Below are 51,173 nucleotides of genomic sequence, written 5' to 3' on the forward strand. Positions count from 1 at the left end.
TGGAAAGAGAAAACATTTTGGTCTGATGGGTACTTTGTGTGTTCTGTAGGGAATGCAAGCGCAGAGACTATACGAAAATATATCCAAGAGCAGGGGTGATACCGATTCATCCCCGCGACATCACTTTGTTCTGATCACGGGGTTTTCTCGGTGAGTTTAGATAAATAATTATCGTGTGGCCTTTAATAGTCAGTGAGTTTTTCAGTAATATGCTTTACACATATCAACAAACCATGTTGATGCTAAGCCTACTACGGTTATGAATCGATTGCTCATAGCTTGCATCATACTCCAAAGACTTCGCATAATAATTACATGCCTTCTTAATGTCCTTTTGCTTTTCAGAGATTAGCGCTAGATTGTAATAGTATAGTGGGTAACTCAGCCCTGTACTTTTTGAGATATCTAAGTATTTTCCTGCAGCAATATAATCTCCCTTAGCATAATATATGGCGGCCAATTGCGCATAAACCTTAGGCTGGGCACCATACAATTTCAAAGCTTTATCTGACAAACTAACTGCACGGTTCAGGTTGTTTTTTAAAATATTTAACTCAATAGCCATCATAAGAGATATCAATTGAGGCTTATTTTGATTTACAAGCTTATTTAAGGTGTAGTTTGCCTGGTCGTTCTTTCCTGATTTCAATAATAAGTTTGCGTGAACTAAGTTTATATCGTCATTATCAGGGTGAGATAAAAGTAACTGGTTAATCTCCCTTATTGCTCCATCGCAGTCAGACTTCCCATCAATACAATTGAGCCCTGATCTATTTAAGCCATGCTTCTGTACAATTTTTTTCAACTGTAAATTGGGATTAACATATTCTACATAATCAACGTTAGCACAAGAGCACAATAAAATAGAACTTAAAATTATTAAGGCTTTCATAATACATTCTCCTCAAGGAAACTCTGAAAAAGATTATCTAGGCTTGGCGATATCCATTCAGACATATCATTAACTTGTTGTCTTACTATGCTGGGGGTAACTACAATTACCAACTCTCGATTATTTTCACTGTTACTGTTCGTCTCTGATAATTTACCGAATAGACTCTTTCCATCCTTTCCTGGTACAAAATCATGACTTGAATTATTATCATTATTTATTAATCCAGCTATGACTATAGGCTGTCCATCATTTAGCCTTGTTGAAGTCTGAAGACTACGTGTATTGAATGCGCTACTATTTAAGCTACTTCCTGTACTTTGAGCGATTTGCGATGTCAAAACTGTATCCGGTAGTGAAATAACAGGATTCAAATCTAGAGTGATTCTATCTTTATCATCAACTAGAGCTCTTACACTTAACTCAACACCGAAAGATTTGAATTCAGTTCCACTAAATACTGAGCTACTATTACCTTGCTGATTTGCTGTGATCCCAGAGGGACTAAAACTAGTTGGTACTGGCACCTCTCCACCGACTTTGAATATTGCACTTTCTCCAGATAACACGGTTATACTAGGCCTTGAAAGCGTTTTAGAAATACCTTGCTGTTCAAGTAACGAAAATAGCATGTCTATTGCAAACTGAGATGTAGAAAACTGAAGGTTATTGGTCAACTGCCCACCAACAAGTTGCAATGCATTTTCGATTGTAGCAGCGCCGTTTTCCCTTTCTGTTAAACCAGCTAATGTAAAAAGCCCATTATCACTATATCCTTTTGAAACAACACTTAGGTCTGGTCGCCATTGCTTTAGTTTTCTCTGGTTAACTTCATATAACTGAACAGAAACCCTAACTTGTGGTAAATCCTCCACCTCAATTGTTGAAAGTACTCGTCCACCGGCTAATGAGAGTAATGTTGCACGAGCAATATTAGACTTCACATTACTCATCTCAAATTGATTTTCTCCCCCTGACATTAATGAACCTGACTCATTCGCTAAGACTTTTATTTCCGCCTCTTCACTTTGATCAATGCTTTGCTGAGGCGATAATTGCGCTGAATTTAACTGTTGCCTAGGTAAATCCTGCTCGCCTTTAAACAAGGTATTTATTGAATTGAGTAAACGAACAAGTCGGATTTGATTTTTAACCTTACCAGAGAGTAAAAAAACATCTTTATCATCATCTAGAATTGAGTTAGCTGATAGGCGCTTTACATTTACATTTTCTTCATTCAAAGACTTTATTACTTCTGCTATTTTATCCTCTTTTGCTTTTGGGACCTCACTAACCTTAATCAAATTAATAATAGCTACTTTACTAGTTTGATTACTTATTCCATTAGATATAGCACCTAAACCTTGAAGTCGTTGCGATAGATTTTGGAGTACACTTTGATTAGGATCACCGCCTAAGACAGGTTGTGAAGTTTGAGAGCTTGAAGACGCATATAAGTAATTCTTCGCAGCAGTATAAGCTGCATGCCTATAACTCTCCGTAGGAACCGTGCCCCTAATCACAATTGCATGCCTGTCAGGTGCAATGGCCAATTGAAGAGCAGGGTGAATATCCTTTATAGCATTTTCAAGAACACTGTAGTCTTCTGTTACTCCAAGTAAAAAAGTTTCTGAATTATTGTTGTCATACCAGACTATCATTGATGTTCTACCTAGCCTCTTAGCTAGGATAAGTAACTCACGGCCACCAACAACATTTACATCTAGTGTATTTTCATTCCCGACAGCTACTCTTTGAATATCCCGATTAAAAACAAATCGGGTATGTGTCCATTTTACTAGGTTAGAGACTTCCTTAATTCTTTTTCCGTCAGCACTTTCAATATAATTTAAACTACTCTCAGAGGAGAAAAGCGAAGATGAAAAGAAAATAAATATAATAGCGACGTTTCGAGCAATCATTTTAACACCCTCATAACTTGTGATAAGTTATGTAGATGCAAGAAGCAAACCCAAAAAAAACCCAATAATTACATATGGTTATAATCACTCATGCGCTTCATTACTATTATGCTTCGCAAAATGAAAATCAAATTAAGAATTAAGAATTGATTTGACCCAACTAGCCACTTGTTGCATTCTCTCAAACCGTGAGCCCACAAAGTGAGATTGCATTAAAAATTTATCCAAAACCTCTATTAATTTCGAAAACTGAATAGGCTTTGCAATATAGTCATTCATTCCTACCTCAAAATAGCGCTCTTTATCTCCATCTAAAACATTTGCAGTTAAAGCTATTATGGGTAGTTCATTACTTGCAAATACGTTGCGAAGCCTTTTTGTAGCTTCAATACCATCCATATTCGGCATTTGGATATCCATAAGTACCAGTTTAAAATTGTTTTTGTTCATTTGATTCAAACACTGAACTCCATCGTGAGCGTAGTGAACATTGCAATTCAACTTTTCTAAGTATCTACCAATGACTAGCCTATTATTCGGATTGTCTTCTACAACCAATACGTCAGCTCCTGAATAATCTCTTACTGCATAAAAATCGCTTTCTGTTCTTTTATTATCTTTAAAAATTCCAAAATCTATAATTTCTTCAGCAAATAACACCTGCCCCTTTTCAAGCAGGTTGCGTTCAACTGGACCTGAGACGAATTTAACAAACCTCTCACTCTCATATAGATTTCTAATAGTTTCATTCGCATTAATTAGAAGAACAGGTACGCTGATTAAGTTTTGCTTGAAATAATCACTGAAACTAAACATTTGATTTGGCTCAGTAACAATAACTCTATCGCTTGATTTATTAAAATGAGTTACTTCATCTAAATTTTTAAAAACAAATACATTATGACCCATCCTAAGTAGTAAATGATAGAGAGCATCAGAAACTGACCCGTCAACACCTATGATATAAAAATTAAAGGGCTCATTCGCTTTTAATGCTTCTTCTGAAGCCGGTACAAAGGGGAGAGTAAGCCTGAATGTACTTCCTTGGCCTTGAATTGAATCAATTTCAATAGTTCCGCCCATAGCGTCACAAATCTGTTTGCATATTGCTAACCCAAGACCACTACCACCATACTTCCGAGTGATAGAACTATCTTGCTGGACAAATGGTTGAAATAACGTATCAATACGTTCTTTACAGATCCCAACACCTGTATCTATAACAGATACTATATATTCCTTGTTTTCATTGTGCTTAACAAGGACCTTAATATGTCCTTCAGAAGTAAATTTTATTGCATTTGAAATAATGTTTAATAACATTTGCCGAGTTCTAGGCTTATCACCGTAGCAAAGTACAGGGCAATCAATACAAATATCTGCTATTAATGTAATTTCTTTTTGTAGAACCGAAGTTTCAACTACTCTAAAAACTTCACTAATACACTCTTCGATGTTGAATACTTGATTTTCTAATTCAATTCTATGCTCATCATTTCTGGAAAATAGTAATACATCATCGAGGATACTCAAAAGTGCACTGCCACTAGTACTAATAAGAGAATTGAATGTTTTTTGTTCTTCATTCAACCCTGTCCCAGATAATAATTCTGAAGATCCTAAAATAGCATTTAGAGGTGTTCTTATCTCATGGCTAATATTTGCTATAAATCTTGATTTTGCTTGAGCTAAATCTTCAGCCTTTTGAGCTTGACGGCTAAGCTCTTTACTAGTTCGAATACGCTCATCAATATTAATTAAGCTCACTGCAATTTCTTTTCTATATGGAGGGATCTCACTTTGAAAAGCCTGAAAATGTGACTCATACCATTTATAACCATTATTTGTTTGAAGAAATAATTCAAACTGACCCGAGGTGTTGTCATTTGTGTTTATCGCTTCTATAAACGTACTTCTAAATTCATCAGAAATATAACTTAAAAAGCTGTTTGAAAGTTGATTGTCAAATTGAGATTTCCAACTTTCATTGGAATAAAGGATAGAGTAATCCTCAGATAATTTAAGGATTGGCTCTTGGATAAAGTTTGTCGCTAGTCTGTAATTCTGCTCAATTTCCTTAACTTTTAAGTCCGCTTCCACTTTAGCTGTAATGTCAGATTCAATCGCGACAATATTTTTTAGTTTTTCATCTTCAAAAACGAAGAATGCATCAATATTTACCCAATATGGTTCGCCAGACTTTTTATAGTTAAGAATATCCAAATTGAAGTTTTCATGATTTCTAAGGTGTTCCGCCATACGTTCTTTCGTTTTTTGCGAAGTCTTAGGGCCATGCAAAAATTCTTTTGGCTTTTTCCCTTTTATCTCATCCAAAAAAAACCCTGTAAACACCTCAAAGCTACTATTTACCCATTCAATTTTTCCTTGTGGATCGGCAATAATAACAAGGTTAGTTGTGTGTTTAGCAACAAGTGAAAGTCTTTCAGCTAACTCATTTTTTTGCGTCAATCTGAACTGCTCTTTTATCATATATTCTATGTTGAACAATGACCCAATAAATGAAGATTCACTTTTGACTAAAGTAAGTTGATACCAGCTTGACTGCCCATCATTCTTTGTAACAATAACATGTTCAGAAATTGATTGACCTGCCTTAAGCTCCAGTGAGTTTTTATATATCTGAGAGTCTGGTGAGTATATAAAATGTAAAAGGTGTTGATTTTCAACTTGTTGGTCAGAATAACCAAGCTCCTGCTTCCATGCATTATTAAAGTACTTAATTGAAAAGTTTTCATCGACTTCAAAAATGCACTCTTTAATAACTGATAGTAATTCCATTTGTTTCTGCTGAAACTGCGCAGTTTTTTCTATTAAAGCATATTGAATTTGAAGCTGTAGCTCTTCATTAGACTTTTTATCCGTTTTCATAACAAATTCACTAATTCTTTTGAACCAATTACACGAGAATACAAGGGGAAAACATGTTCACAATAAAATTGTTGCTCAAAGGGTGTTCGACTCGAAGTACAATCGTTCAAAATAGTGACATTAAAGCCTTTTTCGTGGGCTGAACGCCCTGTTGAATCAATGCAAATAGAGGTAACAGTACCAGCTAAAACAACATCAGAAATATCATTTTCTAATAAGAAACTCTCTAGCTCAGTGTCAGTAAATGCATTTAACCCTCTCTTTCCGGGGATTGTCGTGATTACATCCTTAAAGGGATCAAATTGACTTATTTCCTTTGCTCCATAAGTTCCTTGTTTAAAAGCACCGACTTCCTTTATGGCACTTAAGATACCGATAGGGTTACTTAACTCATCATAATTCTCAGTAAAACAAATTGGTGTACTAACAATAACATCAAATGAATCATGATGATTTTCAATTAACTTTATAGTATTGGATAAAGCGCCCGTTACTGCAGAGCTTTCACTAATATAAGAATGAAGGATCCCATCATCAGAAAAATAATCATTCTGAAAACCGATTAACACTAAAGCAAACTTTGGCATAAAACCTCCTAAATGTATTGATCACTTTCTTCAATTTGATTTATTAAATTCTGTAACTTCAGTTTTGTTACGGGCTTTTCTAAATGAATATCGATGCCCTTAGCAGCAAGATCAAGAACTCCATCTTTTTCAGTAATTCCAGAAAGAATAACCTTGATTGATCCGTTATTAATATCAAGCTTCTTAAGCTCTTGAAAAACGTCACTTCCAAATAAGTGAGGCATTTTTTCATCTAAAATGATCAAATCGAACTCTTGCTTTTTACAGATACTTAAGGCATCTGCCCCATCGGCAGCAACAGTCACATCTAATCGCAAATTTTCAAGCATCGCTTTTGTTGTAAACAAACTAGTTTCACTATCATCTGCTAAAAAAGCTTTTAATTTAGGTTTACACATTGACTCAACTACAGCTTGAACCTCACTACTTAAGAATGGATAGAACAGGTAGAACTCAGTAGAACTTAGCTTTGTAGGCATTTGATTTAAGTTAATGATTCCGACAGTATGAGAGTTACTAAAGCTTTCATTTATCCACTCTAAATTCCAATGTTCTTGTTGAGTCTGAAAGTTACAATAGAGCCTTATTTTTTCAATTAATGAATCACTTGTTTCAGCAGCACACTCTCTAAGGCGCGGTTCAACGCTGTAAGGGTAAATAAATTCGCATTCATCGGTAAAGTGATAAACAATTTCATCTCCAAACTTGAGCTGCAGACTGTTATTTATTTTTAGCAAAGTGAGATGTTTCGCTGTATCTTGGCAACTCAACATGCGTAAGTTGTTGACTAACTGGGGAAGTATTTTATGTAATTTAGAAAAGTGTAGAAGGCACTGGTGATACCCAGTTAAATTTTCAATGCAAAAAAAGTGAGGCTCAGTAATTTCCTCAACTGCAATTACATTTCTTATGACATCATAGATATTAAGCATGTGCGCCTCCAGGATAATTACAAAGCAATTATGAGACCAAAAAATATCACCTTATTTATCAGCAACCTAAAAAAAGCACATGCTTTCATTTTCATTTTGATTTTCAAATTGCTTCGCAATTTGAAAATCAAAACTCAGTTAATGATCATAGGTTTTACAAGGAGAGCATTTAGAGCTAGAAAGTAGATTTTAAAAGCTATAATTTTACCTGATAAAATTATAGGCTATTATCCTAATATAATTATTAAATTCATTGAGGGAAATAATGAAAAAAACAGCCTTAGTCATTACAGGCTATCAAAATGATATTTTCCACTATAACGGAAAGATAAACCCATTTATCAAAGATGTAGCTTATCAACAAGAAGCTTTAGAGTGTACTTTTTCACTCTTAATGACACATATTCTTAACTTTGATTATGTACTGAGCATTCCTTTTATATACAATGATGAAATTCGAAAGGTAGATAATCCGTTAGGTTTATTCAAATGGGTAGCAGATACTAAAGCTTTTGAAAAAGGCTCATATGGTGCTGAAGAATTAGACTTCCTAAGTACCTTTGGAGAGTTAATTCACAGTATTCCCTGTGGATTTGGTTTGAACATTTTCAGTAACCCTGAAGTTGAAAGAGTTCTAAAAAGAAACAAAATAGAGCAATTATTTTTTATTGGAGCCTGCTCTGCGTTAACTATTGATAGCAGCGGACAAGAAGCAAATCTGAAGGGCTATCAAGTTACCATATTCTCTGATTGTTTTTCTGCAACAAGCTTGATAGAAAAAAATCATTACTGCGAAAAACTCTTTCCAAAATTCAGCGATGTAACTGATTCATTGACATATTTCAATTCAAGAAGCTAAATATAATTATCTATCGACAAGTAGTAAGTCTTAAAACTTCTCAAGTAACATATGGCCTGTTTTTGAGGTGGAAAATTATATGTGTCAGAATATTTTTATTATGCAGGATGAAATTAAACCACCTAGCTGGCTCGAGGCATTTCCAGATTCCATAATTCATGAGTCTGTTCCAGAGCCTTTACCAGAAAAAGCGTTCGTGTGGTTATTAGCTGGAAGTCTAGACTGGTGCTTAACAATTGAGCGCTGCGTAAAAGTAAATATACCAGTGATCGTATTAACAAATAAATTAGACATAAAGCAACTTACTAAATCACTTCAATATGGAGCAAAAGGGTACGTTAATTTGAATGTTAACAGTCGTACTTTACAACAAATACGTGAAACTATTCTCCATGGCGGCATATGGGTACCAGAGCAATTACTTTTGAACCTGTCGTCTGTTTTATTAACAACGCCTTCTAATTATAAGTCCAAAAATAAATTGAAGTCTCTTACTGAAAGAGAAATTCAAGTGGTTCATGAAGTGATCAAAGGACTTACAAATAAGCAAATTGCAAGAATCCTTGATATTACAGAGAGAACAGTAAAGGAACACATGACTTCAATATTAAGGAAGTTAGACTTACGAGATCGAAGACAACTTATACTTACTTTGAAGTAAACAACTCTATAAATGATAGCAAAATGCACGATTGATAATTGCTAAATTTCATGAAAAGTTATCGAGTGCTCGCGCTGATTTTTAAACACAAGCTCTTTCGAACTCTCGTTGATGAGAACCGCAAACAGGCGAGACATATAGCCGATGCCTAATTGCATAGCTTTGTTGCTAAAATTTAAAGAGCAAGGCAAGCATCTAGTTAAGCTCAAGCAGTGATATGGTAGTTCTAAAACTTATAAAAGGGAAGAAATGCCTTTCTCGGTTCGCAAGTGTTGCGGAACTGTAGATATAGATCGTGACTTAAATGCCGCCCTTAATATCCGTTATATATACATCATAGAACTAAAAGCGGCTGGACGGACGTTTCTGCTTATGGAAGTGCGTAATTCTCGATACTATCGAGTAACGGCCAACAAAAAAATATCTGTCAATAGAGCGGTAAGTAGTCACATTATAGTTGAGAATGATTTGACTGAATGTGCTCAACAAACACCAGTACAGTTGTTTAATTGTACTCTCCTGGAACTTTGAAATTATCATTAAATTGCTCTAAGTTCCCACTGTTCTGGATTGTCAGTAACTTATTTAATTGCTTGGGTAACCGCATATGGTGTGGCAACTAACTTCAAATCTTCACCTATTTTGTATCGCATTTTATCAAGATCATCATTCAGCTTATCCAGTGATTCGATATATGGTTTAGCAACAGCCCCTTTTAGTGATACACCTACAGATGAATTTGACTTGATGTTATGAAGTACTTCCTGAAGTACCGTTATTATTTGCTGAGCTACAGCTTCCTGCGCTGTTAATGATAATGTCTTTGCGGCCAATCGAGAGCTTTTTAAAGCGCTAACTAACTCTGTAGCATTTAAATCTGCAATGGCTTGTAGTGCAATTTCATCTGCCGTCTGAGCTACATTCAGTCTTTTATCAATTTTGACAACGAGCTTTTCTGCTATATCATCAAAAATGTACTTCAAGCCTCTGCTTGAGATAGTTTGTTCAATAGGGTTTAAGCAATTTGGATCTGTGCTTTCACACTTCATTACTCTAATTGAGCCTGTATCAGACTCTTCGAAAATATCTCTTAATGACACAGTTGCAGGTTTAGTTATTACATCAATCCCAGTATCGGTCGAGCTTGTACTTCCAGACTTTCTAGAAATTGTTGTACCGGTTAACGACATGATCAGGTCTTTTAAGTTTGCACCACCCAAACCTGAGATTGAGGAATGGGTATAAGCACTAACATTTGCATTCACTAGAGTATGATGAGCTGTATTAACTTCTACTTCGACACCATTTTTTTCTGCTTTAACAGCTGTATTATCTGTATCGCCTTTCGTAGCGTTTGCCTCACCTCTATCTGTTAACCAACCTGAAGCATCATTTGCGAGCCCTTCTAAAGCACCAAACTGCACTGAGCTCTTGAAAGTATCGACTGCATTTGTGCCGTCATCTAATTTCAGATCTCCCAAATATCCAACAGCCTTTTCGCAGCCATTAGCTGTCATTTGATTAAATTCATCAAGTTTTGTTTGAAGGTCTGACATTAACTTACTACATGAGGGACAAACTGAAGTTAAAGCCAAGTTAAAGGCGTATGATGGTACACCTTGTGCTATCGCCCTTCCCATTTGCACTAATTGGTCGGAGTTTATTAAACTAAAGCTTCCCGCAAAAAAGTCTATGCCACCACAGCCTCCAGATATTTTCGGAGGTTGAAAATTAACGACGTTAGCTCTTACCCCTTTTACTCTGTAAGAAGCCCCACCAAAACTAATACCGTTTCTTGTTGGTGTACTGAATGAAGTAGCTGTTGTCGTTTGAAATGTTACAGCTTCAGTAAAGACATCTTCCATCACAGTTGAAGCATGAATTGATGGGGACAAAGCGCTAAGTGCAATTAGCGCTCTTAATTTATTAATTTTAAACATTACTGAGCCTTTGATGTCGTTGAAAGGTTAATCTCATTAAGCCGTTTTCTGAGTAGGTCAGATAGAATTGAAGGGTTGTCTTCTAACTTTTGCTTTTCAACTACTAAAGGCTCCTTTGACACAAGAATGTCTTTTACTTCTTGTGTTTTAACGAATTGCTCCTCACTAATGAGGTTCATCCGTTTTGCTGCATAGAGTGCTCTTTGAACAAGTTCACTACCTGATGCCATGCCATATTTAATTGTTTGAAAGTGCTGACCATCATTTGAGACAAGCATTGTTGTAGGAGTAATGTTCACTTGAAACTTTCGAGACAAAGTCATGTTAGGGTCGATGACATGCTTAACTCCCGGGAACTCTTTATCTAAAAGAATGCCATCCATTGAGATTGCTAACACATCAACCCCCATTATCTTAGCTAAGGACTCCATCGCAGGAAATTGTTGGTGACAATACGGGCAGTCAGAACGATAGAACATCCACAGCCCAGCTTTATCAAATAAAGAATTGAACACTTTGGCTTTATCTTTATTTGTTTTTACTTTATGAGCAAATAACGCATTGCTTGAATTTGGTCGGCGGTTACTCTCAGAAAGTTGCTCTTCAAACATAAAGAATTCTTTTGTTTGATCGCTAAATGCATTCGCTTTGTCGATAGCTAAACGTTGTGCGTAATAATAGTTTGAAATGTTCTCTGTACTAGGATCATCAATAGCTGTATTGAGTAATTTAGGAAGGTTTTCTTTCAACCACTCTGAATTAATTTCAACCATTTCTGGTTGTTTCTTATCATTTGGCTGTGCAGAAGGAGGTTGCGCCTTTGGAACTTCTTGCTTTTCCTCATCTACAAGCTCAGGATCTTCGTAAAAGTGCCATCCTCTACTAGGTTTTTCTGTTCCAGAAACCGGTGAGCTTTTAGCAGACACAAAGCCAGCATTCATAACTCCCAATGCTACAATTGTTAAACTTAAATAGAATCTCATTCCTTTCAACCTACGAAATATTAGCTACTTGCGTGTGTTGTACTCGAACTGATTGCTCTTGAACGAAATGATGGATATTTACTTTTTTAAGTTTGATTGTTTTCACTGATTTTGGATTAACACCACAACGGCACCAAGGACAAGAAGAAGTGAAGCTTTGGGTTGTTCTTAAATAAAAGCGACCACATGAGCATCTATTAGGGTATAAGTCCTGCTTAGAAATTCCACAAAACAATGAATTTACTTGATTAATGTCAATTGGGTCGACCAAATCTTGGAAGCGCTTATTAAAGCTTATACAAACATTAACAAGCATATCTGCAAAAACATTATCATTATCAAAATCAAAATTAGGGTACAGAGCTTTAGCTTCATTAAATAGCAGATTCGCTATCAAAAAGCCTTCGCGGTTTGAATCAACCCATCCATAACCAACTGAATTTGCAATTTTCTTGAACTCAAATGGCTTAGAAGAAATAGTGTCTACTTCCCTTTTTATTTCTTTATAGCGTCCAATTTTGATATAAGGAAAGAGCTCTGCAACAAGAGCTGGTCTTGCATTAAGAGACATCAGCGTAACAATCAGTGAAATGTCTCTTGTTATATTATATGAAACACTTCTACCATCCACTAAACCTATGAGTTCTGAACTAATTGCATTCATAATTAATTCCCCACCACAGCGATTGAGGTACTTGCAGCTAAGTTTTTAAGCTTGCCAAGTTTTGAATCGTTATTCTCAGCACTTTTAATAGCATCTAGCATTTGTTTAATTCCATTCAAACCAAGCGATGCCGCGTTAATAACTGTTTTTTCTCTAGCAAGTCGTTGCAATGTCATTGTACTAGCATCACGTATAGCAACCACATCAGCTTCAGATTGAATACAGAAAAGGTGCGCAGCCAATTGAATATCTACAACTGCAGCTTGTTTCACTAGAAGCAACGCACTAACTTGAATAGATATTGCTTCATCCAAAAATTGACTTCGATTTCCCATAACACAACCAATAAAAAATTATTAACAATGAAGCTACATTTTAAACAGAAGGTCACTAAATTGGCAACTACACAAATTGCATATTTCACAATTAAAATTTATAGAAAATTTAAACTGTTGATTTTATTTAGGTTTATTTTTTTATAAGCCTACACATTATGATGTTAAAAAAATAAACACAACCTCCATCACTAGCACTTTATAACTAGATAATTAAGCCGAGTACTGTTATCAAGAATCAAATTTGGCCATTCACAATCCAAATGTAATACTTAATTCAGGTATAACTTTTAGGTTTTTAAATGGAATCTCTGTTTCACATTGCAAATAAAATTAATGAAATGCTCACAGAATATGAGCTGGGTAACCTTCAAGAATTGAGGAAAAATATTCATTCTTTATCACGAGTTCCCTCAAAGTACGTATTTGACCAAAGGGGAGTAAAAAAAGATTGGGGAGCTCATTTCGGAGGTCGAGCCGAGCTTCAATTTAACATAGGCTTTGAAAATAATTCGTTTCGATACGGAGTAGCATTCTCCCTTCGCCCTAGTAGAGATCATCCAAACCTTAATGCTCTAATAGAGAAAATTAATTTATTCAATGAATTCGGAACTGAGTTTTACGATTTAAGCATGTGGCACTATGATGTTGAGCATGACGGCTCTAGAAGTGAAGACTTTCAGCCAACCATAGTCAAGTCAGAATAGTGCAAAACTAATGCTTTTATTTTCCTAGGTGAAAAACAAAATCGTGAAAGAATTGATTATCAGCGAGTTTGTGATGTGTTAGATCGCTTACTACCTTTGTATCTTCACATAGAGATAGCATCAATAAATGGCAAACCTTCTACCCCCTCTTTTATTTTCAAACCAGGTTGCAGAACAAAACAGTCATTTACCAAACTTACCTATAAGAGAGATGAACAAATTGATGTACGCCTCCTGCACAATGATCTTCAACAGGCTTTGAATGATGAATTAGTACGAGTCTATGGCAGAGATAATGTAGGCACTGAAAACCTAATCGGATGCGGAAGAGTTGACCTGACTCTTCAATTGGGTGATAAGTACAGATTATACGAAATCAAAACAGCATTTAGTGCTAAATCATGTATACGACAAGCAATTGGGCAACTTTTAGAGTATGCTTACTTTTATCAAACAGGTTTCGTTGAAAAGTTAATTGTTGCTGGTCCTGTGAAATGCACAAGTGTTGAACATTCCTATCTGAAAGAACTGCAAAGCAAATTTAATTTGCCGATCGAGTATTATCAAATCAAAACAGAAAGATTTGATTTTGATTAAATAAATACCCAAGATACATAGCAACATTATAGTCTCATATTTGAATTACCGCCCATTGCATAGCCACAATATAAAAGTATATTTGCGTACAATTACCTCAATAGTAATATCAGAATGAACTCTAATTCCCCAGACATTGAGTAGTGAGTCGACAAATAACGGCTAGTAGCGCATTTCTTGAGTTATGATCAGGCATCTATTTTAAAATGCAAAGAAAGATAGCACTATTTATCCTATATATGCGTTGGCTTGATTTGTGATATGGTCTCTTTAATAGTATTTTGAGTACACTCATTATCAATGATCTAGCTCGAACTCACACTCAATTTTTCCTTTTAGTCATTATCGAAGTCACTCTATAATTCCGTATCGAATAAATCATCAAAGCGCTCAGGGTTTTCATTGCAAGGTTGGTCATCGTAATCCGAAGAATCAAAAGTACGCTACTGAATATATTTGAGCAGAAAAACCATCATTTTATAAAACAACACTTTTAACCACGATAGTTCGGTTGCTTATTTAAACACATAAAAAGAGCCAACTCATTTCTACCATCCGCTATCTAAAAACACTGTATTTCATAAAGTTACCATCTCAACATTACTTTTTAACCACCTGAACTAAAAACAGTTTTTAAATATTTCGTTGCGATAGAAGCTGTTAAAACCGACCCATTTCTCGTTTAATTTTCACACAACTTATTTAACAATTTATTGATATAGCTGTTGACGTAAACTGCAAATCACACTACCCTTTTCTGGAAGCGCTTTCATAAGGGTGATTTTCAACCCCTTTATGGTAGCGCTTCCAGATGCATTTAATAATCTATTTTCGACAACAATATCATGCCCTAATTGCATGAATAACAATGATAAAAATGAGGGAAACCTGATGCCAAGCCATAACTTCAAAAGAACAAAGTTAGCTTCTAGCTTATCTTTGCTTTTAGGTGCTAGCACCTGCTTTTCTGCCTATGCAGAGCAGTCTGAACACAACGATGACATTGAAGTCATTCAAGTAACAGGATTTAAAGGAAGTATTAAAGAATCAACCCAATTAAAGCGCTACTCTTCAGGTGTTGTTGATGCTATTTCATCAGAAGATATAGGTAAATTCCCAGATACTAATCTAGCAGAATCTTTGCAACGTATTACAGGTGTATCGATAGACCGTAGTAATGGTGAAGGCTCAAAAGTAACAGTACGTGGTTTTGGTCCAGACTATAATATGGTGACTTTAAATGGGCGTACTATGCCAGCAGCCTCACTTCCTGCTGGCGGTGGCTCTCCAAATTCTCGTGCATATGATTTTGCTAATTTGGCATCAGAAAGTGTTAAGTCAGTTGAAGTCTATAAAACCGGAAAAGCAAATATTGCATCAGGTGGTATTGGGGCCACAATAAACATTAATACTGCCCGCCCTCTAGACAATCCAGGTTTAATTACCAATGTTGGTGTAAAAGCTATGCACGATACAACTAATCGTGTCGGCGATGATATTACACCAGAAATCTCAGGTATCTTTAGTTGGACTGACGAAGAAGCGAAGTTTGGTGTATCACTTACTGCAAGCGTTCAAAAACGTGATAGTTCGGCAGCAGGTGCTTTTGTTAACGAATGGAGAACGACTGCATACGACGGCACAATTCCTCAATCTGCAGATGACATCATCATCGAAAATGCACCTGCAATGGGGCAATATTATTCAATGCCTTCCGATCTTCGTTACACAATCGCCGATCGTGAACGCACTCGAACAAACGCGCAGCTAACACTGCAATATAGTCCTGTAGAGTCACTTACCGCAACACTTGATTACACCTACTCTCAACAAGAGTTATTCGAGTCACGTGCTGAGCAGTCAATCTGGATGGATAACTATAAAACGCACTTAATCTTTGATGACAATGCGGTTAAAACACCAATCTACTATAAAGAAGAACGCCGCGATCTATCAACGCGTGATCTAGGCTTAGCGTTACAAGAGCTCAATCAGCTTAATAAAAATGACTCTATTGGTCTTAATCTTGAATACTTTGTAAATGACCAACTCAGTTTTGTATTTGATGCGCATAGTTCAAAAGCAACGAGTGAGCCCGATGCGCCTTATGGCAGCTGGGTAAATGCAGGGTTAGGAGCGAATATTGTCGCTTCTCAAGAAGTCGATTTTAGTCGTGATTTACCCTCTATGGTGATTGATTTTGATGATTGTAGTCGTACTAATTTAAACTGTAATGGAGTGTTAGACCAAGATGACGTTGGTACTTCTATACTTGATTCTAACTTTGCACGCCAAGAATCAACGGTTGATGAATTCCGATTACTTGGTAAATATGAAATTGAGTCAGGGGTAATAGACTTTGGTATTGAGTCACGCTCAATGGAAAGTCATTCATTGCAGTCACTTACTCGTAATACGATGGGTAACTGGGGTATCGAAAACCCTGGTGAGTTACCTGATGGCTACCTTGACCCGACAAATTTCTTAAGTGAATTAGACGGCTACAATACCTCAGGTTCATCTGATCAAGGTTTCACTGGCAGCGCGTCAGAAATTGGTTATTGGGCAGCAAGCCAATACGGGTTTAATTTTGCTGCAGATGGCACATTTGCAACAAATCGTACTATTAAAGAAGATATTCAAGCTGCATTTGTACAATATAAGCATCAAGGTGAAATTGGTGATATGCCATTTAACCTCTTAGTTGGTGCTCGTTACGAAACCACAGATATCACATCAACAGCAAATATTGACTTACCAAATGCCGTCGCTTGGGAAGGTAATAACGATTTTAATGTGCGATATGGCACTGACAAACAAGATTACTCTCTAAGCTCTGATTATAATCACTTTCTACCTAGTATCGATTTTGATATTAACGTGGTTGATGATGTAAAAATTCGTGCTTCATATAGCACCACAATCGCACGACCTACTTATGATAATTTAAGCTCTGCAGCAACGGTTGGAGTACCAACGGGGCCAAGTTTAATTACAGGTACCACTAATGCACCAGCTTCAACGGGTAACCCAGGCTTAGTACCGCTTGAATCAGATAATATCGATGTTTCAGCTGAGTGGTACTACAGCGATGTTAGTTATGTTTCTGTCGGTTATTACAATAAAAAAGTTGATAATTTTATTGGTTTAACACCAATGACTCAAAATTACTATGACTTACGAGATGTTTCAGCAGGTCCCCGCGCTCAAGCAGCAAAAGCTGAACTAGAGGCTAGAGGTCTTGCCGTTACTGACTCAAACCTATTCCAAATGGTTGCGGCTATGGAAAATGGAGTTGCATTTGATTCAATGACTTATGAAGAATTTGAAGCAGCCTACGATATCTTGCCTAACAGCAATGATCCACTAATGGAATTTACAGCTCAAGTTCCTACTAACAATAAAGATGCAAAAATTGACGGATATGAATTTGCTATCCAACATTTCTTTGGTGATTCGGGCTTTGGTATTCAAGCAAACTACACGATTGTAAATGGTGATGTTGACTTTAATGTCGCAGCAGATCCTACGACAACGCAGTTTGCATTAGTAGGTTTAAGTGACACAGCTAACTTAATTGCAATGTACGAAAATGATAAATTTCAAGCTCGTATAGCCTATAACTGGCGTGATAAATTCTTAAACAATGCAGCTCGCTATGTAAATGAACCTGCATTTACTGAAGAGTATTACCAAGTCGATTTTAATGTAGCTTATAACTATAGTGAGAAACTATCTTTATTTTTAGAGGGAATTAACATTACAGAGCAAGACAACCGCCAACATGGACGATACAAAGCGCAGTTATGGAATTTAGACAAAAATGGGGCTCGCTACAATTTAGGTGTACGTTATAACTTCTAAGCTATTGCTGAAGCAAGAGTATACGGTCTAATAGCAATTTACTTAATATGTGGGCTCTTGGGGATAGAAAGGCGTTATTATTTAGTTATTCTTAATTAGATATTTTTAACGCTAATAGCGTCAATTTAGATCCCTAAAAGTTCACGATTAACGTGAATTGATAAAAAGCCGCTCCTATTGAAGCGGCTTTATATTTAAAGTAAGCATATGAGCAAAATAATTAATAATATTGTGATCATTGGCGGTGGCGCTGCGGGGTGGCTTACAGCCGGATTACTAGCCAAAGAACATCCACATCTTCATATCACTCTCATTGAATCTGCTGATATTGGTATTTCTGGTGTTGGTGAAGGCACATGGCCGTCAATGCGAAATACATTACAGCGAATTGGGGTCAAAGAAACTGACTTTTTACATCAATGTGATGCGTCCTTTAAACAAGGTTCAAAGTTCATCAATTGGCGAGGGGAACAGCAAGGAGATAACTATTATCACCCTTTTATGATTCCTGAAGGCTACTATGAATATGATGTTCATGCTGCTTGGAAGCAATTATTTTCTCAGCAAAAATATGCTGATGCTATGAATATGCAAAGCTTTATTTGCCAAGCAGCACTAGCGCCAAAACAGATTAATACACCACAGTATGCTGGTGTTACAAATTACGGCTATCATTTAGACGCTCATAAATTTTCACGCTTTTTAACACAGCATTGTGTAAATACGCTTAACGTAAAGCATATTGTTGATAATGTGATTTGTGCAAATAACGATGAGCAAGGCTACATTAAAAGTGTCAGCACACAGCATAATGGAGCGATAACAGGTGACTTATTTATTGACTGTTCAGGTAGTCAAGGGCTATTAATCGCCAAGCATTATCAAATCCCGTTTTTAGATCAAAGCCACATTCTATTTAATAACACAGCAGTAGCAGCCCAAATACCATACGAAAGCCAATCTCAAAATATTGCCTCTGCGACATTATCAACTGCACAATCCGCTGGTTGGATTTGGGATATAGGTTTACCAACCAGACGCGGAATTGGCTATACATTTAGCGATAAATATTGTGACGAAGCAAGCGCAATAGAAACACTAAAAAGTTACGCGGCACAAACGATAGGCACTCAACAAGCAGACACAATTGAAACACGAACACTTCGTTTTACCCCAGGTTACAGAGAAATCTTTTGGCATAAAAACTGTGTCGCGATTGGCATGTCACAAGGGTTTATAGAACCATTAGAGGCATCTGCGTTAGCCATGGTTGAACTTAGTATCAGTATGCTAAGTGAGCAAATGCCTGTAGACCAAGATCACATGCAGTTATTGAGTACCCGGTTTAATAAACGTTTTAAATACCGCTGGGAGCAAGTTATTAACTTCCTAAAACTTCATTATGTATTGAGTAATCGTGATGATAATGGTTATTGGCGTGCTAACTGCAACCCTAATAGTATCCCACTTGAATTACAGAACTTGTTAACACTGTGGCAGTATCAAGCACCCAACCGATTTGATCTGGTCGAAAATGAAGAAATCTTTTCTTCTGCAAGTTATCAATATGTGCTGTACGGTATGGGGTTTGAAACCAGTCTAACCACAAAACTTGATGGCCAAAAGTGCCACAAAGCAGAACAACTATACCAACTCAACCGCAACAAGATTGCACAATACTTACAAAAATTACCCACTAATCGACTGTTATTAGAACAATTACAAGGGAGTAAGGTGGCAACATGAGACAACAATCAATTAAACAGGTGATCATAGCTGGCGGCGGAACTGCCGGTTGGATGACCGCAGCTGCGTTAGCCAAATTACTAAATAAAGATATTAAAGTCAGCTTAGTTGAATCGGACGACATTGGCACCGTAGGTGTTGGAGAAGCAACCATTCCACCTATTCGCACCTTTCATAAATTACTAGGTATTGATGAAAAACTTTTTATGAAAGCCACCCAAGCAACTTTTAAATTGGGGATCAGCTTCGAGAATTGGCACAAGCCACAAAGTGACTATATTCACTCTTTTGGTATGACAGGTAAAGAATGTTGGGCTGGCGAGTTTCATCATTTTTGGTTACATGCAAAAAAAATGGGGAATAAAGACGACTTTGGAGATTACTGCTATGAATTACAAGCAGCTAAACAGGGAAAATTTGGTATTAGCCCTAATAACCCAATTAATTATGCATTTCATATGGATGCTAGCCGTTATGCGGCATTCTTACGAGAGTTTGCAGAAAATCTAGGTGTAAAACGCTTTGAGGGCAAAATTGAACGAGTAAATAAGCATGCTGATAATGGCTTTATAAAGGGTTTATTGCTCGATGACGGCACAGAGATAACGGGTGACTTCTTTATTGATTGCACTGGTTTTAAAGGTTTACTAATAGAGCAAGCCTTACATACTGGTTATGAAGACTGGTCACATCTATTACCTTGCGATAGTGCGGTAGCAGTTCAAACGAAAGGGACACCCGAAATCGCTCCTTACACGCGATCCATTGCTCACCAATCAGGTTGGCAATGGCAAATTCCTTTACAAAATAGAGTTGGCAATGGCTTAGTCTATTGTAGCCGTTATTTATCGAACCATGATGCAACTCAGTTATTATTAAATAATCTAAGCAGTGAAACTCTCACCGAACCAAAAATTATCAAATTTAAAACTGGCCGACGACGCAAGGGTTGGAACAAAAACTGTTTAGCGCTGGGTCTTGCCAGTGGTTTTTTAGAGCCTCTTGAATCAACCAGTATCCACCTCATCATGACTGGGATTATTCGCTTTATGCGATTATTTCCTTTTACAGGCATAACCCAGCACGCTCTTGATGAATATAATAAACAATTACAGTCAGAGCTTGAAAGTATTCGTGACTTTATTGTTTTGCATTACAAAGTTACCGATAGGGATGACAGTGAATTTTGGCAGCATTGTAAAACAATGGAAACACCTAAGTCACTTGCCCATAAAGTCGCATTGTTTAAAGAGACTGGACGAGTTTTCTTAGATGATGGTGATATTTTCCGCGTCGACTCTTGGGTGCAAGTCATGCTTGGGCAAGGCATAATGCCAAAGCAATACCATCACGTAGCTTCTTTAATGAATGACCAAGAGCTAAGCCGATTTATGCAGGGGATCAAACAGCAAATAGCGCAACGCTTACAACAATTACCGACACATAGAGCGTTTATTGAACAATACTGCCCTGTAGATACTTAAGTCTAAAAAGGCATCACTATTGCTAAAATACTTATAATTAAACAAACTGTAAAGCCACATCAAAAATGTCGGCTTTACCTTAATTGCAAGCTAAATGATGTCTCTTTTGACGATACTTATAAGCGTTAAACTTTCCTAACTATTGAAGAGCTGAGCGTGCTGGCTGTAAAAAGTTAAAGCTAGCAACATAATACAGCACCTAGCTTAGTTACGTCGTTATCAGCTCTTAAATTAGCGCTAAAGTTATAAAAGTAATAAACCATTAACCTATTAATTATTAAATGATAAAGCAGATTTTCACTGTATATTTAGAGCTAAATAAAATAAACGGTTGACCGTTTGCAGATTAGCCTCTAACCTAAATATGGAAGCGCTACCACAAAACACCAAACACCCTTACGGGTTATTGCGGTAATTTTATGGAAGCGCTACCATAAAATTTTAAATTTAGCCGCAAGATTTACTTGCTCTTGTTTACCAAAGGTTTCATTTCATGACTCAGCTCACGTTACCAAAAAACTCAACAATGCTTAGCAAAGACTTTATCTATGGCGTTGCGACAGCTTCGTTTCAAATAGAAGGAGCTGCCGATAAGCGCCTTCCATGTATTTGGGACACCTTTTGCGCGACTCCAGGAAAAATCGCTGATAACTCAAATGGTAATTTCGCTTGCGAGCATGTCAAAAAATGGAAAGACGATATTGAACTAATCGACTCTTTGGGTGTAGATGCTTACCGTCTTTCTATTTCATGGCCAAGAGTCATAAAATTAGATGGCACTTTAAATCAAGAAGGTATTAACTTTTACATTAATATTTTAGACGAATTAATGCGTCGAAATATTAAAGCATTCGTCACTTTATACCACTGGGATTTACCACAGCATTTAGAGGATAAAGGCGGCTGGTTAAATCGCGAAACTGCTTACGAATTTGCGCATTATGTAGACCTAGTAAGTCAGGCCTTATCAGGAAAAGTCTATTCATACGCGACCTTGAATGAACCTTTCTGCAGCTCTTATTTAGGCTATGAAATTGGTGTTCATGCGCCAGGGATCAAAGGCCGAGAATTTGGACGTAAAGCTGCTCACCACTTGCTGCTTGCACATGGCTTAGCTATGAAAGTACTAAATAAAAATAGCCCGGATTCACTTAACGGTATCGTACTTAACTTTACTCCTTGTTATCCTGTATCGTCTAGCGAAGCCGATTTAGCTGCAACAGCTTTTGCTGATGACTACATAAACCAATGGTATATGAAACCTGTAATGCAAGGAGCTTACCCTGACATTATCGAACAGTTGCCAGCCGCGCATAGACCTGACATTCTAGCTGGCGATATGGAGATTATTTGCCAACCATTAGACTTCTTGGGCGTTAACTTTTATACCCGATTACGTTATGAAGCAAGTGACACTGATTATTATCATGAACTGCCTCATCAAGCGCCAATGACAGATATCGGCTGGGAGATATATCCACCAGCATTGACTGAGTTATTAGTCTCTTTGCATGAAAAATATGAGTTACCGCCAATCTATATCACTGAAAATGGCGCTGCGATGGCTGACAAAATGGTAGATGGAGAGGTAAACGATCAAGACCGTGTTGACTATTATAATGCACACCTAAATGCTGTGAATGACGCAATACTGCAAGGCGTAAACATGGCTGGCTACTTTGCATGGAGCTTAATGGATAATTTCGAGTGGGCAGAAGGTTATTCAAAACGCTTCGGAATTGTTCATGTTGATTACGATACACAAGTACGAACAGTAAAGCTAAGTGGTAAAGCATATAGTCAGTTAATCACGCGCCGATAATAAGACAAAAATAATGATAAAACACACACTTCCCATCTACGAAAAAATAGGCTACGCGATGGGCGATGCCGGCGCTAATTTAGTTTGGCGTGGTGCTTTGGCCTATTTAGCCGTTTTTTATACAGACACATTTGGTATTTCTGCCGCCGCTGCTGCGTTACTTTTTTTAGTTGTGCGCTTATCAGATGGCGTGACAGATATAATAATGGGGATGATTGCAGATAGAACGCAAACACGTTTCGGTAAATTTCGTCCTTGGATATTGTGGTCAACTCCTTTTCTCGCCTTGTTTATGGTGTTGTGCTTCACAACACCTGACATAAGCCCAGCAGCTAAGCTATTTTATGCTTATTTCACTTATATAGGGCTCACTCTAGCTTATACGGTAAGTAACGTACCCTACTCTGCTTTAATGGGGGTTATGACTGGTGATGACCTAGAGCGAACTAAATTGTCTGGCTTTCGCTTTGCCGGAGCATTTGCAGGTGGCTTATTAGTTATGGGCTTTTTACCTGATTTAGTTGCATACTTTGGGCAAGGAAATAGCGCACAAGGTTACCAATACACTATGTATGTATTTGCGGCCTTACTCACTGTACTCATGTTAATCACGTTTGTAAGCACAAAGGAGCGCGTTCAACCTGCAACAAAAACGCAAGTTTCACTAAAAACTGAGCTAACTGATTTAAGTAAAAGCTTACCTTTTATCATTCTTCCTTTATTGGCGATCACATTATTTTTCTATTATCGCGAGCTCTACTCCGGTTTGTTTTTTGCGGCAACAATGACTTTTATGACTGTCGTAATTCGTCGCTTACTTGCAAGCGATCATAGTAAGCTAAGTGGCACTCAACGAGATATGGTTGATTTACTTACAAATAAACCATGGCTGATCTTATTAGGTATGGGCTTTTTAACAATGATGTTTAATGGCATTAAATATGGTGTCATTGCTTATTATTTTAAATACTACGTAGGTAATGAGCTTTTAACTGGTCAATACTTTATAGCTTTATTAATCGTCTCAATTTTCGGCGCGTTAAGTACAGGAAAATTAGCTGAGATTCTGGGTAAACGTACTTTGTTTATCGCTTCATTATTACTAAGTGCCTTCTTTACCATTTGTTTCTTTTGGCTGCCAAATGATAACCTCAGCCTGATCTTTGTTATGGGTTGTCTGTCTGAATTCTTCGCAGCCATGATGCCTACCCTGTTTTTTACGATGCTTGGGGATAGTTCTGACTATTCTGAGTGGAAAAATAAGCGCCGTGCCACTGGCCTCATATACTCAGCAGGAACTTTCGTGCAAAAAACGGGGGGTGGATTTGCCGGAGCCTTAGTGCTTGTTGTACTTGCAAGTTATGGCTATGACGGAATGGACGAAACCACCATTGCACACTCACTCGATGGCATGATACTACTAATGAGTTGGCTACCAGCTGCGTTTGCTCTAATAGCCGCAGCACTGATGGCCTTTTATCCATTAACATCTGAAATGACAGAAAAAATAACAGAAGACTTGGCAATTAGGCGCGCAAGTCTGTAAATTAAACAGTTAAGGTTTATATCAAACAGTAATTATGGCAACTATTTATCAGGTATCAGAGCTCGCTGGCGTTTCTTTATCAACCGTATCTCGGGTGTTAAATGAAAATGATTACGTCAGCAAAAAAACCAAACAAAAAGTCCTCGATGCGATGGAGCAGCTAGGTTACAAACCAAATTCGATAGCGCGCTCTCTTGCTTCAAATTGCACCAATAGTGTGGGGATTTTAGTCTCTGAGCTAGACGGTGCATTTTTTGGTGAAATGATGTCTGCTATTGAAGCCCAATTAAGGGCAGCTGGTAAACATGTCATTATTACGCCAGGACACAGTGAAGAAGACAAAGAAAAAAGTGGCTTAGAATTTTTAATTTCTCGTAACTGTGATGCGATCATCGCCCACGTTGAAGCCGTAAGTGATGAATATTTAGTAAAACTAAATAAAGGTAAAACCCCAATCTATCTAATCAGTCGCTATGTAGACCAAATGAAAGAAAACTGCATTAGCCTTGATAACGTAATGGGTGGCTATTTAGCGACTAAGCACTTACTTGAGCAAGGCCATAAACAGATTAATTACATAGCAGGCCCTTTATTCAAGCCAGATGCTTATAACCGACTTGAAGGCCACAAAAAAGCGCTAAAAGAATATGGTATTGCATTCGACGAGCAGTCTCTTTTCGTGGGTGACTTTAAAGAAACTGGCGGATACAAAGGCTTACAGCATTTCTTCAACATAAATAAAGAATTTACAGCTGTTGTATGTGCAAATGATGAAATGGCCTCGGGCGTAATGAAATGTGCAAGAGAGCACAAGCTTGATCTTCCCAAAGATCTGGCAATCATCGGCTTTGATAATGTTCATTTCACAAATTATTTATATCCAACTTTGACGACCGTTGATAACCCAGTCGAAAAAATGGGTATTATGGCCGCGAACTTAGTGTTAAAACAGGTGTATAAACAAAAACGCGCTAATATAGAGCATATATTTACGCCAAACTTGTTGATCCGCGATTCAACAACACGTTTAACCAGATCTTAATAAAAAGCGAGTACGATATCGCTTGTTAAAAAGTAACGAACAAAATTGCTATAGAAATGGAGAAGCAGGTGTTTATCGGTGAAGTAGCCAAAAAAACCAATTTATCCGTTAAAACAATTCGCTTTTACGAAGAAAAAGGCCTCATAACAACCCCTCAACGTCAAGGAAAGTACCGTGTTTATACAAATGAACACATAGAGGTATTAAAGCTAATCTCAGAAGCAAAATTACTGGGGGTTACACTCGCTGAGTTGAAGGGCTTTATAAAGTATGAAAACGGGCAAGCAAACTGGGCCGAGATTAGAGAATTTTTGTTGCATCTTAAGAGTCGTTTGCAAACACAAATTGAGCAGACAAAACAAAAAATCGCCCATATTGATTCATGTGTTGGCCTTATTAACAGCAAATAGTTAGTTGACTCTCCCCTTAACTGGAGAGTTTATAATCGCTGTAGGTTATTGATTTAATCAAGCTAGATAGCATACACAGTGTGCTTTCAATAAAGTCGTTTTTATATTTTCAAAAATTGGGCCTTTAATAACTTCGATTTCATACCAGTTCGCTCTATTAGGTAGCAATTTAGACAAATTAAATCTCGTTGATAACGGGGCAAAGATTACTGATTTAGTTGTTCTAAATAAGAAATCATTAATGCAGGTAGCGACAGGCTTAATCCCTGAAAATAATTAAGCGTTTTTACGAATTAATTAAGGAAGATCATGGAAAAGTTAGCAACCGACATTTGGATTTTTGATGGTGAAGCAGTAACGTTCTTTTTTTTACCTTTTACAACCCGCATGACTGTTATTAAACTCGCGAATGGCGATCTATGGGTGCACAGTCCTATCCACCTAAGCGATACCTTAAAGAGTCAAATAGACCAGTTAGGCCCGGTTAAATACCTTATAGCTCCTAATCACTTACATCACTTGTTTTTACCACAATGGATTGCAGCATATCCCGATGCTAAAACTTATGGCACTAGTGAGGTCATAAAAAAGCGCAATGATATCTCTTTTGATGCATCCCTTAATGACGACTTGGACTGGCAGTGGCAGGCAGATATTTCCCAAGAGTTATTTACAGGCTCACCCTTTATGGAAGAGTGTGTGTTTTTCCATAACAACTCAAAAACATTGATTGTGACTGATCTGATTGAGAACTTTTCTGGTGACAACTTTAAGGCTTGGCAAAAATGGCTCGCAAAAGGTGCGGGGATCTTAGCTCCTAACGGAAAAACACCGATAGATTGGCGCCTAAGCTTTATGTTTAAAAAGCCTCAAGCTAGACAGCATTTTGAAAAAATATTGGCTTGGGAGCCGGAAGTTATCGTTATGGCTCATGGAGAATTAATAAAACACCACACCATGGGGTTTTTACGTGAGTCGTTTAGTTGGCTTAATAAAACCTAACTATATTGCACCTGTTGACCACTTTATATAAGCGTCTACATCAGTTTAGTAACTGCACTTACGGGAATTTCATCGGAACGTTGACTGAACAAAATTTCAAAATTTTTTCAGATAGCGATTGACTCTCCCGTTAAGGGGAGGCATTAGAGTAGCAATTATTTCCTAACACAAAGGTCTTGATTGTGAAAAACATACTCATTTTAAACGGAAACCCAAAACCCAATAGCTTTGCTGACTCTTTAGTGGATGCATATGAATGCACTGCTAAAGAAACGGCAAATATACGTACTTTTAGACTGACTGAAATGGACTTTAACCCAGATCTCAGCTTTGGTTATGATCAGGTACAGCCGTTAGAATCATGCTTAGAAGCATTTACAAATGCACTCCTTTGGGCCGATCATCTCGTGCTTATTTCGCCAGTTTGGTGGGGTAGTCTACCCGCTAAATTAAAAGGGCTGTTTGATCGCGTTTTATTGCCTGGGGTTACCTTTACGTTTGAACAAAATAGTTTACTTCCAACACCACTTTTAACCGGCAAAACAGCAAGACTTATCCTAACCATGGACACCCCAAAGGAGCTAATAAATCAATTAGCACAGCCTATTTTAGAGCAGTTGGGTCGACACACGCTTGAGTTTTGCGGTTTTGCACCACCAAAGGTTAACTTATTTGGTTCAGTTATCTTATCAAGCGACAGGCAAAGATCGGACTGGCAGACTACTGTGAGAGAACTGGGTTCTCAATGTGACTAAAGGCTTATGTTTGTTGTGTAAAATATAATATATTATTATTTCTATTAGGCATTGCTGCAATGATTGAGCAGTGCCTAATCAGAAGTTAGTTGGATAGGACGCATATGGATTATATTAAAGTAAATAGAGATACATGGAATAAAAGAACTGATCTTCATACCCAGTCTAGTTTTTACAATATACCAATGTTTAAAAATGGGAGAAACTCACTCAACCCCATCGAGCTCGCCCTACTCCCAGATGTGAAAGATAAATCGCTATTGCACTTACAGTGTCATTTTGGTCAAGACACGCTCTCTTGGGCAAGGCTTGGCGCGTGTGTAACGGGTGTTGATTTGTCGCCTACTGCAATTGAGTATGCCAATGAGCTCAAACAAAACTTAAATTTAGAAGCCACTTTTATCGAAAGTAATGTTTACGATTTTGACGCTATCAACCAGCAACTTTTTGATATTGTTTACACTTCTTATGGTGTTCTAAGTTGGTTACCAGATTTAAATCGATGGGCTAAAGTAATTGCTAACTCTTTACAAGCTGGCGGCACTTTATGTCTGGTTGAATTTCACTCATTTAATGAGTTATTAAATGGCTACTCTTATTTTCATGACTCTGAACCTACCATTGAAGAAGAAGGAACATACACCGAAAATTGTGATGGTACAAAGTCAAAAACAGTAACCTGGAGTCACTCAATTAGTGACATTATAAACTCACTCATTCAGGCTGGTTTGACGATAGAGTCATTCGACGAATACCCATATAGCCCTTATGACTGCTTTGAAGGCTTAGAGTATATTCATGATAAAGGCTACCAATTACTTCACAAAGGACATCAAGTTCCTTTAGTGTTTTCGATTAAAGCAAGAAAAGGATGTTAATTTGACCCATTTAATTTTTGAATATGGCAATTCACTTAATTAAGCAAACTACTCTGAGGCAATAAAACCTCGCTAATAACACGGCAATAATTTCGTTATTTAGTGGTTCTAAATAAGAAACTTTAACGCAGCTAGCGACACGTTTTATCCCTTAAAATAATTAAGAATTACAGATTGGTATTATTATTTTTTGAGGAATTTATGGATATTAATTTAATCAGTATATTTGTTTCGGTTGCAGCTGCACACTTTCTTGCATTGTTAAGTCCTGGGCCCGATTTTGTTTTGGTTGTTAAAAGTGCATTAAAAGGCAATCAAAAGAATGCGATTGGTGTAGCACTTGGGATTGCAACAGCTAATGCAGTGTATATTACCTTATGCTTAATTGGAGTTGGTGCCATATTATCCACCTCAATTGGTTTGATGGTAACGCTCAAAGTTATTGGTGGCTTATTTTTGATGTATATAGCCTATCACGCCTTAAAAGCCCCTAAAAATGCCTATGCTAATTTCTCCACAAATAGCAAGGCATCCACTGAATTTTCATTATCATGCTTTTGCAAAGAGTTTGTAACTGGGTTTCTCTCAGGTATTTTAAACCCTAAAAACTTATTATTTTATTTAAGCTTGTTTACTGTTGCACTAACACCTGAGGTCAGCATTAGCTTTAAAGTGCTTTTAGGAGTATGGATGACATTAGTCGTCTTTTTTTGGGATGTGGCAATTATTTATATGTTGTCAAAAACGACTATCAGACAAAAATTCACTAGAGCCGCATTTTATATTGATAAAGTAACAGGTGTCGTTCTCGGTGCGATAGGATTTAACATTCTAAAATCAGTTTGGTCAAAACAGCCATAAATACTACTGCATACTAAGGTGCTGTTTATAACGCGGTGTTGTAAAACAGCACCGATTTATTTAAATCAGCTTTTTTAATTGCTTACTGTAGGTTCGACTTACTTTTAAGGTTTTACCTGTAGTTAAGGTTGCCATGTACTCTGAGTTGCGCAATGGCTCAAGCTGTCTTACATAGGCTAAGTTAACAATTGTCGACTTATGGATCCGCAAGAATGCCTCAGGCAGCATATTACTTTCGAGTTCCTTTAATCTTGCTCGCATAACATGGGTATCGGTCGCGGTGTGCACACACATATAATCGCCAGCCGCATCAATCCAAAGAATATCGGTGAATGAAATTATTTGAATCGGGTTTTTAGCATCCCGGATAACCAAGTGATCACTGTCAAAATTATAATCAGACTGATTAACAGAGTGTTTGTTTTGCTCAGACTTGCTACTCACTTCTTGTTGTAGCGCTATCAACTCACTTTTTTGAAATAGCTTTACTTTACTTATAACTCTTTCAATAGCTTCAGCAAGTCTATCTAGTTTTACCGGTTTTAATAAATAATCGATGGCTCTAACTTCAAAAGCTTGGACCGCATGTTGATGAAATGCTGTGACAAAGATGACCGCAGGACATGCTTCTGGTTGAAAATGCTTTATCAATTCAAAACCTGATTTAGAGGGCATTTCGATGTCTAAGAAAATTAAATCTATTTCTTTGTTATTTATCAGCTCAATTGCATCGTCAACACTGCATGCACTACCAACAATATTAATTTCAGGAAAATGTTCGAGTCGAATACGTAAACCTTCGACGGCGCTGTATTCATCATCAACCAGTATCGTGTTTAGTTTTATCATTTATTATGACCACTCATAGGTAATGTTATACATACCCAAGCGCCACCTTCGCTTAAGTTACCCTTTTCTATACGGTGTGACTTTCCGTACATTAGCTTTAAACGCTGCTCACAATTGGCTAATCCGATACCTCTTTTGTTGGTACTTTCCTCACCAAATCCCTTGCCAGTATCAGACACTTTTATATTTAAATAACTCTTCGTTTTTTCTATTGAAATGGTGATACACATTTTCTGGTTTGAACACATGCCATGCTTTAAAGCATTTTCGACAAAGGGTTGAATCAACATAGAGGGGATCAACAACTCGTTGCAACCATCGGCAACAGAAATATCAACAACAAGTTTATCAGTAAATCGACACTTTTCTATATCCAAATAATTTCTAAGAATGCCGATTTCTTCTTTTATTGTTACCTTCTCAAGTGGATCTGTATATAAGCTGTGGCGCAATAGATCACACAGTTTTTCGAGCATTTTGACAGCTTCTAAACTTTCTTTCTTCAAAATCAATGTACAAATCGCATTTATACTATTGAACATAAAGTGGGGATTAAGCTGATAACGCAGCATTTTTAATTGTGACTCTTTTGCTAGGTGTGTGGCTTCAGCTGCTTTTTGCGTTTGCTCTAAGTTATCTAAATAAATCTTGATCCCATAATAAAACGCGGCCCATGTTGAAAGCACTGTTAATGACGCTGACGTCCATGTACCAAAGTCAAACCACGTCATTGGTTGCCAAAAGTTTCCATAAAACCACTGCAGCGTAATCCACTTTATTTGTGTCCAAATTAACGTCGCAGTTATAACAACGACAACATGAAGCGCAATCTTCAGTTTTAGCTCAATAAAATTGATATAGGAGAATACTTTTCGCAGGAACAGGGTAATTAAAAAGCCGCAGATTGTATCAATAATCAGATGCGGGATATGGATAGTCCAAGGCTCATCGCTTGGTACTTTAATCATTAATTCGGTTAGCATTGCGTAAACAACCCAACCACATATCTGAAACAGCCAAAATAAGTGGCTGCGCGGGTTACTAGTATTCAAATTATTCAATCCATAAGGTAAAGCTGATGGGCATTACTTGCTCATCAGCTTTACTAAGATTTAGTCAGAGCATGAGAGTAAATAAGCATCTGCATTTGGTTTACTAGTCAGTGCTAAATCCGCAACAGCTAAGCTGGCAGCATTTGCTGAAACGTTTAACACCTCTGTCACCTTAGTCATATTATTTAACGCAGATGGACAATTTAACGATATCGCTAACGTATGCCATTTCTTATCATTCATCAAGGCTTCTATTGATTCAAACTTAATGTTACGCATGCAATGGTTATTGTTACACATTAATTGTATTTGAGTCGCTTTACTTGGCGCTGTGTTAACTCTCATTTTAAGTTCAAGAATAGCTGACTTACTTGCATCACTGAGCACTTCAGGCTGCTGATAGCTTAAGCTCAAAGTAGCTTTCTTTGCGCCTGCTCGCCAAATGAATTGTCTTGCATCTTCCTGATAAGACAAGTTAACTGATTGCATTAACAAACTAGCACCATCACCGCTGGTTGCAGATGAACCTGTTGTTTCGATAGCAGCGGTATTTGCGTCTTTTAAGCGCCAAACTAAGCTCTCTGCTAAGCCTCTAACAAACAGTGGCTTTGCGTCTTCATTAGCTTGCTTTTTAGGTGATGTTTTTTCACTCAGTAAAGGCACATTAACCGTGTCTTGGTAGGTTAATCCGTAGTCGTAAGCAAACAATGGATCATAGTTTTCATCACCTAAGTTTAATGTGTATTGCGTGTCATACTTTGGCCATGAAAAGCTTAACTTACCTGAAAAATCATGTTGAATGTTGCCCTTCTTATCGGTCAATAAAACATCTGCTACGCCCTCGCCTTCTGAGCCAGGTAACCATGCAGCAACAAATGCATCAGATGCATTGAGTTCTTTATTTATCCAAAGTGGTCTACCGCTCAAAAATACAGTAACAACCGCAATGCCGTCTGCTTTTAACTTTTTCAATATTGCTAGATCTGCTTTTGTTTTGTGCTGATATTCAAGATATTCGATATCACCAAACCACTCTGCATAAGGTTCTTCGCCAATAACAACAATTGCTACATCAGGTTTGACCGAGTAGTTTCCGGCTTCGTTTAGTTCAATTTGCCCACCGGCATTTTCAACTTGCTTCTTTAAGCCAGCAAAAATTGACGTCGCATTTGGAAAGTCGTCATTGGTGTTGTCTGTGCCTTGCCATGAAACACTCCATCCACCTGCTTGCTTTGCAATACTATCGGCACCATCACCAGCAACCAGTATCTTGCTTGTTGCTTTAATTGGCAGTATTTGGTCATTATTTTTCAATAGTACTAATGACTTACGAACAGCTTCTCTAGCAAGCTCACGGTGCTCGGCAGCGCCTAACCATTCATGATGCTGAGATTCAGATCGGCTTGATGGTTTACCTCTTGAGAATAAGCCCCATCTGATCTTGGCTCTTAAAAAACGTCGAACAGCATCATTAATTCTTTCTTCAGAAATAGTACCCTCTTTCACTTGCGCAACCGTGTTGTGATAAAAGGCTTCGAAGTGCTCTGGAACCATAATAACATCAACACCTGCATTGATAGCTGCAGCACATTGCTCTAAATCACAACCCTCAACAAATTTGTGAGCATTCCAGTCACTGACAACAAAGCCATCAAAGCCCATTTGCTTTTTAAGTACCTCTGTTAGCAAGTATTTATCACCGTGCACACGTTGACCGTTCCAGCTATTAAAAGATGCCATAACTGACTGAACACCTTCATTTATTGCTGAAAAATAGCCAGGACTATGAATATCTCTCAAACCTTTTTCATCAATAATAGTGTTGCCACGGTCTATACCACGCTCAGTTCCACCATCACCAACAAAGTGCTTTGCTGTTGCAATACGATTTGTTCCCGTTAAGAAATCATTGTTGATGCTTCCCTGAATACCTACAACCATTTCGCCTGCGTAATCTTTAACTAAATCAGGGTTCTCAGAATAACTCTCATATGTTCTGCCCCACCGATCGTCTCTGACCACTGCGACAGTAGGCGCAAAACTCCATTCTATTCCGGTTGCAGCAACTTCTTTTGCTGTCGCTTGACCAATGCGTTTAATTAGCTCTTTATCTCTGGTTGCACCTAAACCTATGTTATGTGGAAATAACGTAGCTCCATAAACATTGCTATGTCCATGCATTGCATCTGTGCCCCAAACCGTCGGAATTGCGCTTCCATCTATCGATGCATCTACTGATGCCTGATACATCTCATCGGCATATTGAAGCCACTGTTTCATCGAGGCACGTTTATTACCATAAGGCGCGGTGTTACCTCCATTTAAGTACGATCCAAAGCCATACTTGCGCATCTGTTCGACACTTAGATAGCCTATTTCAGGTTGAACCATTTGTGCTACTTTTTGCTCAATTGTCATTCCTTCAATGAGCTCATCAATTTGCTTCTCAACAGCAGGGTCTTGTTTGAGTTTAGTGTTTACATCAGGCCAGTTTACCTGTTCGCTGTCGATGGCATGTGAAAGATGACTATAAACAAGCCCAATAAGAACCAGTGGGCTTAATAATAATGGTGAAAATTTAAATCTAGACATTTAAAACCTATAATACAACACGTTGAAAAATAAATAGTTAGTTAGGTATGTATTCAATAAAATCATAATATACCCAAGATGAAGCACCATAATATTGCCCAGGAAAGTAATTGGCTTCTTGTGAGTTATCGCCGTGCCAGTGATTAATCATAATTTTGGTGTTATCAACAGGCCAAGCGTAAGCAGGTATCTCATTATTTGCCAGCACACCATCACCATTATCTTTATAAACGGTACGAATAGTTTGCTCTTGGCCATTGGCATCATACAGATACCAACGAATAACACTGCTAGACCAATCAAAGCCTATCATGAGCAGATTTTCACGGTAATCAAGCCCAAATTGGCTTAAATCGATGTCTTGTTCCCAGCTTTGATATAAACCACCTTGCGGTTGATAGATAATATTTGTATGTACAACATTACCAAGTGAGGGCAGCAATTCAATGTCTATTTCTTGCCATGCTCGACCTGGACTATCCCACCATGAGGTATAAGTAAATATCGATGAAACCGTACCCGCAACATTCCCTGACTTTAATCGACCTTGTACCTTGCCATAACTATAAAACTGATTGCTCTGTAATTCTGAGCATTTACCTTGCGATAATGTCAGTGTTAAGCCATGTTCACTAGGGCTTTGCATATTAGGCTCAAAGGTGCACCCAAATGGCGTGCCATTGTCTCCTTGTCGTGCAGTCCAAATACTCGTGTTGTATCCCCAAGAAAAGTTATCTTTGAAGTAGTTTGCACTTAAACTAGGGGATAAAAAAGCAACACATAAAGTTGCTAAAGGTAGCCATAATTTTTTCATTTTCTTGCCTCTTAATCTGGTTAGCTCTCATATTGCTGAGCAATATGAGAGCGCTTAATCGTAAAAGGTTAAAATGAGAAACCGGCTCTAACACCATAGTATCTCGGCATGCCAAAACTACCTTTTGGTACACCTTTACTTGTGTTGTTCCAATATTGAATGGTCTCATCAGAAGCGTTGTTAATGAATAGCTCCGCATACCATTTTTGGCTTTGAGGCTCATACTTCAAAGATGCGTTATAAACGGCGAATGCATCTCGGCTATCATCAACATATTTGGTCGCTTCGTCTGAAACTGCAAAATCCATATCATCTAAATGTTTATCAAGATTCCACACCGTTGAATACGATTTATCTTTCCAACTTGCGTTAAACCAACCATGAATAAAGCCATACTCACCTAAATTGAACGTATGCGTATAACTAATATTCGCAGTGTATTTAGGTGTCATTGCTAGGTTGTTACCTTTGAGGTTTGTCGCTAACAATGTGTTTTCTGGATCTTTTGATTCTTCATAAGAGATATCAAATAGATACTCTGAATCATAATCCCACTTAGTATTCCAATCTTCCGTAATTTTAGCGTCAGTCCAAGTTACGTAACCTGTAATGCGACCATTTGGATATGGCTTCCAGTCAAATTCAAATTCAATACCTTTAATTGTTGATGCTGGAACATTCTGAGTGTAATAAGCAATCACAGGTTGATTTTGATAATCAAGAAGAGGCTCGCCATCATCACCTAAAATCGGTGTTCCGTTTTCATCTTCCACAACTGATAAGCGTTCAACATTACCGATCGAGCCAACCGATGCGTATTGCATATCTGTATAGTCTGTATAGAAAAAAGCAGCTTTTAAATTCAGTGAGTTATCAAAAAAGCTTGATTTAGCCCCTAGCTCCCACGTTAATACTTCTTCTGGATCAAACTTCGTTTCAAACCGGGTAACATCACCGGTTCTATCGTTAACTACTTCGTATACATCACCAATACCACCCGCTTTAAAGCCACTCGCTAAATATGCATACAGCATGGTTTCTGATGAAATGTCATAATCTAAGCCAACACGGAAGTCATGATGTTGCCAGCTTCCTTTGTTGTCATTTTCAAAGTAAGACGCATATATAGATGGGTCTTCGTAATAGTCGGCTGGCAGATTATTTAGGTCTGTTCTATTTAACCAACCTACAGCACACCCATCAGCATTTGAGCATCGATACGTTCTGCCGCCTTTGTCTTGCTTAGTTTCATCACTAAAACGATAGCCTAAAGTTGCATGTAACTTCTCGGTTAGTTTGTATGTTCCTTGACCAAAAATGGCAAATGCATCTGTTGAGCGATCAGGTTGATCCCAAAACGCTTTATCATCCATTGGATTATCATAATAACCCACGGTTGTGGTTTTTTCGTGGAAGTAGTTTGCCCCTACAATCCATATAAAGTCACCATATTCATCAGATTGAAGTTGTAACTCTGTTGAAAACGATTCAGCCCCAGTGCCGTTTAAAAAGTAGGTTGCACCATCCCATGGGTCAAGACCTACTTCACTGTCTTGTGCTGACTCTCTTTTCATGTCTTCATAACCCATCAACCAAACGATATTGTATTCGTCATTTAGGTTATAATTTAATGTGTTGCGAAGATAAGTGATGTCTAAATCTAATTGTCCAGGAACATTCACAACTGCTTGATAAGTGTTATCACTTGGCAAGAAATTTGAGCAATCGCCCCCCATTTCAGCTGGACGTCCTCTTAACTTATCACAGTTAACTAAATCAAGATTATTGTTGCTGTTATTTACGTACTTTTGGAAAACCGTATGGTTTGAGAAATTACCATTTAATGGCTCCCAAAGTGTACTCACACGGAATGAATATTCATCTGCATTGTTATAAAAATCACTTTTATCTGCAGGTGTTAATGCGCGCACTTTTTGTGCTTCTGGATCGGTACCAGCACCATCAATCCACCAGTTTTCTCTTTGAGTAACAGTTTGACCAACACCTTGATAAGAGTCTTCTGATATTACAGGTGCATTTAATACATCATCAGAAAGCCTGCGAGTATCGTATTGGTTAGGATCATAGTAGCCTTCTAAATAAGAATCACGCTTTAAACCTTTTGCTGCGAAACGAACTGCAAATTCCTCGTTAATTGGAATATTAACAAGGCCATCAATGTTTTTGCTGTTGTACTTACCTGCCTCAACATTCACATTGCCAAAGAAATTTTCAAATTGTGGCTTTGCAGATATAACATTAATACTACCAACCGTAGAATTTCGGCCGAATAAGGTGCCTTGAGGACCACGTAATGCTTCAACACGGTCAATATCGTACATCAATGCAAGCGCACCTTGCATTCTCGGTGAATACACCCCATCTAAGTGCACACCAACCGCTGGATCACCTAGCTCTGTTAGGTTGGTTGAGCGTACCCCGCGCATTGAAATAACGGGTGCTGATTGGTCGGTTGCTGTTGAAATATCAAGGCTAGGAACAAGGTTCGCAATATCCTTAATATTATTAACACCATTTTTTTTAAGCTCAGCTTCTGTTAACGCCGTAATTGCTACCGGTGTTTCCATCAACTTAGTTTTGCGTTTTGTTGCCGTAACAGAAATGATTTCTAAGCCACTTTGCGGCTCTTTTGATACTTTATTGTCAATATCCTGCTGATTTTCGTTTTGTGCATGTACAGGTAATGAGCAAGCTAAAGCGACAGCAACTGCTAATGCCTTTTTATTTATTGTGTGCATATTCAACCTTCAGATGTGTGTTCAAGTTTAAAAGTATTTACTTTTAATTAACAGTATCTTCAGGTTCATTTTTCATTACCAGTCAAATTCGGCAAGGCGAGTTTGAAATAATACAAAGCGAAATTAAAGTTACTCCATGCCGGAATTTACGTACTTTTTGAGCGCAGAACACAAGGAAATAAAGGGGCTTTAAACTGTTCAGATTTAGTTTAAAACCACCATCATCAATGTCTATTTAAGGTGATCGGATATTAATTTTTCTGTGTGAGAGAGCAACTCATATCCGCCTACATCACCATGCCCGGGAACAACCATCACAGCGTTTTTAAATTGTTTATTTAATTGCTTTGTTATATTTAGCCAAGAATGAATGTCGCCATGAACTAAGTTACCAACAGATGATGACTGAAGTGATCGAACCGCACAACCACCAAATAAAATTCTTTTTTCAGGTAACCATGCCATAACATTGTCCATTGCATGCCCAGCCCCTGGATAAAACAGCTCAAGTGAGCCAAATTTAACAACTGAGCCTGCTTCTTTAAGCTCTTTAATCGTATTGTTTGGCACTGCCGCTCCTTGCTCTGTCGTTAGCTGAACAGTTAATGGATGGGCAAAAACATCGATCCCCTTAGATTCAAGTACATCAACTCCTGCTGCTCGGTCGCCGTGGGCATGTGTAACAAATGCTTTGCTTACTGGCAGCTTAATTTCAGAGTGTATTGCTTCGAGAAGCTCTAAAGTGAGTAACTCTCCCCATGCTGTATCGATAAGTGTCAAACTATCTCCTTCTTTAAGAATTAAGCCATTTGAAGGAAATCGCGTACCATTTGGGTATGTATAATAAGATGTATGCAGCCACACCCCTTCATCTAACGCAGTGATAGTGACTTGATTTGGCTTGCTATCTTGCGCAGCACCATGAAAACTACATATTAAAAGAAAAAAAACAAAATAACCGAGCATCCTAAATTTCATCATCGCTCTATACATCCCTAAGTTAAGATAAAAGAATAAAAGATAACAAAAACAACCTATAGATAGGAATATAATCATTTATTATATTCTCAAGATTGGATAAATGTGAGGCTTCAATTTCATTCCGAGCAAAGCAATATTCTGGTTACTATATTTGTCCGTCGTGTGGAACAAGCTACTTGTTCACCTTCCTACGAAATTGCTAATCCATGTAAATGGAAACGTATCGTTATCGATTTCCGCATTGCGGAAGATTGCCAACCTTTACAGGCTACATAATACGGATTTTCCACCGAGTGATGCTCTTTAGCCAAAAATAACAGTATTTCTTATTGTGCTATTGTTCTGTTAATACCACCGGACAAAGCCCCAGTTCATTATACGGAACAATACTAGAAACTGTTTTTCCATAATGCGGAAATACCCAAACAGCAGCGACATCCTTCAAGAGGAATAAGCTTAAGTTGACTATGGTTCATATGGCGGACTTTAAATGAGCTTATCTGAAGCTTCAGAGAACTTACAACTCATAAAATGCATATGAAGGATGAGTTAAACATATAGCGAACAATTTAACCGCTTTGCGGAAAGTGATTGTTATCTTTTACTGGCTAACACTATCCACTATACGGATTGTGAGCACTTTACTTTAAAAGAGGGTTATTCAAGTTCTAGTTTTTAGGTATGACCCTTCACATTCTATAAAATCTAAAATTGCTAATCATGATACCAACGCAGCCCATAGCCACATGCTCAAAAATTTTGAGTAACCCCTCAGTTAGCTAAGGCTGGGTTTTTCTAAGTAAACAAATCAACACACAAAAGGGACTTAGAGTAGATTGATGATGTAAGCATCAAAGCTCTCAACTTTTAGATTTCAAGTAATATAAGTTCGTTTGCTACATATATGATGCAAAATTTCAATTTATTGCAGTAACCGTAAATGATATTTCTTTCCTGAACTATCTTCATTAGAACCGTTTAAAACAAGGTGACTTAAAGTTCACAGTTATTCTGTTGCATAAATTATGATGCAACCATTCAGCATTTACAGTCGGTTTGACTACATGTTAAACCTGCGCAATAGCTCTCCAATTCATAAATACGGGTTTTCTGCGTAGTTATGATGCAGAAAACAATTAATTTAACCAATGCCATTCAATGACAAGTTTTTGCGTATATATGATGCAAAAAACAATCTCCCTTCACAGTGTTCCTTGGCAGTTTCGCAACGCAGAAAACTTTTATTTGCGTCTAAATAGAGCTAGCCTTTTTATTGCTCTAGATTTATTTCCCAGATACACCCTTGAGGTTTAATTCACTTCAACTTCCTGTTCTCCACACTTAAAAACGTGCTTTGGCTAATTTTTTTGAATATACGTTTGAAAATTCGGCTTTAGCTATCTTTTCGCAAAGCATAATTAAGTCTCAATTAAAGTTCGGGGTTAAAGATGCTGCCTATAGAAATAGAAGTGCTGAAATTAGTTTTAGAGGCTATCGAGGATGCTGAAAAACCAATTGTAGAAAGTGCGCAAGATATTTGTGATCAACACAAAAAAAGGAGAGTTCTTTTAGATCAAATTCATGGTGAGTCGGGCGATTTTAAAAAATCGACATTACAAGTAAAAGTTAGGCAGCGAAAAAACTCTGAAAAATTTTACATCACTTGGGTTTCTCATGAGTACTCACCTATCAAGAAAATTAATAGGCATTGGGGGAAAGAAATTCCACCAACAAAAAAAGGATATACCGAAAAACAACTGAGTAAAAATTGCGAGGATGGCCACGCAAAAATTAATTGGGAAACTGAAATGCAACTTGCTCCATTAAGGGAGTCACTTGAAGTTTTGCATTCATCCAGAGTTAGCTTGAAAAAGCAGATCTGCAAACTTTCTAAAACACTATTTACCGCTCCAGCAGAGGAAGAAAATCATGATCAATAATGACCAACTAATCCATAAAACATTTGTTACTAATATCCAGTTCAAATCACACACCATCCATAACTTTTGGAAAAACGAAGGTGACCGGACATTAAATATTTATGAACGTATTGGTTCATTATTAATGTTAACCACTACAGAAAATGAGCTCTATTCGAAAGTAAGCGCTTGGGAGTCAGAGCTTGCTGATTGGTTTAACCAAGAAATCGAAAGTATACAAAAACAAAAAGAAGCATTTATGGAAAATGCCGGTTTAGAAGAATCACCAGAAGTTATGACACCAAGCTCTTATGAATCAAGCGTACCAGTTTGCTATCCAGTCACTTGGAAGTTACTAAATTTAATTCAAACTTTAGATAATGAAATCGCAGAATTAGAAAATCTTTGGTTAACCGGTTTTGTTACAGATTTAGGTCGTCATGAAAACAGCAATAGAGCGATTGGTCTATTACGAAAATTAGCAGCAAAAATTAGCAACGCTACATCACCTGGTAAAGACAGAAGTGGGGGTCGATTTAAATCCACCCAACTAATTTCGTTAATTCGAGGTGGCCTAGAGTTATATGTAGATGACAGCCTTATTTTAAAACAAAATGAAGAAATTAAAGCCAAAGCTTCAATTAAAAACACAGAAAAAAAGACTGACTCAAAATCCACTTCATTGGATAGCCCTTCTGCAGACTCTAAGAACGAAACCGAACAGCCAAGCAACTCAAAAGTTAACGCAGCTTAAAATGACTAGGCGGGAAACCGCCTAATTTTTCCAGAGAGAAATATGAAGCTTTTACTTATTCCTTTTACTATTTTAATTAAGCTTTTTTTTAAAGTTCAGAAAAAGTATCTAATCGTTCAAAGTGAAAATGCCGCTCGCTTGATGAGAGATGACGCAAAGAAGTGCAATGTAGATCTTGATAGATCGAATAGCCCAGAGTTAGTTAATCAGATCATTGATGATAATAAATATTTAATTGCTCAAACTCGCTACTGTTTTGGAAATTGCCATGATTGGGAAAAAGAGAACCTAACCTTTCAGGGTCTATTTATAGATACGATTAAAAACTACGCTAGATATTGTGGCAACCTTCCTGCTTCTGAGGGTTATCACCATGCTAAAGAGTTCGGCTTAATTGAACATAGTTTACAAGTAGCTGATTTGGCATTAAGGCAAGCAAAGTCTCAATTCCTCCCTCAAGAATTCCCTCTAGACATCGAGAGACAAAGAACAAAAAGATATCAGTACGCCGCATGGCTTTGCGGCTTAGTGCACGATGCAGGGAAGATGCAAACTGATATGGATATTTACGATAAAAGCAATCCAAATAACATCTGGATTCCAATTATAGAAGACCTTGTTAGCTGGAAAGAAAAAAACAAAATAACAAAAGTTGGCATTAGATGGAGAAAAGACAGAATCCATAAGGGGCATGAAGTTTCTCCGCAACCCATATTTCAACAAATCCTCACACCTGATGCAAAGAGGTACATAGGCACATGCCCTGGCAACTTACTTGAAGACATAAGCACCACCCTTGCAAACTATCAAGGTATAGATGGCTACTTACAAAGAGCGGTTCGCTCAGCTGACTATGTTTCAACTGCCAAAGACATTCAAACAACTTGGGACAACGACCTTGGCGCAAGGAAGTCAGCGTTACACGAGAAAATCCTCAAGCTAATGCAAGATAAAGCCAAAGTATGGCTAACAGAAGGTAAAGCTATTGCTATTGATAACGAGATATACCTTCGGTGGCCTGAATGCTTCAATGAGTTAGCAAAGGAAATGCATCAATCAGATCCAACTGTTCCTAACAATCCAAGTCTTTTGCGTGAAAAAATGATGGATAGGGGCATTCTTCGTAAGCAAGAAAAAACTGATTACGCGCTCTTTTTTGAAACTGTTACTAACCTGTCTGAGGGTATTGATTTACTCATCAGTAAAAATCTTAAGGGCGGTATTGGCGTTATTCGTCTGGAGTGGCCTTTATTTTTGCTTAAAGGTGAAGTTATTCCACCAAACCGTTACGGCCTATTAAAACTCGACATGGGGCTAAACGCAGTCATCTACTCAAGTGAGGGTTACCGATACATAAGCGAAGAAAATGTTATTGCTCATGAGGCTGCGGCTCACTTAAAAGCTAATAGTGATTCTCTAGAAATGAAAGTTGAGCATTCGGCAACAAAGAGTCCGCAAAAAAACGGCAAGCCTAATACCAGTAAAGCCAAAGGAGAAGCTACTGCGGAAGAGCCCATTAAGCCTAACAATCCATCTGAAAAGGCAAAAGCAGCTCAAAAGGATAGCCCGAACAAAGATAAACCTAAAAAGGAAAAACCAAAGAACACTAATGGTGAGCTATTTGCTCCAACCAACCAACAAAGCGCAAAGGTACCGGAAAAGCAAAATAACGAAACAACACTTAAAAAAGCAGCCCCAAAACCAAAGAGTGGTATTAAGGTGACTTCAACGACCAAAGCCATTGAGTTCATAAAGACCTTAGAGCCGATTTTAATCGATGGTCAAAACTACTACCTTGTTGATGATAAATGGAAAGACAATCTTGACGACAATCTAGAAAACGAACTTGAAAAAGCGGGGCTTATCGAAAGAAAGCCACCAGCATTAATTCGTTACTTCATCATCAATAAGCGTAAATACGTTAAAGCGAGGTCGCTTGAACCAAGTCAAAACCAAAAAGCTGAAAAAAAGCCGAAATCAAATGAAAATCAGGATAGTTCAGATGTAACCGCGGCTGATAATACACCTCAGAAAGCAAAGTTAGATATTGAATCTCTGCTTGCTATTGGCTTAACCCCTAAGACTGCTGAATTATTATTTGGAAACATTATTCACGAAAAAGTTGAGTTAAGAGACGGCTTTTTAATTGCACCTATAAGAGATAAGAAAACTCTTGTTAATGCCGTCACAAACAGCAAAGCCAGCGAAACAAATATCTTGTCGAGTTCAATCGTACAAGATAAGAATGACATACATATTAAGGTGAAACATGACGCAGGAACGTAGTAACCCATTATTCCACGAAAATTTATACCGACCTGTATATGAATTAAATAAGGCTTACGCCTCTTTAGCCGCTGGTGTTGTAACCTTTACTTCAAGCGTTATTGAGAGTGAAGGCCATATCGGTATGGTGGGTTTTGGAATCACTACAATACTCACCGCTCAATGTGGACACTACACTCTAAAGGCAATTCCACTAGTCAAACGCCAGTGCAAAATCTTCTTCAACAAGATTGAATTCGAGGATATAAAAGCAATACGTCAAGAGCACATGGCTAAAGAGAATATCCTAAATCCAAACAATAAAAAGAAGGGAAATAACAAGATATTCATTGGAAATGGATTTGAATGGGGTGTGGAGCATGCAAATCGCTCATATCAAATACAAGGATTATACTCTGACAAACAAGAAGTGAAGCTTCCACTATTTCTTAAACCATTCGTTAAAAAATGGCGTAAAGAAACGTTAAAGCTTGGCGGTAAGCCATGGATTGGTGGTGTCGGGGATGCCGAAAGACAATACGTAGATGCTGAAACGTTCTTTGGCCACTCTATGATTATGGGCAATGTTGGTACCGGTAAAACAACAATGTTCATTTTGCTTAGCCTCGCGATGATCCACAAAGGCTATACCGTCATTGTATTAGACCCAAAAAACGACTCATCGTGGCGAAAAGCCCTACAAGCGGAAATGGAACATTTTGGTAAGGGCGAGCACTTCCACTACTTTCACCCTTCTAAACCATCTACATCTTGCACAATAGATCCGATTAAAAACTGGAATAGACCGACTGAGATAGCTGAACGTATCGCATCCATTATGGTTGAGTCGGGTAAAGAAGATAGCTTCATTCGATTCAACTGGAACGTCATAAACTCAACAGTTAACGCGATGCTTTATGCGGGCATACAACCACAAATCAAATCGATTGCTCTTTATGTGACAACAGGCAAAACCGCCTTAACTCAAAAGTGCCTTGAAAGACACTACGCTAAATGCTTAGGGGAAGATTGGGAGACTCAACTTAGCGCCAAAATGAGCTCTTTCGGGAAAACTCGTTTAGAGCAAATGCTAAATTACTATCAACAAGTTATATCTCAACAACATCAGTCACCAGAAGTGGATGGCATAATTCAGTTGCTTATGCACAACGCCGAGCATATGCAAAAGATGACAGCTAATTTACTTCCTATTTTTAGCGTCCTTACATCTACACCTATGGATGAGCTTATATCACCAGAAGAAGCGATAGCTGAAAGCTTAGATGCGCGTGATGAGGATACTAGATACGATACAGCTGAAAGTGAAAGTATAGATTACACATCAAATCACATTGAAGGTGTATCAAAGAAATCAGGGAAAATAAGAGAGAAAGACAGTCGTTATGTAGACACTTCAGACATCGTTGAAAATGGAGGACTACTTTACATGGCGCTTGATTCTCTCAGCGACACAAAGACAGCTGGTTATTTGAGCAAACTTGTTTTAGCTGACATTGCTGCTGTAGCAGGTTCACGATACAACTTCTCAGAAGGGAGAGGCCGTCGAGTAGCGGTGTTTGTGGATGAAGTACATGCAGCGATTGCTGGGAATGATGCTCTTTTGAATTTATTAGCCCAAGGTCGTGCAGCATTTATGCAAATGTTTATTGCAACCCAAACTAAAGCTGATATTGAAGCTAAAACAGACCCAGCTACTGCAAACCGTGTATTAGGTCTGTGCAACAACTTCTTCTCTATGAGAGCAAACGACACATCAACTCAAGAATATGCTTCCAGCCAATTTGGTGAAGTACCAATAACCAGCCAACAAATCACTTTAGGTCAAAGTTCAGGGAACACAAATGACATGACTGACTTTGGTTCTTCATACGCTGAGAGGCTTACACAACAAAACGACAAAGCATTTAACGAAAGCCTACTTGGTTCGCTACCTATTTTACAATATGTAGCACGACTTGCTGACGGCAGAACAATCAAAGCTAAAGTACCGGTAATACAACGATGAGCAGAGAAAAAGTATATAAAATCCAAAGTAGATGCTACAAAAAAAGCAATGTGAATGATTCACTTTCAGAAGATAACAAGCACATATACTCAGTCATCTACAAGAAAGCACCTGCTGTGGAAGAAACACTTCGATATTTGTTAGATTTTATTGGGGATGAATTGAAGCATCCACAACAAGATGTCGATCTATTTAATCACATCATTAACAAAGCTGGTCAGCACTCTCTTTTACATAATTCACATCTGAGCCGAGCAGAGTTTTTTAAGGCCTTTCTCTTCACGGTTACAAGTGAACTTACAGCCGTACTTGATGTTATGGTCTACACAGGGGGTTCAGGCTCGTGTATTGCTGTATGGGACCCACTCTTAGAGACAATCGGCCAATTCCTCATCACGCACAAGAACTCAGCAATACGCGCTAAACCAAACTTGATTGAAAAAGAGTTAAATCAAGAATCATTATTGATGATACAGCACTTTCTAATGAGCAAGATTGTGAAGCGTTCACACCTGTTCTATTTCGGCATTCCTAATTTCGATGAAAGTAAAACCCTTACATTTAAGGAGGCGTTTTCTTCATGATTTATGAGAATGACAGCGAAGACCTGTATAAGGATAAGTCTGGAGAGCAAAATAGAAAAAAAGAATACTCAAAGTTATTCACCTTTATTCTATTTGCGTTGGCAGCACAGGTTCTTGCTTTAAACCCCACCAGCTTTAACAGAATGCTAGAAAATGAAGTTAAAGCGAGCTACAAGGCCATCGGTGAAAAAAATTGGCTTAACCTTACAGATGCATCGTATAGGCACTACAACACAATCATTGTGAGATCAGGATTTAAGCAGTATTTCTTGGACAAGGTAAATCGAGATACAGACGATAAAAACCCTTTAGCCAGGCTAACAGCAAAGCTTTTGCCTTTAGTGAAAAGAGTCACAAACAACATACAAACGCTTACATACCAAATCTTACACAGAGCAAACCTTTTAATGATTTGGCTTTATATTTTAGTGCCTTTCGCACTTGCTCAACTAGTTATTGGTGTTTATAGCTGGAGAATTAGAGCTTATACATTCGGTAACAAAACAAAGACTCGTATGTTAGTTATTAAGAAACTAACCAAAGGTATTTTAGTAGGTGTCATAATCTATTTCGCCCTACCCAACTCTTACCCTACAGCTGGGGCATACATACCTTTTATTGCTTTATTATTTGCATCATTCCTAACATCTAGATACATAGCAACACTGCAAAAGCATATTTAGAAATCTAGGGTAATAAGCTCTGAAGAATTAAGTATGTTGGTGTGCTAGAGCAATCAGTAACTCTTGAACACAAGCTTACGCTGGTTGCTATAACTAAGCAGAACTGCAAAGTAGAGTCACCATTTTTATGCACTCTTAGTGTCTACTACCTCAATTAGGTTAATCGGATTACATAGCACACTAATTCATCCTATTGCTTTTAAATATATAGAAACGTCCATGTTCTCTATAAAATTGCTCTGAGACATCAATAAGCATTTTAGGCAGATGTAAGATTAGTTCATCAATTTCTATGTTTCCTGCTTGGTCAGCTGAACAGTCCATCTGTTCTTTAAATTTCAATACTATCTCACAGTATAAATATTGGAACATTTTATTTAAGCTTTAAAATAAAGTTAGGTAGAACAGTACGTTCGGGATTATTCTAATAAGTTAATACGCAAATATCAGTTGATCTCTTCATTTAGTTTTCACTTGATGAAGCCCTAGTAAATATTGCTATGCTAGCAGCACCAAAAAAGGCAGCAAACGTACATTCCAACACAACCTTTGACTTCAGGTAAATATGCCTAGCTACAGCATTAGAAAAAAGCACGGCATAGCTAAGAAATACAACTGAACTTAAAAGCCCTACCAAAAAAACAACCGATATCAACTCAGATGTATTCACATTAGCTGGAACACCGACAGAGTATAGTGATGTAAAAAATAAAATGGCTTTAGGGTTACTTAAGTGAATAAATAACCCTTTAAAATAGGCGCTAGACAGTGTTACCGAGTGACTTTGTGGTAATGATAATACTGGCTTTCTAAAAGCAGAGCGTAAAGACTTCAAAGACAAATAAATCAAATAAGCGGCCCCTATGTAACGCATGATTTCAAATACCCACGTATTGGCACTTAATAGCGCAGCCAAACCAAACGCAGCGCTAAAAGACCAGATAATCGAACCTGTTAAAATACCACTCGCTAAACTCAAGCCATGTGAGCGGCCATGACTCATTGACGCACTAGCTATTGCCAACGTTGCAGGACCGGGGCTTGCTACTGCTGCGAATGCTGCCAACAAAATAAGTGGGTAATTAATCACATCCATTATAATTATCCTTAATTTAAACCTTGAGAACCGCCTATATAAACACCAAAATTAACACTATGATAATTCTGAGCTATCAAGCAATGCGGCTAATTTCTCTCTTTCTGTTCCATCTAATGCGCTAAGCGGCAACGGTAAGCAAGGGGCTTTAACTAAATTTTGAATCTCAGCCGCAGCAGCTACCACACGAAGGCTTCCACCATTACGTTGAAAAAATTCCCAGACAGGAGTTAATACTTCTGAGATACGAACCGCTTCCTCAATATCACCGTTTTTGACAGCTGCTGTGAGTAATTGTGCGGTTTTAGGGTATAGGCCGCCAATCACTGAATACCATACATCACAGCCCGCCTTTAATCCGTTAGCAGCGCATGCATCACCGCTCACACCTATAGAGACATGCCCCGGAATTAAATTTCGAAGGTGGTTTACACGCTCGAATGCGGCTTGAGGGTCGCTCGGTACTCCCGGGATTTTGATTGACTTAACATTAGGTAGATGGGCAATTCTTCCGTGTAACTCGTCACTGAAGTGAAAATGTGTCGTTCCGGGGTTATCATAGACGCACAGCGGAACAGATAGTTCAGTAGTGACAATCTTGTATAATTTAAATACCTCTTCCTCTGTTAATTTTTGGTACGACATTGGTGCTAATAAAACAGCACTAGCGCCTGCGTTTTGCGCATCTTCCAAATTTTTAAGCACATCTCGTGTGCTTAAAGCGCTTATTCCAACCATAACAGGAATAGAGTTCGAATGCTGTACAGCAATTTGAGCAACCCTTTTACGCTCTTCTCTTGTAAGGTAAGCATAATTCCCTGTTGAACCTAATACTCCAATTGAATCGACCTTAGCATTTACCAAGCGCTCTATAAGGCCGATAAAGGCTCCTTCATCAACTGAGTTTTTATACATTGGTGTTAATGGAAATGCAGATAATCCGTGAAACATAATTTTTACCTTATTAAATATAAATAGCTGATTAAAAATAAAGGCTTATCAACACTTTATATGTAGTGGCTTAGCAAAGGTATCGCTAATTTAAATGCAATACCGAACATAATGCACGAAACTACCGAGTCTAAGATACGCCAAGTTCTAGGTTTGCTAAAAAGAGGGATCAATTTATTAGATAAGTACACCAATCCATAAAACCATACTCCTGATGCAATCAGCGCCCCTGCAACAAACCATAATTTTTCAACACTTTCCATTTGAGCTGTCACGCCACCAAGAATAACAACAGTATCTAGATAAACATGTGGATTCAAAAACGTGATTGCTATAGCCATCAAAGATACCTTTAACCAGCTTTGAGCGACATTGGAGTTATCCAATTCAAGGTGGCTTGAACCTCTCCAAGCTGACTTTGCTGATTGGTAGCCATACCATAAAAGAAATAGTACACCACCGAGGGTCAGTACACTCTTCCAGAATGGAGCTTCATTTAACAATGCGCCTAAACCCAATACACCTGTGCTAATGAGAAAAATATCACCTAAAAAGCAAATGGTCGCGACTGACAATGCGTATTGCTTTTTTAACCCGCATTTTAATAAAAATGCATTTTGACTACCTATTGCGACAATCAACCCTCCGGAAACGACCGCGCCTGTTAATAAAGAGTGTGTCACATTAAACCTCTACGGAGCATAAACGAGCGATTGTTCTATTGATGAGTCGGGCATAATAATTTGAAAATGTTTAATCATTTCCTGCCCTGCATCTTGCAAGTGTTGAATTGGCATTTCGGGAAGGCTTTCTAAAATAAACCACATGTTACGCGTATTAGGCTCAATGCGGGTTCTGATACCTTGCCTCCAATTCCATCGACGACATGTAACGCCTACATCATCACGCCAAATAACTTCGCCAACATCAGGAGTCTCTATTGAATTTACACCATTTTTAACAGTGTCAAAGGTCTCTGTCCCATCAGCAATCGTGAGTGTTGGCGTGCCTTTAAAGCTATCTATATTTTCACCACCAACTGGCACGGCAAATCGTAGACTGATTGCATTATAAATATCTACAACAGGATCAATGCTGGGAATTATTCCATCTTTCAACGCTCGTTTTCGAAGAGCTGCCGCAGAGCAAGGAGTGCGCTTAGGTTTAGAACCAAACTTTCGATACACGTCCCCCCACGCATTTAAATGAGCTTCAGCCCAGTCAAAATCGCTTTCCTGAATGGATTTGCAAGCTTCAAAAAGTATGCCTTTTGTATATGTCGCGTTATGAATTTCACTGCCTTTAAGCGTGATACATAGCGCCTTAAAATCAGGTGCTATATTAGAAATACGACTGTCAATTGACGGTAGTAGCATAACCATTAGATAATTCCTGTAATGACTCATTTGCTACAAGATACAATTTTATGACCAAAAAAGTCAATATAATGACCGGCAGTGATTCCAACGCTCAGTACATCAATCAAGCTGTTGCAGTTAAAATTAAAGAGCACCGAAAACAGCTTAAGCTTTCACTTGACGCATTGGCAAAAAAAGCAGGAATAAGTAAAGGGATGCTTGTTGAAGTTGAGAAAGGAACGGCGAACCCAAGTATCGCTACCCTGTGTAAATTATCGGCCGCACTAGGTGTTTCTGTCGCAGATATTGTTAATGTTGCTAGTAAGCCAGCTATCAATGTCATTGCTGAAGATGATATTCCTATTTTATGGAATGGAGAACATGGTGGTTACGCTAAGCTATTAGCAGGAACAGCCGGCCCAGACATGATTGAATTATGGCGTTGGGAGATGAAACCATCTGAAAATTTTGAATCGGCAGCACACCCTCACGGTACGTTTGAGCTTTTCCACGTAGAAGCGGGTATATTAACTTTGAATATTGATGGAGAAGAAACAGAACTTTATAAAGGTCAGTCAGCTATTGTAAAGACCGATGTTCCACATTCTTATTCTAATCATGCTGATTGTGATTTAATTTTCACAATGACTGTTGCCGAGCTTCATAGATAAGTTTTTATTCTGTTTATAAGTAGCTAACTCAAACCTGACCTTATTAAGAGATGCTAAAGCACTCAAACGCGATAACGTATATTTTTAGGGATGGTAAGAAGCTATATAGCTATACGTTAGTAAAATTAATACGCTTTAAAAGAGAAAAATATGAATATTACTTTAAGTTGCTGATACATGATTTACAAACTTCAATTGGGCCAACTTTTGACTGGGCCTCATTGATTGCATCATCCACTTTTTCGAAATGCCCCAGAAGTAGTGTTCTATAGTTGTTTTTTATCAAATGGCATTTCCGTGTGTACAAAATAAAATTATTTTTGTTAGCTTCAGGTGAACTACCCAGCGACATCGCTTCGCTCTGATCACTGGGCTTCTACAGTCTAGCTTAACGGCTAGGCTGCTTCTTTTTTCTCAGATCCAAAATCCAACTTCGATAAT

General features: G+C 37.9%; 42 protein-coding genes. 23 read left to right on the forward strand and 19 right to left on the reverse strand.

The window, feature by feature from the left end; genetic code table 11:
• A partial coding sequence (locus BIZ38_RS16970) for a transposase (RefSeq protein ID WP_187490805.1) occupies positions 1-99 on the forward strand: 99 nt, incomplete at its 5' end.
• A gap of 124 nt (positions 100-223) precedes the next feature.
• Here the strand turns inward: BIZ38_RS16970 and BIZ38_RS16975 are convergent.
• The 5 genes from BIZ38_RS16975 to BIZ38_RS16995 all read right to left on the reverse strand — a co-directional run bounded on the left by BIZ38_RS16975 (position 224) and on the right by BIZ38_RS16995 (position 7,222).
• Entirely contained in the window at positions 224-892 is a 669-nt protein-coding gene (locus tag BIZ38_RS16975) for a tetratricopeptide repeat protein (RefSeq protein WP_175080772.1), read from the reverse strand.
• Positions 889-2,814: a pilus assembly protein N-terminal domain-containing protein gene (locus BIZ38_RS16980; protein WP_175080773.1), complete on the reverse strand. Its 1,926-nt coding sequence runs from the start codon at positions 2,812-2,814 to the stop codon at positions 889-891. The genes BIZ38_RS16975 and BIZ38_RS16980 overlap by 4 nt, the downstream gene beginning before the upstream one ends.
• Positions 2,815-2,946: 132 nt before the next feature.
• Complete coding sequence (locus tag BIZ38_RS16985) at positions 2,947-5,703, reverse strand: ATP-binding protein (protein WP_187490806.1); 2,757 nt, start codon at positions 5,701-5,703, stop codon at positions 2,947-2,949.
• Positions 5,700-6,290, reverse strand: coding sequence for a cysteine hydrolase family protein (locus BIZ38_RS16990; protein WP_187490807.1), 591 nt, complete (start codon positions 6,288-6,290; stop codon positions 5,700-5,702). Before BIZ38_RS16990 ends, BIZ38_RS16985 begins: the two co-directional genes overlap by 4 nt.
• 8 nt (positions 6,291-6,298) lie before the next feature.
• Positions 6,299-7,222 carry a response regulator gene (locus BIZ38_RS16995; protein ID WP_187490808.1) on the reverse strand — a complete coding sequence of 308 codons (924 nt, stop codon included), beginning with the start codon at positions 7,220-7,222 and terminating at the stop codon, positions 6,299-6,301.
• Between the two features lie 265 nt (positions 7,223-7,487).
• Between BIZ38_RS16995 and BIZ38_RS17000 the strand changes: the two genes are divergently transcribed.
• Together BIZ38_RS17000 and BIZ38_RS17005 are read left to right on the forward strand one after the other, a co-directional pair.
• Positions 7,488-8,081: an isochorismatase family protein gene (locus BIZ38_RS17000; RefSeq protein WP_187490809.1), complete on the forward strand. Its 594-nt coding sequence runs from the start codon at positions 7,488-7,490 to the stop codon at positions 8,079-8,081.
• 79 nt (positions 8,082-8,160) lie between these two features.
• A complete protein-coding gene (locus BIZ38_RS17005; RefSeq protein ID WP_187490810.1) occupies positions 8,161-8,742 on the forward strand; it encodes a response regulator transcription factor in 582 nt (193 codons plus the stop codon).
• A gap of 581 nt (positions 8,743-9,323) precedes the next feature.
• Here the strand turns inward: BIZ38_RS17005 and BIZ38_RS17010 are convergent.
• From BIZ38_RS17010 to BIZ38_RS17025, 4 genes are read right to left on the reverse strand one after another with little or no spacing between them, the layout of a single operon-like run.
• A complete protein-coding gene (locus BIZ38_RS17010; RefSeq protein WP_187490811.1) occupies positions 9,324-10,682 on the reverse strand; it encodes a conjugal transfer protein TraH in 1,359 nt (452 codons plus the stop codon).
• A complete protein-coding gene (gene traF, locus BIZ38_RS17015; protein WP_187490812.1) occupies positions 10,682-11,665 on the reverse strand; it encodes a conjugal transfer protein TraF in 984 nt (327 codons plus the stop codon). The genes BIZ38_RS17010 and traF overlap by 1 nt, the downstream gene beginning before the upstream one ends.
• Positions 11,666-11,675: 10 nt before the next feature.
• A complete protein-coding gene (locus BIZ38_RS17020; RefSeq protein WP_036973897.1) occupies positions 11,676-12,329 on the reverse strand; it encodes a hypothetical protein in 654 nt (217 codons plus the stop codon).
• 2 nt (positions 12,330-12,331) lie between these two features.
• Positions 12,332-12,664 carry a hypothetical protein gene (locus BIZ38_RS17025; protein ID WP_175080782.1) on the reverse strand — a complete coding sequence of 111 codons (333 nt, stop codon included), beginning with the start codon at positions 12,662-12,664 and terminating at the stop codon, positions 12,332-12,334.
• 302 nt (positions 12,665-12,966) lie between these two features.
• Here BIZ38_RS17025 and BIZ38_RS17030 point away from each other — a divergent pair, with 302 nt between their 5' ends.
• The 13 genes from BIZ38_RS17030 to BIZ38_RS17090 all read left to right on the forward strand — a co-directional run bounded on the left by BIZ38_RS17030 (position 12,967) and on the right by BIZ38_RS17090 (position 29,378).
• Positions 12,967-13,371, forward strand: a complete 405-nt coding sequence (locus tag BIZ38_RS17030) for a hypothetical protein (RefSeq protein WP_187490813.1) — start codon at positions 12,967-12,969, stop codon at positions 13,369-13,371.
• Between the two features lie 75 nt (positions 13,372-13,446).
• Positions 13,447-13,968: a hypothetical protein gene (locus BIZ38_RS17035; RefSeq protein ID WP_187490814.1), complete on the forward strand. Its 522-nt coding sequence runs from the start codon at positions 13,447-13,449 to the stop codon at positions 13,966-13,968.
• Between the two features lie 891 nt (positions 13,969-14,859).
• The gene (locus BIZ38_RS17040; protein WP_187490815.1) at positions 14,860-17,832 is read left to right on the forward strand and encodes a TonB-dependent receptor; all 2,973 of its coding nucleotides are present in this window, start codon (positions 14,860-14,862) and stop codon (positions 17,830-17,832) included.
• A gap of 207 nt (positions 17,833-18,039) precedes the next feature.
• On the forward strand, positions 18,040-19,578 hold the full coding sequence (locus BIZ38_RS17045) for a tryptophan halogenase family protein (protein ID WP_187490816.1): 1,539 nt from the start codon (positions 18,040-18,042) through the stop codon (positions 19,576-19,578).
• Complete coding sequence (locus BIZ38_RS17050; protein WP_187490817.1) at positions 19,575-21,062, forward strand: tryptophan halogenase family protein; 1,488 nt, start codon at positions 19,575-19,577, stop codon at positions 21,060-21,062. Before BIZ38_RS17045 ends, BIZ38_RS17050 begins: the two co-directional genes overlap by 4 nt.
• A gap of 493 nt (positions 21,063-21,555) precedes the next feature.
• Complete coding sequence (locus tag BIZ38_RS17055; RefSeq protein WP_187490818.1) at positions 21,556-22,884, forward strand: GH1 family beta-glucosidase; 1,329 nt, start codon at positions 21,556-21,558, stop codon at positions 22,882-22,884.
• Between the two features lie 13 nt (positions 22,885-22,897).
• Positions 22,898-24,430 carry an MFS transporter gene (locus BIZ38_RS17060; RefSeq protein WP_187490819.1) on the forward strand — a complete coding sequence of 511 codons (1,533 nt, stop codon included), beginning with the start codon at positions 22,898-22,900 and terminating at the stop codon, positions 24,428-24,430.
• A 34-nt stretch (positions 24,431-24,464) separates the two neighbouring features.
• Positions 24,465-25,472 carry a LacI family DNA-binding transcriptional regulator gene (locus BIZ38_RS17065; protein ID WP_187490820.1) on the forward strand — a complete coding sequence of 336 codons (1,008 nt, stop codon included), beginning with the start codon at positions 24,465-24,467 and terminating at the stop codon, positions 25,470-25,472.
• Positions 25,473-25,540: 68 nt separating this feature from the next.
• Positions 25,541-25,882 carry a MerR family transcriptional regulator gene (locus BIZ38_RS17070; RefSeq protein WP_187490821.1) on the forward strand — a complete coding sequence of 114 codons (342 nt, stop codon included), beginning with the start codon at positions 25,541-25,543 and terminating at the stop codon, positions 25,880-25,882.
• 309 nt (positions 25,883-26,191) lie between these two features.
• Positions 26,192-26,884, forward strand: a complete 693-nt coding sequence (locus BIZ38_RS17075; protein ID WP_187490822.1) for a DUF4336 domain-containing protein — start codon at positions 26,192-26,194, stop codon at positions 26,882-26,884.
• A gap of 182 nt (positions 26,885-27,066) precedes the next feature.
• Positions 27,067-27,639, forward strand: coding sequence for an NAD(P)H-dependent oxidoreductase (locus BIZ38_RS17080; protein WP_187490823.1), 573 nt, complete (start codon positions 27,067-27,069; stop codon positions 27,637-27,639).
• Positions 27,640-27,743: 104 nt separating this feature from the next.
• Complete coding sequence (locus BIZ38_RS17085) at positions 27,744-28,517, forward strand: class I SAM-dependent methyltransferase (protein ID WP_187490824.1); 774 nt, start codon at positions 27,744-27,746, stop codon at positions 28,515-28,517.
• Between the two features lie 201 nt (positions 28,518-28,718).
• On the forward strand, positions 28,719-29,378 hold the full coding sequence (locus tag BIZ38_RS17090; protein WP_187490825.1) for a LysE family translocator: 660 nt from the start codon (positions 28,719-28,721) through the stop codon (positions 29,376-29,378).
• A 60-nt stretch (positions 29,379-29,438) separates the two neighbouring features.
• Here BIZ38_RS17090 and BIZ38_RS17095 read toward each other — a convergent pair whose 3' ends face one another.
• The 6 genes from BIZ38_RS17095 to bla all read right to left on the reverse strand — a co-directional run bounded on the left by BIZ38_RS17095 (position 29,439) and on the right by bla (position 38,425).
• On the reverse strand, positions 29,439-30,227 hold the full coding sequence (locus BIZ38_RS17095) for a LytR/AlgR family response regulator transcription factor (protein WP_187490826.1): 789 nt from the start codon (positions 30,225-30,227) through the stop codon (positions 29,439-29,441).
• On the reverse strand, positions 30,224-31,210 hold the full coding sequence (locus tag BIZ38_RS17100) for a sensor histidine kinase (RefSeq protein ID WP_187490827.1): 987 nt from the start codon (positions 31,208-31,210) through the stop codon (positions 30,224-30,226). Before BIZ38_RS17100 ends, BIZ38_RS17095 begins: the two co-directional genes overlap by 4 nt.
• A 129-nt stretch (positions 31,211-31,339) precedes the next feature.
• Positions 31,340-33,871, reverse strand: coding sequence for a glycoside hydrolase family 3 protein (locus tag BIZ38_RS17105; protein ID WP_187490828.1), 2,532 nt, complete (start codon positions 33,869-33,871; stop codon positions 31,340-31,342).
• Between the two features lie 37 nt (positions 33,872-33,908).
• Positions 33,909-34,685, reverse strand: coding sequence for a family 16 glycosylhydrolase (locus tag BIZ38_RS17110; protein ID WP_187490829.1), 777 nt, complete (start codon positions 34,683-34,685; stop codon positions 33,909-33,911).
• A gap of 68 nt (positions 34,686-34,753) precedes the next feature.
• Complete coding sequence (locus tag BIZ38_RS17115) at positions 34,754-37,444, reverse strand: TonB-dependent receptor (RefSeq protein WP_187490830.1); 2,691 nt, start codon at positions 37,442-37,444, stop codon at positions 34,754-34,756.
• A 231-nt stretch (positions 37,445-37,675) separates the two neighbouring features.
• A complete protein-coding gene (gene bla, locus BIZ38_RS17120) occupies positions 37,676-38,425 on the reverse strand; it encodes a subclass B1 metallo-beta-lactamase (protein WP_187490831.1) in 750 nt (249 codons plus the stop codon).
• A gap of 1,448 nt (positions 38,426-39,873) precedes the next feature.
• Here bla and mobI point away from each other — a divergent pair.
• From mobI to BIZ38_RS17150, 6 genes are read left to right on the forward strand one after another with little or no spacing between them, the layout of a single operon-like run.
• Complete coding sequence (mobI, locus tag BIZ38_RS17125) at positions 39,874-40,365, forward strand: conjugative transfer protein MobI(A/C) (RefSeq protein ID WP_175080788.1); 492 nt, start codon at positions 39,874-39,876, stop codon at positions 40,363-40,365.
• Entirely contained in the window at positions 40,355-41,098 is a 744-nt protein-coding gene (locus BIZ38_RS17130) for a hypothetical protein (protein WP_187490832.1), read from the forward strand. Before mobI ends, BIZ38_RS17130 begins: the two co-directional genes overlap by 11 nt.
• Positions 41,099-41,140: 42 nt before the next feature.
• Positions 41,141-43,384, forward strand: a complete 2,244-nt coding sequence (gene mobH / locus BIZ38_RS17135; RefSeq protein WP_187490833.1) for a MobH family relaxase — start codon at positions 41,141-41,143, stop codon at positions 43,382-43,384.
• Positions 43,368-45,389, forward strand: a complete 2,022-nt coding sequence (locus BIZ38_RS17140; protein WP_187490834.1) for a type IV secretion system DNA-binding domain-containing protein — start codon at positions 43,368-43,370, stop codon at positions 45,387-45,389. Before mobH ends, BIZ38_RS17140 begins: the two co-directional genes overlap by 17 nt.
• Before the next feature lie 50 nt (positions 45,390-45,439).
• Positions 45,440-45,973 (forward strand): hypothetical protein, encoded by a 534-nt coding sequence (locus BIZ38_RS17145; RefSeq protein ID WP_187490835.1) that lies wholly within the window; start codon positions 45,440-45,442, stop codon positions 45,971-45,973.
• Positions 45,970-46,656 carry a DUF4400 domain-containing protein gene (locus BIZ38_RS17150; protein ID WP_175080794.1) on the forward strand — a complete coding sequence of 229 codons (687 nt, stop codon included), beginning with the start codon at positions 45,970-45,972 and terminating at the stop codon, positions 46,654-46,656. The genes BIZ38_RS17145 and BIZ38_RS17150 overlap by 4 nt, the downstream gene beginning before the upstream one ends.
• A gap of 463 nt (positions 46,657-47,119) precedes the next feature.
• Here BIZ38_RS17150 and BIZ38_RS17155 read toward each other — a convergent pair whose 3' ends face one another.
• Genes BIZ38_RS17155 through BIZ38_RS17170 form a run of 4 tightly spaced genes read right to left on the reverse strand, consistent with a single transcriptional unit; the run spans position 47,120 to position 50,085 of the window.
• Positions 47,120-47,752 carry a LysE family translocator gene (locus tag BIZ38_RS17155; RefSeq protein WP_187490836.1) on the reverse strand — a complete coding sequence of 211 codons (633 nt, stop codon included), beginning with the start codon at positions 47,750-47,752 and terminating at the stop codon, positions 47,120-47,122.
• 57 nt (positions 47,753-47,809) lie between these two features.
• On the reverse strand, positions 47,810-48,703 hold the full coding sequence (locus tag BIZ38_RS17160) for a dihydrodipicolinate synthase family protein (RefSeq protein WP_187490837.1): 894 nt from the start codon (positions 48,701-48,703) through the stop codon (positions 47,810-47,812).
• A 56-nt stretch (positions 48,704-48,759) separates the two neighbouring features.
• Complete coding sequence (locus BIZ38_RS17165) at positions 48,760-49,386, reverse strand: LysE/ArgO family amino acid transporter (protein ID WP_187490838.1); 627 nt, start codon at positions 49,384-49,386, stop codon at positions 48,760-48,762.
• A 9-nt stretch (positions 49,387-49,395) separates the two neighbouring features.
• Positions 49,396-50,085 carry a B3/4 domain-containing protein gene (locus BIZ38_RS17170; RefSeq protein ID WP_187490839.1) on the reverse strand — a complete coding sequence of 230 codons (690 nt, stop codon included), beginning with the start codon at positions 50,083-50,085 and terminating at the stop codon, positions 49,396-49,398.
• A gap of 44 nt (positions 50,086-50,129) precedes the next feature.
• Between BIZ38_RS17170 and BIZ38_RS17175 the strand changes: the two genes are divergently transcribed.
• Positions 50,130-50,732, forward strand: coding sequence for a helix-turn-helix domain-containing protein (locus BIZ38_RS17175; RefSeq protein ID WP_187490840.1), 603 nt, complete (start codon positions 50,130-50,132; stop codon positions 50,730-50,732).
• The last annotated feature ends 441 nt before the right edge of the window (positions 50,733-51,173 follow it).

Origin of the sequence: Pseudoalteromonas sp. BZK2 (genome assembly GCF_014349195.1) — a bacterium.
Classification (GTDB): Bacteria; Pseudomonadota; Gammaproteobacteria; order Enterobacterales; family Alteromonadaceae; genus Pseudoalteromonas; species Pseudoalteromonas simplex.

Bases quoted from the DNA above. Each gene is read 5' to 3' on its own strand.
- BIZ38_RS17115 (WP_187490830.1), bottom strand. From the start codon at position 37,444: ATGCACACAATAAATAAAAAGGCATTAGCAGTTGCTGTCGCTTTAGCT.
- BIZ38_RS17060 (WP_187490819.1), top strand. From the start codon at position 22,898: ATGATAAAACACACACTTCCCATCTACGAAAAAATAGGCTACGCGATG.
- BIZ38_RS17065 (WP_187490820.1), top strand. From the start codon at position 24,465: ATGGCAACTATTTATCAGGTATCAGAGCTCGCTGGCGTTTCTTTATCA.
- BIZ38_RS17155 (WP_187490836.1), bottom strand. From the start codon at position 47,752: ATGGATGTGATTAATTACCCACTTATTTTGTTGGCAGCATTCGCAGCA.
- BIZ38_RS17050 (WP_187490817.1), top strand. From the start codon at position 19,575: ATGAGACAACAATCAATTAAACAGGTGATCATAGCTGGCGGCGGAACT.
- BIZ38_RS17020 (WP_036973897.1), bottom strand. From the start codon at position 12,329: ATGAATGCAATTAGTTCAGAACTCATAGGTTTAGTGGATGGTAGAAGT.
- BIZ38_RS17075 (WP_187490822.1), top strand. From the start codon at position 26,192: ATGGAAAAGTTAGCAACCGACATTTGGATTTTTGATGGTGAAGCAGTA.
- BIZ38_RS16995 (WP_187490808.1), bottom strand. From the start codon at position 7,222: ATGCTTAATATCTATGATGTCATAAGAAATGTAATTGCAGTTGAGGAA.
- mobI (WP_175080788.1), top strand. From the start codon at position 39,874: ATGCTGCCTATAGAAATAGAAGTGCTGAAATTAGTTTTAGAGGCTATC.
- BIZ38_RS17170 (WP_187490839.1), bottom strand. From the start codon at position 50,085: ATGGTTATGCTACTACCGTCAATTGACAGTCGTATTTCTAATATAGCA.
- traF (WP_187490812.1), bottom strand. From the start codon at position 11,665: ATGAGATTCTATTTAAGTTTAACAATTGTAGCATTGGGAGTTATGAAT.
- BIZ38_RS16980 (WP_175080773.1), bottom strand. From the start codon at position 2,814: ATGATTGCTCGAAACGTCGCTATTATATTTATTTTCTTTTCATCTTCG.
- BIZ38_RS16990 (WP_187490807.1), bottom strand. From the start codon at position 6,290: ATGCCAAAGTTTGCTTTAGTGTTAATCGGTTTTCAGAATGATTATTTT.
- BIZ38_RS17175 (WP_187490840.1), top strand. From the start codon at position 50,130: ATGACCAAAAAAGTCAATATAATGACCGGCAGTGATTCCAACGCTCAG.
- BIZ38_RS17130 (WP_187490832.1), top strand. From the start codon at position 40,355: ATGATCAATAATGACCAACTAATCCATAAAACATTTGTTACTAATATC.
- BIZ38_RS16975 (WP_175080772.1), bottom strand. From the start codon at position 892: ATGAAAGCCTTAATAATTTTAAGTTCTATTTTATTGTGCTCTTGTGCT.
- bla (WP_187490831.1), bottom strand. From the start codon at position 38,425: ATGATGAAATTTAGGATGCTCGGTTATTTTGTTTTTTTTCTTTTAATA.
- BIZ38_RS17045 (WP_187490816.1), top strand. From the start codon at position 18,040: ATGAGCAAAATAATTAATAATATTGTGATCATTGGCGGTGGCGCTGCG.
- BIZ38_RS17090 (WP_187490825.1), top strand. From the start codon at position 28,719: ATGGATATTAATTTAATCAGTATATTTGTTTCGGTTGCAGCTGCACAC.
- BIZ38_RS17010 (WP_187490811.1), bottom strand. From the start codon at position 10,682: ATGTTTAAAATTAATAAATTAAGAGCGCTAATTGCACTTAGCGCTTTG.
- BIZ38_RS17055 (WP_187490818.1), top strand. From the start codon at position 21,556: ATGACTCAGCTCACGTTACCAAAAAACTCAACAATGCTTAGCAAAGAC.
- BIZ38_RS17000 (WP_187490809.1), top strand. From the start codon at position 7,488: ATGAAAAAAACAGCCTTAGTCATTACAGGCTATCAAAATGATATTTTC.
- BIZ38_RS17095 (WP_187490826.1), bottom strand. From the start codon at position 30,227: ATGATAAAACTAAACACGATACTGGTTGATGATGAATACAGCGCCGTC.
- mobH (WP_187490833.1), top strand. From the start codon at position 41,141: ATGAAGCTTTTACTTATTCCTTTTACTATTTTAATTAAGCTTTTTTTT.
- BIZ38_RS17005 (WP_187490810.1), top strand. From the start codon at position 8,161: ATGTGTCAGAATATTTTTATTATGCAGGATGAAATTAAACCACCTAGC.
- BIZ38_RS17100 (WP_187490827.1), bottom strand. From the start codon at position 31,210: ATGCTAACCGAATTAATGATTAAAGTACCAAGCGATGAGCCTTGGACT.
- BIZ38_RS17040 (WP_187490815.1), top strand. From the start codon at position 14,860: ATGCCAAGCCATAACTTCAAAAGAACAAAGTTAGCTTCTAGCTTATCT.
- BIZ38_RS17030 (WP_187490813.1), top strand. From the start codon at position 12,967: ATGGAATCTCTGTTTCACATTGCAAATAAAATTAATGAAATGCTCACA.
- BIZ38_RS17085 (WP_187490824.1), top strand. From the start codon at position 27,744: ATGGATTATATTAAAGTAAATAGAGATACATGGAATAAAAGAACTGAT.
- BIZ38_RS17025 (WP_175080782.1), bottom strand. From the start codon at position 12,664: ATGGGAAATCGAAGTCAATTTTTGGATGAAGCAATATCTATTCAAGTT.
- BIZ38_RS17105 (WP_187490828.1), bottom strand. From the start codon at position 33,871: ATGTCTAGATTTAAATTTTCACCATTATTATTAAGCCCACTGGTTCTT.
- BIZ38_RS16985 (WP_187490806.1), bottom strand. From the start codon at position 5,703: ATGAAAACGGATAAAAAGTCTAATGAAGAGCTACAGCTTCAAATTCAA.
- BIZ38_RS17160 (WP_187490837.1), bottom strand. From the start codon at position 48,703: ATGTTTCACGGATTATCTGCATTTCCATTAACACCAATGTATAAAAAC.
- BIZ38_RS17110 (WP_187490829.1), bottom strand. From the start codon at position 34,685: ATGAAAAAATTATGGCTACCTTTAGCAACTTTATGTGTTGCTTTTTTA.
- BIZ38_RS17140 (WP_187490834.1), top strand. From the start codon at position 43,368: ATGACGCAGGAACGTAGTAACCCATTATTCCACGAAAATTTATACCGA.
- BIZ38_RS17150 (WP_175080794.1), top strand. From the start codon at position 45,970: ATGATTTATGAGAATGACAGCGAAGACCTGTATAAGGATAAGTCTGGA.